Annotated in this window: 30 protein-coding genes and 3 tRNA genes; 20 read left to right on the plus strand and 13 right to left on the minus strand. The window is 60.3% G+C overall.

What is annotated here, in order from left to right:
* Positions 1-166: 166 nt before the first annotated feature.
* Entirely contained in the window at positions 167-652 is a 486-nt protein-coding gene (locus AAAX59_RS07190; protein WP_006235480.1) for a CarD family transcriptional regulator, read from the minus strand.
* Positions 653-994: 342 nt separating this feature from the next.
* Between AAAX59_RS07190 and argS the strand changes: the two genes are divergently transcribed.
* The 4 genes from argS (at position 995) to AAAX59_RS07210 (ending at position 8,384) form a co-directional block, all read left to right on the plus strand.
* Positions 995-2,848 carry an arginine--tRNA ligase gene (argS, locus tag AAAX59_RS07195; RefSeq protein ID WP_349071278.1) on the plus strand — a complete coding sequence of 618 codons (1,854 nt, stop codon included), beginning with the start codon at positions 995-997 and terminating at the stop codon, positions 2,846-2,848.
* Between the two features lie 923 nt (positions 2,849-3,771).
* Positions 3,772-6,213, plus strand: a complete 2,442-nt coding sequence (gene rho / locus AAAX59_RS07200; protein ID WP_349071279.1) for a transcription termination factor Rho — start codon at positions 3,772-3,774, stop codon at positions 6,211-6,213.
* Between the two features lie 313 nt (positions 6,214-6,526).
* A complete protein-coding gene (locus tag AAAX59_RS07205; protein WP_349071280.1) occupies positions 6,527-7,927 on the plus strand; it encodes a hypothetical protein in 1,401 nt (466 codons plus the stop codon).
* A 7-nt stretch (positions 7,928-7,934) separates the two neighbouring features.
* Positions 7,935-8,384, plus strand: a complete 450-nt coding sequence (locus tag AAAX59_RS07210; protein WP_349071281.1) for a VanZ family protein — start codon at positions 7,935-7,937, stop codon at positions 8,382-8,384.
* Between the two features lie 113 nt (positions 8,385-8,497).
* Here AAAX59_RS07210 and AAAX59_RS07215 read toward each other — a convergent pair whose 3' ends face one another.
* Together AAAX59_RS07215 and AAAX59_RS07220 are read right to left on the minus strand one after the other, a co-directional pair.
* Positions 8,498-9,388, minus strand: a complete 891-nt coding sequence (locus AAAX59_RS07215) for an ROK family protein (RefSeq protein WP_349071282.1) — start codon at positions 9,386-9,388, stop codon at positions 8,498-8,500.
* Between the two features lie 141 nt (positions 9,389-9,529).
* Positions 9,530-10,711 (minus strand): aminotransferase class I/II-fold pyridoxal phosphate-dependent enzyme, encoded by a 1,182-nt coding sequence (locus AAAX59_RS07220; protein ID WP_349071283.1) that lies wholly within the window; start codon positions 10,709-10,711, stop codon positions 9,530-9,532.
* Between the two features lie 166 nt (positions 10,712-10,877).
* Between AAAX59_RS07220 and AAAX59_RS07225 the strand changes: the two genes are divergently transcribed.
* From AAAX59_RS07225 to AAAX59_RS07235, 3 genes are all read left to right on the plus strand, one after another.
* Positions 10,878-10,954: transfer RNA gene (locus AAAX59_RS07225), tRNA-His, on the plus strand.
* Positions 10,955-10,976: 22 nt separating this feature from the next.
* A tRNA-Lys gene (locus AAAX59_RS07230) sits at positions 10,977-11,052 on the plus strand.
* 43 nt (positions 11,053-11,095) lie between these two features.
* Positions 11,096-11,171 (plus strand) — tRNA-Lys (locus tag AAAX59_RS07235).
* Positions 11,172-11,385: 214 nt separating this feature from the next.
* Here the strand turns inward: AAAX59_RS07235 and AAAX59_RS07240 are convergent.
* From AAAX59_RS07240 to AAAX59_RS07255, 4 genes are all read right to left on the minus strand, one after another.
* Positions 11,386-12,219, minus strand: a complete 834-nt coding sequence (locus AAAX59_RS07240) for an FAD-binding protein (RefSeq protein WP_349071284.1) — start codon at positions 12,217-12,219, stop codon at positions 11,386-11,388.
* Complete coding sequence (locus tag AAAX59_RS07245) at positions 12,220-12,912, minus strand: FAD-binding protein (RefSeq protein ID WP_349071285.1); 693 nt, start codon at positions 12,910-12,912, stop codon at positions 12,220-12,222.
* A 255-nt stretch (positions 12,913-13,167) separates the two neighbouring features.
* Positions 13,168-14,172, minus strand: coding sequence for a GGGtGRT protein (locus AAAX59_RS07250; protein WP_117640944.1), 1,005 nt, complete (start codon positions 14,170-14,172; stop codon positions 13,168-13,170).
* Between the two features lie 18 nt (positions 14,173-14,190).
* Complete coding sequence (locus AAAX59_RS07255) at positions 14,191-14,925, minus strand: nitrogen-fixing protein NifU (RefSeq protein ID WP_006235554.1); 735 nt, start codon at positions 14,923-14,925, stop codon at positions 14,191-14,193.
* Positions 14,926-15,329: 404 nt separating this feature from the next.
* Here AAAX59_RS07255 and AAAX59_RS07260 point away from each other — a divergent pair, with 404 nt between their 5' ends.
* The gene (locus AAAX59_RS07260; RefSeq protein WP_349071286.1) at positions 15,330-16,142 is read left to right on the plus strand and encodes a transposase; all 813 of its coding nucleotides are present in this window, start codon (positions 15,330-15,332) and stop codon (positions 16,140-16,142) included.
* Between the two features lie 660 nt (positions 16,143-16,802).
* Here the strand turns inward: AAAX59_RS07260 and sufU are convergent.
* Genes sufU through sufC form a run of 5 tightly spaced genes read right to left on the minus strand, consistent with a single transcriptional unit; the run spans position 16,803 to position 22,048 of the window.
* Positions 16,803-17,237 (minus strand): Fe-S cluster assembly sulfur transfer protein SufU, encoded by a 435-nt coding sequence (sufU, locus tag AAAX59_RS07265; protein WP_349071287.1) that lies wholly within the window; start codon positions 17,235-17,237, stop codon positions 16,803-16,805.
* Positions 17,230-18,555 carry a SufS family cysteine desulfurase gene (locus tag AAAX59_RS07270; RefSeq protein WP_349071288.1) on the minus strand — a complete coding sequence of 442 codons (1,326 nt, stop codon included), beginning with the start codon at positions 18,553-18,555 and terminating at the stop codon, positions 17,230-17,232. Before AAAX59_RS07270 ends, sufU begins: the two co-directional genes overlap by 8 nt.
* Entirely contained in the window at positions 18,552-19,823 is a 1,272-nt protein-coding gene (locus tag AAAX59_RS07275; RefSeq protein ID WP_349071289.1) for a SufD family Fe-S cluster assembly protein, read from the minus strand. Before AAAX59_RS07275 ends, AAAX59_RS07270 begins: the two co-directional genes overlap by 4 nt.
* Positions 19,823-21,235, minus strand: a complete 1,413-nt coding sequence (sufB, locus tag AAAX59_RS07280) for a Fe-S cluster assembly protein SufB (protein WP_349071290.1) — start codon at positions 21,233-21,235, stop codon at positions 19,823-19,825. Before sufB ends, AAAX59_RS07275 begins: the two co-directional genes overlap by 1 nt.
* A gap of 12 nt (positions 21,236-21,247) precedes the next feature.
* The gene (gene sufC / locus AAAX59_RS07285) at positions 21,248-22,048 is read right to left on the minus strand and encodes a Fe-S cluster assembly ATPase SufC (RefSeq protein WP_117821353.1); all 801 of its coding nucleotides are present in this window, start codon (positions 22,046-22,048) and stop codon (positions 21,248-21,250) included.
* Between the two features lie 224 nt (positions 22,049-22,272).
* Between sufC and AAAX59_RS07290 the strand changes: the two genes are divergently transcribed.
* From AAAX59_RS07290 to AAAX59_RS07300, 3 genes are all read left to right on the plus strand, one after another.
* Positions 22,273-22,704 carry an Rrf2 family transcriptional regulator gene (locus tag AAAX59_RS07290; protein WP_055310594.1) on the plus strand — a complete coding sequence of 144 codons (432 nt, stop codon included), beginning with the start codon at positions 22,273-22,275 and terminating at the stop codon, positions 22,702-22,704.
* 139 nt (positions 22,705-22,843) lie between these two features.
* Positions 22,844-24,631, plus strand: coding sequence for a hypothetical protein (locus AAAX59_RS07295; RefSeq protein WP_349071291.1), 1,788 nt, complete (start codon positions 22,844-22,846; stop codon positions 24,629-24,631).
* A 202-nt stretch (positions 24,632-24,833) separates the two neighbouring features.
* Positions 24,834-26,630 carry an AAA family ATPase gene (locus AAAX59_RS07300; RefSeq protein WP_349071292.1) on the plus strand — a complete coding sequence of 599 codons (1,797 nt, stop codon included), beginning with the start codon at positions 24,834-24,836 and terminating at the stop codon, positions 26,628-26,630.
* A 24-nt stretch (positions 26,631-26,654) separates the two neighbouring features.
* Here the strand turns inward: AAAX59_RS07300 and AAAX59_RS07305 are convergent, their stop codons facing one another.
* A complete protein-coding gene (locus AAAX59_RS07305) occupies positions 26,655-27,674 on the minus strand; it encodes a glycosyltransferase (protein WP_349071293.1) in 1,020 nt (339 codons plus the stop codon).
* 255 nt (positions 27,675-27,929) lie between these two features.
* On the opposite strand from AAAX59_RS07305, the gene AAAX59_RS07310 reads away from it, so the two are divergent.
* From AAAX59_RS07310 to AAAX59_RS07350, 9 genes are all read left to right on the plus strand, one after another.
* On the plus strand, positions 27,930-29,033 hold the full coding sequence (locus AAAX59_RS07310; RefSeq protein WP_349071294.1) for a glycosyltransferase: 1,104 nt from the start codon (positions 27,930-27,932) through the stop codon (positions 29,031-29,033).
* Between the two features lie 6 nt (positions 29,034-29,039).
* Positions 29,040-30,080, plus strand: a complete 1,041-nt coding sequence (locus AAAX59_RS07315) for a glycosyltransferase (protein WP_349071295.1) — start codon at positions 29,040-29,042, stop codon at positions 30,078-30,080.
* A 74-nt stretch (positions 30,081-30,154) separates the two neighbouring features.
* Positions 30,155-31,273 (plus strand): glycosyltransferase family 2 protein, encoded by a 1,119-nt coding sequence (locus tag AAAX59_RS07320; RefSeq protein ID WP_349071296.1) that lies wholly within the window; start codon positions 30,155-30,157, stop codon positions 31,271-31,273.
* Positions 31,274-31,285: 12 nt separating this feature from the next.
* Complete coding sequence (locus AAAX59_RS07325) at positions 31,286-32,353, plus strand: glycosyltransferase (protein ID WP_349071297.1); 1,068 nt, start codon at positions 31,286-31,288, stop codon at positions 32,351-32,353.
* Entirely contained in the window at positions 32,354-34,840 is a 2,487-nt protein-coding gene (locus tag AAAX59_RS07330) for a glycosyltransferase family 2 protein (protein ID WP_349071298.1), read from the plus strand.
* 102 nt (positions 34,841-34,942) lie between these two features.
* On the plus strand, positions 34,943-35,911 hold the full coding sequence (locus AAAX59_RS07335; protein ID WP_349071299.1) for a hypothetical protein: 969 nt from the start codon (positions 34,943-34,945) through the stop codon (positions 35,909-35,911).
* A 31-nt stretch (positions 35,912-35,942) separates the two neighbouring features.
* Positions 35,943-38,063, plus strand: coding sequence for a C39 family peptidase (locus AAAX59_RS07340; protein ID WP_349071300.1), 2,121 nt, complete (start codon positions 35,943-35,945; stop codon positions 38,061-38,063).
* A 30-nt stretch (positions 38,064-38,093) separates the two neighbouring features.
* Positions 38,094-41,207 (plus strand): NlpC/P60 family protein, encoded by a 3,114-nt coding sequence (locus AAAX59_RS07345; RefSeq protein WP_349071301.1) that lies wholly within the window; start codon positions 38,094-38,096, stop codon positions 41,205-41,207.
* A gap of 274 nt (positions 41,208-41,481) precedes the next feature.
* The coding region (locus AAAX59_RS07350; protein ID WP_349071302.1) for a GH25 family lysozyme at positions 41,482-43,204 on the plus strand (1,723 nt) is incomplete at its 3' end.

Here is a 43,204-nt window from a genome sequence, read left to right on the forward strand (position 1 = left end):
GGGTACATAGCCCATTGGAACACGCGGCGCAGGCAGGTAAGATTGAAGGGCCTGACGCCGGAGGAGTTCCGGAACCGGGCCCTTGCGGCGTAGTCGCTATTTATTCAGTCCAAGTTTCGGGGCGCAGTTCACTGTTCCCTTTGTGGTGGTTTTTGGCGCGGATGGGTTAGTTGAGGGCGGCTTGGGCTAGGCGGGCTTCGGCGGCCTCCTCGGTGACGCCAAGGGCCACGGCGAACTCCTCGATGGAGCGGCGTTTGGCCTCCTTGAGTACGCGCATGTAGTAGGAGCTGGGTTTTTTATCAGCTTCCTCGGCCTGGCGAATGCGGTGCATCATGGTCTTTGCCACGCGGACCGTCTCGGGCGCGCCCAGCTTGAGCTGCTGCTTAAAGTGTGTCTCCTCAAGCGAGCTGTTGCGCTCGGTAAAGGTGTCGCACTCCAGCTCGTCATAGTGGCTCAGCAGGTGCTCGGCATCTTGCTGAGAGATGGCGGCGTGCAGACGGTCGGCCTGCGCCACGGGGTACATGAGGATCGTCTGCGCATGTCCCTGCTTGGTCTCGAGCAGCAGCATGGGCTGCGGTGTGTCGTCCCTAAAACCGACGACGGTGCAGACTCCCTGGCCCGGATGAATGACGTGTTGACCGATTGAGAACATGCTACCTCCAACTTATACGAATTTACGTATGTCTAGAATAACACACTGACGTGCGCAAATTCTCACTTTATGCAGGAAAAGCACACAACTCCGATAGGTAAGAGTATTCGATAACAGACGCAGCTCATTCACACCTTTATGCATTTTCAACGCCTGCATAATCTGCAGGCAGACCGGCATCTTTGAGTGACTCCATACAAGCTGTAGTCAATTTTGTGCATATGCAATATCGATTGGCTTTACCCTGCGACAGTGCCCGTCGCTTGTGATAGAGTGCTACAAACTCTGGCTTTTGCCCTACGAGTGACCAAGAGCTCGGGGGCTTTAACACAAGGAGGATCTATGCCCGAGAAGATTGAAGAGCTGGTACGCGCTGCGCTTGCTGCGGCCCAGGAGGCCGGCGACCTTTCCGCATTTGAACTTGACGATTGCGCTATCGAGCGACCGGCTGACACTTCTCATGGCGAGTGGACCTCTACCATGGCCCTGAAGTCCGCCAAGCTGGCCCACTGCGCCCCGCGCAAGATCGCCGAGGCCATCGTTGCCCATATGCCCGAGGACCCCGCGATTGAGAAAGTCGAGATCGCAGGCCCTGGCTTCATCAACTTCTACCTCTCCGTTGCCGTCAAGAATGCCATCTTTGGCGAGGCTCGCGAGAAGGGCATGGACTTCGCTAAGTCCAACGTCGGTGGTGGCCTGAAGACCCAGGTCGAGTTCGTTTCCGCCAACCCCGTCGGCCCCATGCACATTGGCCACGGCCGCTGGGCCGCGCTGGGCGACTCGCTCTGCCGTGTTATGGACCACGCCGGTTACGACATCCAGCGTGAGTTCTACATCAACGACCACGGCTCTCAGATGAACACCTTCGGCAACTCCATCAGCACGCGCTATATGCAGCTTGCCGACATCATCGCCAAGCAGGGCGTGGATATCGACGAGGCTCACAAGATCTTGATCGCCGACCGCGACGCCTTTGTCGCCGACGAGAACGACGAGCATCCCGAGACCCATCCGTATCAGGACAACTTTGCCGAGACCCTGGGCAAGGACTCCTACGGCGGCGACTACATCATCGACGAGGCTGCTGAGTTCTGGCGCACCGACGGCGATAAGTGGGTCGACGCCGATCCTCAGGAGCGCATGGAGAGCTTCCGCGAGCGCGGCTACGTAAAGATGGTCGACAACATGCGCGACCTCTGCCACGCCGTCAATTGCGACTTCGATCGTTGGTTCTCCGAGCGCTCGCTGTATGTGAAGGACACCGAGGGCGAGACCGCCGGCACCTCCGCCGTCGACCGCGCTTTTGAGAAGCTCGACAAGATGGGCTACCTCTATACCAAGGACGGCGCCCTGTGGTTCCGCTCCACCGATCTGGGCGACGACAAGGACCGCGTGCTGATCAAGTCCGACGGCGAGTACACCTACTTCGCCTCCGACGTCGCCTATCACTGGGATAAGTTCCAGCGCGTCGACCACGTCATCGACATCTGGGGCGCCGACCACCACGGCTACATCGAGCGCGTCCGCTGCGTCTGCGATGCCTTGGGTTACCCCGGCAAGTTTGAGGTTCTGCTGGGCCAGCTCGTCAACCTGCTGCGCAACGGCAAGCCCGTCCGTATGTCCAAGCGTAAGGGCACCATGGTGACCCTGCAGGAGCTCGTCGACGAGGTCGGCTCCGACGCTGCCCGTTACACCCTCATCTCCAAGAGCTCCAACCAGATGGTCGACTTCGATATTGAGGCCGTCAAGAAGCGCGACAACTCCAACCCGGTGTACTACGTGCAGTACGCTCACGCCCGCGTGTGCTCCATCCTGCGCCGTGCCGCTGACGTTACGCCCGAGCAGGCTGACGAGATGGGCATGAAGGCCGTCGCCGCCAAGGCCATCGGTGAGAACGTCGATTACTCGCTGCTGACCGACCCGACCGAGCTCGCCCTTTCGCGTAAGCTCAACGAGCTCACCGACCTCATCGCCAGCTGCGCTCGCGACCGCGCCCCGTTCCGTCTGACGCACTTTGCCGAGGAACTCGCCGGCGACTTCCACAGCTTCTACGCTGCCTGTCAGGTGCTGCCGAGCGAGGGCCGTCCCGTCGACCCCGAGCTTTCGCGCGCCCGTCTGGCCGCTTGCGATGCCGTCCGCGTGACGCTCGCCCTGGTGCTCACCCTCGTTGGCGTTTCCGCTCCCGAGCAGATGTAAGCTACGGATCATTTGACCGTGTAGGTTCGGCTTTGCTGAGCCCTATAAGCCCGATCTCCATCATGCGGAGGTCGGGCTTTTTGCGTTTGGTGAGACTATTTGGTTTGCTGGGAAATGCTACCAAATCGCAACTATACCGGTTTACGGGGCTGAATCGCCAACTGGCGACCATGGTGCCAATAGTGAAATTAAACCCGCAGGTAGATGGCTTATTGTTTCTTGATAATGCAGGGTATGGTTGGCTTGCAGCATCCTGGCCCCGTAATCCGGCGTAGTTTTGAAAATTGTCCCTTGGGGACGGAGGAAAACGGATCATTTTTGTCTCGAAGAGGGGTGGCGGGATACCGTCCGTCACGAATTGGGCTCATCTCCTACGTTTGGACGCATATCCCGAACCATGCCGAAAAGTACGATATTAAAACCGCAGGTAGCAGACTCGTTGTTTTTGAAAAAACAAGGGTATGGTCAGGGGCTCGGGGCAAACGTAGCAGATGGGCGCGATTCGTGGCGCGGCTATTCCAGGTGCCACGGCTTCACTCCTCTGGCGCGACATTTCAAGGCGCTTTTGAGGAGGAGTGTCCCTGATGACTGGGCGTTTAAGAACGTCCCCAATGACTAAGTTGCAGGTGGCGGCGGTTGTGTTACACTAACGCTGCGTAATTGACGCAATCATCTCGATACAGATCAATGATGTCCGTCGTCTTGAACGGAACTAGACTGTTTAGCCGCCCTGAAGGTTTATGCAGGGAGCATGTGATCACAGGGCTTGAAAAGAAAGTTGAGCAAACACTGTGTCTGATCAACAGCAAGAAAACGAAATAACTACGACGCAGGCCGCTCCCGCTGCACCGGTTGCGTCGGACCAGGTCGCGGTGCCCGCGCAAGCCTCGGCTCCTGAGACGCCTAAGGCTGCTTCGACGCCTATGCCTGCAACGGCTGAGAAGGCCGTGCCTGCAACTGGTGAGGAGGCTGCTCCGGCAAAGCCCAAGCGCACGCGCCGCACGGCCAAGTCTGCCGCTGACGGCGAGGAGGTCGCCAAGCCCAAGCGCCGCACCACGCGCACGACTCGCGCCAAGCGCACCGTTGCGGCTGACTCCTCGGCGCCGATTTCCGATGAGGTCGCGCAGGCGCGTGCGTTGGCGCAGATTAGCGAGGCTCAGGTGGTGCGCGCCCGCCGTCGTGCTGCCGAGCGAGAGGCCGCGGCTCTGACCGAGCTTGCAGCTCCGTCTGTGCCCGAGACGCCTGCCGCCACCGAGACGCCTGCCGCCGACCTGCCGACCGAGAAGCCGGCGCCGCGCACACGCCGTCGCACGGCTGCTAAGGCCGAGCAGGTTGCTGAACAGGTAACCCCCGAGCTCACCGAGGCTTCGGTTCGTTCCGCGGCAGGGGAGGGCGCATCGCCTGCTGAGCCCGCTGCGTCTGTCGAGGCCAGCGAAGTTCCCGTTGTCGATCCGGCTTTGCGCCCGCACCGTCGCGGTCGCAAGCCCAAGGCCTTCGTCGAGGCAGAGAAGGCCGCAGCCGCAGCTGCAGCCGCTCGGGATGCTGCGGCGACCGCCGAGTCTGCAACCGCTGCCGATGCACCCGTCCAGGATGCTACGACTTCCGAGGCCGTTTCTGCCGATGTCGAGCCCGCCGACGTCCGTCCTGGTCGCAGCCATCGTACTGCTGCTAAGCGCACGTCCAAGGCCAAGACTGCCAAGAAGGGTGCGTCCGAGGATTCCGCCGAGACGACCGTCGATGCATCGACTGATGCCGCCGAGCCCCAAGACGTCGAACGGCCTGCGTCCGAGAAGCCCAAGCGCGGTCGTAAGAAGTCCGCTAAGGCCAAGGCGTCCGAGCATCAGGCTGATGTCGAAGCGCAGATTGATTCCGGCGCCGAGGCCAATGACGCCGCTGCGGCCAATGTTGACGCCACCGCAACCGATGGTGCCGCGCCCGCCGAGGGCGAAGACGGCGCTCGCCCCAACCGTCGCCAACACAAGCGCAATGACGAGCGCAACGAACGCAAGGACGACCGTAACAACGACCGCCGCAACCGTCAGCGCGATCGCAAGCAGCGCAATAAGGAGCGTAATGCCGCCCCCACCGAACCCACGCTTTCGCGCGAGGAGCTCGCGGCCATGAAGGTCGTCGAGCTGCGTGAGAAGGCCAAGGAGTTCGAGATTGAGACGACCGGCAAGAAGAAGGCCGAACTCGTCGAAGAGATCTACACCACCGCCGCGAAGGCCGAGGGCTTCCGCGACATCAAGGGCATTCTGCAGATTCGCCCGGACAACTCCGGCATCATCCACGCCCATGGCTACATGAAGTCCAACGACGACGCCTTCGTGCCCGCCTACCTCATCCGCTCCGCGCGCCTGCGCACGGGCGACGTCATAGAGGGCTCGCTGCGTCCTTCGCGCGGCGGCGACAAGCGCGCCGGCCTCGCCAAAATCACGACCGTCAACGGTCTGGACCCCGAGCAGATTCGCAACCGTCCCAAGTTCGGCGACCTCACCCCGGTCTATCCCAATGAGCCGCTGCGCATGGAGCACGGCAAGGACTCCATTACCGGTCGCGCCATCGACATCGTGTCGCCGATTGGCAAGGGTCAGCGTGGCCTGATCGTGTCCCCGCCCAAGGCCGGCAAGACCACGATCCTCAAGAAGATCTGCCAGTCTATCTCGATTAACAACCCCGAGGTGCACCTCATCTGCCTGCTCGTCGACGAGCGCCCCGAAGAGGTCACCGATATGCAGCGTTCCATCAAGGGCGAGGTTGTGGCGTCGACCTTCGATATGCCCGCCGACAACCACACTCGTGTGGCAGAGCTCGTCATCGAGCGCGCCAAGCGCATCGTGGAGCTGGGTGGCGACGTCGTGGTGGTGCTCGACTCCATCACGCGTCTTGCCCGCGCCTACAACTTGGCGGCGCCCGCCTCGGGCCGCATCCTTTCGGGCGGCGTCGATTCGGCGGCACTGTATCCGCCCAAGCGCTTCCTGGGCGCAGCCCGCAATATCGAGAACGGTGGCTCGCTCACCATCCTGGCCTCTGCCCTCATCGATACCGGCTCCAAGATGGACGAAGTCATCTTTGAGGAGTTCAAGGGCACCGGCAACATGGAGCTTAAGCTCGACCGCGACCTGGCCGATCGCCGCATCTTCCCGGCTATCGACCCCGTTGCCTCCGGTACGCGTAACGAGGACCTGTTGGTTGACGAGCAGATGCGTCCGTTTGTCTTTGGCCTGCGTCGCATTCTTGCCGGCATGAACAACACCGAGCGCGCAGCCGCATCGTTTATCAAGGGTCTTAAGGGCACCAACACCAACCAGGAGTTCCTGGTGCGTTCGGCCAAAAAGCACAGCGACTACGAGCAGACGTTCTAGGTTGTCATCCACACGCAGCGATAGCCATCAATGCGATAAAGGGTCGGGGCTTTGAGCCTCGGCCCTTTTCCATATCGCCGCTCCGCGCTTATTTTTGACCATAAGACTGGCAAGCAGCAGGTTTCCCGTTTCAATCCGACATCGTCGCTTGCAATCGACAGGGCGGTTTCGCATAATAGCTTTTAAGCTTCGCGACGGAAAACGCAGATGAAACGAACCATATACCGTTGCTTTGGGGCATAGCCCCGCTTCATCTTCTCTCGCGCAGCCAACTGAATGATGCGATTTGGGTGCTGGAAGATGGGGAGAGCTCATGGCTTCTTCTGATGCAACACAACGAGCAGTCCTTGCCGGACTTTCGTGCGGGATCGGTCTTGCCGCTCCCGTGGTTATGTATGCCGCGACGCTGCCGTTTTCGTCTGTGAACGAGACGGTCGTGGCGGGTGCGGTTCCCTTCGCCGTGGGCGCGGTGGCGGGCGTGGGTATCTATGCCGCCTCGCTGGGTATCTCCGAGTATCGTGCGCAGCGTGAAGAGCGTCTGTTCCAGCCCGATGCCATGGGCGGTGCCGCCAATCTCAATCAGCATCAAAGCGAGTTCAAGACCGCCTCGATTCCAGCTCAGCAGCAGGATGCGACTCCTTACGCTGCGGCTTTTGCTTCTCAGGCTCAGGCGGAGCAGTCTACCTCGGCATTCCTTTCCGGCCTGACTGGTGCGTTCCAGCGCCGTCATGCCGATGATGGTGTCCCTACCATCGCTCGAGCCGCAGATGCTATGGACGAGGACGAGGCTTGGTCCATGATCGACAGTATGCTCGACGACGATTCGCCGGTGAGCTGCGACCCTGCACACTCGCGCGACGTCTATCAAGTCGCCATCGACGAGCTCACCAACGGCGGGCAGACCGGCTCCTTCAATCGCGACGACATCGCCGCCGCGGCACGCGCCGTGTCTGGCTCACAGGCCGCCCCTGCGGGCAGCACGGCGGCTTTCGTGGCACTCGTTGCCAACGCGGCAGCCAATAACGCCTACAGCGCTACCTCGGCGGACGCGAACGCTTCTGCCGACAATTCGTACGTTGATGAAGCCATGACTGCGGACGAGGAGGCCGTTGCCGCTCGCCGTGCCGCCGAAAGCTCGTTGTGGGGCGCTCCTGCCCAGCAGCAGGCGGCTGAGGCTGCGCCGTACAATGCAAACCTCGCCAGCATGCCTATCATCTCCGGTGCCGCGGACATCGATCTCGATGACCTCGATGAGCCTGCAGCCATCACCGCATCGATTGATGCCCAAGATCGCATCGACACCGGCGACCTTCCGGACGCCTCGCTCGAGGTTGATGTTCCCATGGCCGATTACTCGGGCCACGAGGACATGTGGGCCGCCGCCACCGCGATTCTGGATGAGATTGACGAGCCTGCTCCTGTTGCAGCCCCCGCTCCCGTCGCTGCCCCTCAGCCTGCTGCCCCCGCCTATGTCGGCCGTCACAGTGCTGTGTTCCCCGAGGATACTGCCCGTATCTCGCGCGAGAGCATCGAGCGGGCCGAGGCTATTGCCGCCGGCATTATGGAAAACCGTCGTCACGAGCGCGTCAATCAGATCCTCGAGGAAGAGATCGAGCGCCTGCAGTCCTCAACAGCCAAGCGTACGGGCCGTGCTTATCTGAGCGTTATCGAGGGCGGTACCGCCAGCTTCGCGCCGCTCCGCGCGGAGGCATAACTTCTGCATGGTTAAGATCAGTCGAAAATGGGCGGTTGTAACCTGCCTGATGGCGCTCTTGATCTGGGACAATTCGCTGGTTCCCGGCTCGGGGTCGGGCTCGCTGAGCCTAACGGTCATGGAAGCTATCCGCGGTTTTCTGCACAGCGTGGGACTTCCATATGAATGGGTGACCAACTTTGTTGTTCGCAAGTGCGCGCATTTTACCGAGTATATGGTGCTCGGCATCTTGGCAACGCACGCCTTTGATTTTGAGGGCCGGCGCACCTTTGACGTGCTGCTGCCCACGGCGGTGTTCCTGCTGCTGATTCCCTCGATCGACGAGACGATTCAGCTCTTTGTGCCGGGACGCGCCGGCATGATCACCGATGTGATGATCGACTGCTGTGGAGCGGCAACGGGCGTTGTGCTCCGATATCTACAACGATCGCTCATATGTGCCAAAAAGGCCGCCTAGGACGTATGCTTGGTCCTAGGCGGCCTTTTTTATTAGAAGGCTTATATAGGGCGTGGTGGCGTCGTTCCGTAGGTTGGATTTGCCGGGCGCGCCACGCCCTGTGGGTGCGTCTGTTACTGAAGCGCCTGCGCGCCCAGGGCCAGGCAGCCCATGATGCCCTGCTTGCCCTCGAGGCTGTTGTTGACGATGTAGCTATCGATGTCGTTGACCTCGGGCGTGACTATATAGCCGTTGAGCATCTCAGCGCACTTTTTGCGTGCGAGCGGCACGATGGGGGTGTGGTCGGCCACGCCTCCGCCGATGATGATCTTTTGCGGCGCGTAGCACAGCGTGTAGGTCATGAGCGCCTGTGCCAGATAGCCGGCGAGCAGGTCCATGGCCTCCGGGTCATCGGCCATGTCTCCGGCGCTCTTGCCATCCCAGCGCTTTTTAACGCCGGGGCCGGCGATGAGGCCCTCGAGACAGTTGTCGTGGAAGGGGCAGGCGCTGTGCTCGCCAATGGTGTCGCGCGGGTCGCGCGTGACCAGGATGTGGCCGGCCTCGGGATGCATCATGCCGTGCACGAGCTGGCCGCCCGAGAGCACGCCGGCGCCCACGCCGGTGCCGATGGTCAGGTAGACAACGTCAGTGAGGCCCTGGGCGCAACCAAAGGTGACCTCGCCCAGGCAGGCGACGTTGACGTCGGTATCGTAGCCACAGGGAATATTGAGCTTGTTTTGGATGGTGCCCAGCAGGTCAAAGTAGCGCCATGCCGTTTTGGGCGTCTCCAGGATCTTGCCGTATTGGGGCGAGGCGGGGTTGACTGCGGTGGGGCCAAAGGCGCCAATGCCCAGCGCGGCGATGCCCTTGTCGGCAAACCATGCGTTGACGGCCTCAACGGTCTCCTGCGGGGTCGTGGTCGCGATCTGCTCACGCTCCAGGACCGTACCGTCTGCATAGCCCGTTGCGCAGACCATCTTGGTGCCGCCGGCCTCGAGCGCTCCGATAAGCTGCTGTTCTGCCATAGTATTCCTCTCTCTGGGACGAGTTGCTCCGTGACTAAAGTATAGGGCTCTAAACTATTTAAGAAAGCGTTATAAAAAGAAGCCTCGCAACGCGGCGGGCGGTGCGAGGCTTCTTTGGTTACTTTAGTTGCTGGGCCGTCCTTACCCGCGCGGCTTGATTTTATCACGTAGTGACTTGAGGTTCTCCAGCGCCGCGTTAAGCGTCTCGTCTCGCTTGGCAAAGTGGAAACGAATCAGATGGTTGACGGGCTCGCGGAAGAAGCTCGAGCCGGGCACGGCGCCCACGCCCACCTTAGACGCGAGATCCTCGCAGAATTCGAGGTCGCTGTCATAGCCAAACTTAGAGATGTCCATCATGACGTAGTAAGCGCCCTGCGGTACGTTGTGCTCAAGACCGATGCTATCGAGCCCCTGGCAGAACAGGTCGCGCTTGGCGGTGTAGAGGTCGAGGACCTCCTGGTAATAACTGTCGTCGAAGTTGAGGGCGGTGACGACAGCTTCCTGCAGGGGAGCGGCGGCACCCACGGTGAGGAAGTCGTGGACCTTCTTGATGCGCTCGGTGATCTGGGCCGGGGCAATGGTGTAGCCCAGACGCCAGCCGGTGATGGAGTACGTCTTAGACAGCGAACTGCAGCTGATGGTGCGCTCGAACATGCCGGGCAGCGTGGCCATATAGACGTGCTCGTGGGGCGCGTAGACGATGTGCTCGTATACCTCGTCGGTGATGCAGTAGGCGTCGTACTTTTTGCAGAGGTCGGCGATAAAGGTGAGCTCCTCGCGCGTAAAGACCTTGCCACAGGGGTTGGAAGGGTTGCACAGGACGATGGCCTTGGGATCGTTGTCGCGGAAGGCCGCCTCGAGCACCTCGCGGTCAAAGTCGAATGTGGGCGGGTTGAGCGGCACGTAGATGGGCTCGGCACCCGAAAGGATCGTGTCGGCGCCGTAGTTCTCGTAGAACGGCGAGAAGATGACGACCTTATCGCCGGGGTTCGTGACCGTCATCATGGCGGCCATCATGGCCTCGGTGGAGCCGCAGGTGACTACGATATTCTCGTTGGGGTTCACCGGCATGCCCATAAAGTGCTCCTGTTTGGCGGCGAGCGCCTCGCGCATGGCCTGGGAGCCCCAGGTGATGGAGTACTGGTGATAGAGCGGCTTGGGATCGGCGGCGATGGTGCTCAGGCTGTTGAGCAGCTGCGCCGGGGGATCGAAGTCAGGGAAGCCCTGTGAGAGATTGACAGCGCCGTACTTATTGGAGATGCGTGTCATGCGGCGGATGACCGAATCGGTAAATCTTGCCGTGCGGTTGGAGAGTTCTTTCATGACGGTCCTTTCGAGGATTTGCAGTGGGGCAAGTTTACTCCTATGAAACCGGTGGGATTTGCTCGAAATGGTCTCGAAAAACTCTTTTCAAAATTCTTGAAAATTGGGGCTTGCATCGCGTGGCGTTCCTTGCAATAATAGTCGAGTGCGAAGCGCACAGGACACGGTGGGTGTAGCTCAGTTGGCTAGAGCGACGGGTTGTGGTCCCGTAGGTCGAGGGTTCGAGTCCCTTTACCCACCCCAGTTCTTGCTTCGTGTTGATATCGGGTCGTTAGCTCAGTTGGTAGAGCAGGGGACTCTTAATCCCAAGGTCCAGGGTTCGACCCCCTGACGGCCCACCACACGATATCTCCTCTAAAGTCCGTCACAACGGACTTTAGCTTTGGGTCGTTAGCTCAGTTGGTAGAGCAGGGGACTCTTAATCCCAAGGTCCAGGGTTCGACCCCCTGACGGCCCACCAAGGCATTGTAAAGCGACTGGCTTCGGCTGGTCGCTTTTTTGTTGACCTTGCATGGGGTCGAACCCGAAAGGGCGCGGAGCTGAGTAATCTGCACCGTGATTCCCTTAGGGAAACACGGCTAAAGCCCCATAAACGTGCTCTCCTTATGAGAATTATGCTCACGGGGCTCGATGCATGTTGAGAAGTTGTGATCAAACTCAAAGTGAGAATCGATTTAGTCTGCTCGATAGTGCGATCCGAGACTTTCGGTTCGCTTACGCATGGCTTTGACCATTTCCTGTGCTAGTTGAATCTGCGATTGCAGGCGGGCGAGGGCTGCGACTTCGCTGTCCAGGACTTTCTGCGTGCTCAAGGTCGTTGCCTCCGTCTTCAAGCCCTCAAGCTCGTGCAGTGCCTCGGATAGGCCCGTCTCTGTGCGGTTGATCATGCAATAGGTGCTCATCGTGTGTTTGAGGCCGTGCGTCAGGCGTTCGGCATCTGTTGTGGCAATGCCGTACTGGGGGAGGGCGATATCCGCCTTCAGGGCTGCCTCAGGCTCTTTCTGCGCTGCAAGGGCTGCCGATGCGCCAGCGATGCGCCCAAACACGATGCCGTTGGCGCTTGACAGGCCGCCGATGCGGTCGGCGCCGTGCATGCCGCCTGTCGCCTCGCCGCAAGCATAGAGTCCCTCAACGCCCGTGTACGCGGTCTTGTCGATCTTGATACCGCCGTTGGCGGCGTGGGCATACATCGCCACGCGCATCTCGTCGGTCGGCGCGATGCTATGCTCGTCTTGTAGCCAAGTGGCAAAGGTCTGCACAAACTCGGGGACGTTCTCGCGGGGGAAGTCGTAGTGGAGCGCGAGGCCTTCGGCACCCGCTTGATCGATGGCAAGATCGATGGCGCGGGAGGCCAAGCGCGAGGTGAAAGGACCATATCCGGAGCGCTGCTCAAGTAGATTTTCTAGCTTTTCGTCGGCAATATCGACCGGTTGGTCAAATGTGACGTAGCGCCAGGTCTTCTCGTTAAAGACAAGGTTGCGCTTAGGCTCAATGAAGCCGGGCATCATCTACATGAACTCTATATTAGTAAGGGACGCACCGTGCACCAGTGCGATGGCCTGCGAGGAGCTGAGCACGTCGGCGGAAGTGAGGCTGCGCTCGAACAGGCCGTCTGTGCCACCGGCTGCGATGATAGTGGCCTTGGCTGCCATAGGCACGAGATGCTCGTTTGCGCGGTCGTAGAGCACGGCGCCAACAATCTTTCCGTTCGTATCTTCAACAAGGTCGATAAGCTCGTGGAGGGGGAGCGGGCGAATGCCGAGCGACTCGATCTGGGTCGTCAGAGCGTCCTCAAGGGGCTTGCGGGTGAGGCCGCGCCACATACGCGTCTTATGGTCAAAGCAGGGGATAAACTGCTTCTGCTGGGCACTCTCGGCACTTTGCGGACGCTGGAGCTCAACACCTAGATCCCGCTCGAGCCATTGGATGGCCTGAGGAATACCGTGGACAAACGTCTGGACGAGCGTAGGGTCGGCAACGCCGCCGCCCACGGCCTGGATGGTGTCGATGAGGTCCTGCTCGTCGGCTGTGTCGGTGGGACCGATGAGGCCCAGGCCCCAGGTGCCCGGGAAAAAGCTCGATCCGCTCATAGTCATGCCGGCGCTTACGATGGCAACGGTTGCGCCCGCGCGTGCTGCTTCTATGGCGGCGCAAAGGCCTGCAATGCCAGATCCAATTACCAGTACATCAGTCGATTCCATTGGATTCCTTTCTCGTTCGCGCATTGTCGCACGGGTGATCGGCAATGGGGCCGCAAAGACTCGGCAAATCGGTAAAGGGCAAATATGGCAGGTGGGCGTCATGGACGCTCTGACGCTCCATCTCATCACATCAGGTATTTCGCCTCAACTGATATATCGGCATTTGCTGCCCTGTGACAGCACAAACAAAAAGAGCCGCCACCTCGAAAGGTGGCGGCTCTAAAGCTCAACTATATGAGCATCGCGCGGGCGCGATTAGGCCTTGAGGGCCTCCTCGACGGCGACAGCGCAGGCGACGGTGGCACCGACCATAGGGTTGTTGCCCATGCCGATGAGACCCATCATGTCGACGTGCGCAGGCACGGAGGAAGAACCGGCGAACTGGGCGTCGGAGTGCATACGGCCCATGGTGTCGGTCATGCCGTAAGAGGCAGGGCCGGCGCCCATGTTGTCCGGGTGCAGGGTACGGCCAGTGCCGCCACCAGAAGCGACGGAGAAGTACTTCTTGCCAGCCTCGATGCGCTCCTTCTTGTAGGTGCCAGCGACGGGGTGCTGGAAGCGCGTGGGGTTGGTGGAGTTACCGGTGATCGAGATGTCGACGTTCTCGTGCCACATGATGGCAACGCCCTCGCGGACGTCGTCGGAGCCGTAGCAGTTAACGGCAGCGCGGGGACCATCGGAGTAGGGGATGGTCTCGACGACCTTGAGCTCGCCCGTGTAGTAGTCGAACTGGGTCTTCACGTAGGTGAAGCCGTTGATGCGGGCGATGATCTGAGCAGCGTCCTTGCCCAGACCGTTGAGGATAACGCGCAGCGGCTTCTTACGAGCCTTGTTGGCGTTCAGAGCCAGGCCGATAGCGCCCTCAGCGGCAGCGAAGGACTCGTGTCCGGCCAGGAAGGCGAAGCACTCGGTGTCGTCGGAGAGCAGCATAGCGCCCAGGTTGCCGTGGCCCAGACCGACCTTGCGGTCCTCGGCGACGGAGCCGGGGACGGTGAAGGCCTGGATGCCCTCGCCGATGATGGCGGCAGCCTCAGAAGCGGACTTGGCGCCACGCTTGACAGCGAGAGCGCAACCGAGGGTGTAGGCCCACTCGGCGTTCTGGAAGGCGATGGACTGGGTGTTGTTGACGATCTCACGCGGGTTGAAGCCCTTGTCGGTGCAGATCTGCAGAGCTTCCTCGAGGGAGGCGATGCCGTTGTCGGCGAGGCACTTGTTGATCTTGTCAGCGCGGCGCTCGTAACCTTCGAACGTAACAGTCATAGTTATTTCCCTCCCTTTCTACTCGTGAACCGGGAACACGCTGGCGACGGAGTGAGTCTCCTCGTCGGTGCGCGGGTCGATGTACTTGGCAGCGTTCTCCCACTGACCATAGTGGCCCATAGCGCCAGCGATGGCCTCCTCGGGGGTCTTGCCGGCCTTGACGGCGTCGGTGAACTTGCCGAGGTTCAGGAACTCGAATGCGATGATCTCGTTCTTGTCGTTGAGAGCCATGCGGGTGACGTAGCCCTGAGCGAGCTCGAGGTAACGAGCGCCCTTGGCCTTGGTGCCGAACATGGTGCCGACCTGAGAGCGAAGGCCCTTGCCGAGGTCGTCGAGGGAGGCGCCCACGGGCAGGCCGCCCTCGGAGAACGCGGTCTGGCTGCGGCCGTAAACGATCTGCAGGAAGATCTCGCGCATAGCAACGTTGATGGCGTCGCAGACGAGGTCGGTGTTGAGGGCCTCGAGGATGGTCTTACCGGGAAGGATCTCGGAAGCCATGGCGGCAGAGTGGGTCATACCCGAGCAGCCGATGGTCTCAACGAGGGCCTCCTCGATGATGCCGTCCTTGACGTTCAGCGTGAGCTTGCAGGCGCCCTGCTGAGGTGCGCACCAACCCACACCGTGCGTAAGACCGGAGATGTCGGAAATCTCCTTAGCCTGGACCCACTTGCCCTCCTCGGGGATGGGTGCGGGGCCGTGGTATGCACCCTTGGCAACGGGGCACATGTTCTCCACTTCCTGTGAGTACTGCATGCCTCTCCTCTCTATCGTGTTGGCGTCCCGTCTGGGGGTCGTGGCTGGCGATTGCCGGGCGACCCTTCGAAAGGGACATGACATGCAGCCCCTATAATACCGCGAAATGCACGGAATATTCGGCGAACGGCTCAGTTTTCGTAGCGAGAAGTCCGGAAGTTTTAATTGAAACGGTTTAACGCTATGTTCTGTGGTCGAGAACTTCCGTAGAGGGGGGTCCGTCTTGGGCAAGCTTTTGGTCGGCTCTTGTAAGTGTTGCAGGGGTTGACCTGTTGCAACGGTGCCGTTCGCCGCCTGTTTACTGCCTTTGGCCGCGCGAGTGTATTGTTTTGCGTGAATGTTTTGATGGCACGCTTCAATCGTGCTGTATTGGATGGCAAGCAGATCCCGGCGAAGGGAGCGCCATGCAGCGCGTTTGGAGAACGGTTACCGGCTTTTACCATGTCTGTGCCCGCGGTACGGGCAAGCAGCTCATCTTTGAGTGCGATGACGACCGGTGGGAGTTTTTGGAGCTGATGCGCGATTGCTGCCGCGAGGAGGGTGTGACGGTTATCGCCTGGTGCCTTATGGGCAATCACGTGCATTTGGTGCTTGCAGATTACGAGGACAGGATGAGTGCGGCGATGCATCGGCTGCTTTTGACGTACGCGCGGCGGTTCAATAAACGCACGGGGCGCACAGGCCATCTGTTCCAGAACCGTTTTGACCGGCGCTCGCTCGATACCGACTGGCAGGTGATGGAGGCTATTCGCTCCGTACACGCCGATCCGCAGGATGCGGGCGTTAGCCTAATCGAGCGTTATCCCTGGAGCAGCTTCGCGGAGCATTTGTGCGCTTACGACGGTGACGCGGCTGATGTCGCGAGGGGATTTTCTGATCCTTCTTGCGTGCTTGAGCTCTTTGGTTCTGCCGAGGACTTTATTGCCCATTCGCTTTCGAAGCCCGACGGCAGTGAGCCAGCACTGTGCGATATGAAAGAGACGGAGTGGGAACGCCACGCCTTTGCCGACAAGATGGCGAAGGAGCTCGGGGTTCCGCTTCGCGGGGTTAAAGCCGCACCGCTGGCGCAGCGCGATACCGTTATTGTTGGATTGAACAATGCCGGCTTTACGGTGCGCCAGATTGAGCGCTATACCGAGATTGGCAAAAGTACCGTCTCTCGTATCGTGCGCGCCCGCGCGCGAACGGCGATGAGGGCTGGCGGAAACGTGATGTAGGGTCGCCTGTTCACTGCAGCTGGGGTCGTCCATACGCCGCAACCAGCGTTCAAAAGCTTGGTACGGTAACTGCACTTCTTAATATGCATAGAACAATCGCCATCTTGCATAAAATAACGGCTCAGTCCGGATTTGCCCGTGCCTACCCTCGTCTGCGCCGTGCAATAAACCGAGTTTTCAGCATCGTGTTGCTGTCGGCACCGCCGCAATCTTGCAACATACGGGTCCCAAAGCTATTGATTCCTGCCGTTGCGCCCCCGAAGCACGTGCCTGCGTCCCGTCAGACCGCGATGCTTGTTCTAAAACACAATATATATGCGCCTAAAGACGTTGATTAACGCTTCCGATGCGTATGCACACAGCTTTGCATGCTGAATACTCGCAAAAATGCACGCCGCTCCCCATGGTACCCGTCTGCGGCAGGCGCGAAGCGAGTCGGAGCTTCGTAGAACGGGGCTTGGCGCATTGCTTGGCGGGCCCGGGGCCCTGCCGCAGGCCTTTGGTGCTGTGGAAAACGCCCGTGTTCGCGTCTGGTCGTGTGGTAAATGACAGACGGGGCGCCGGACGCGCGGACTTTGTGCATCTGTGCTCATTAGGAAAAAACAGAGCCGCCCGTATCGGGCGGCTCGGCAATCAAAAACCTTGGATTCGGGGCATACGCTACTGGTTAGCTTGCCCCTCGAGCATGCCGTCGAGGGTGCGCCAGGCGAGCTCGGCGCATTTGACGCGGGCGGGCATGTGCGAGATGTCCTGGAGCTGGGCGGCTTCGTCCAGGTCTTCCAAGTCGTCCTCGGAGAGCTTCTCGCCGCGGATCATGGCGAGGAAGAGCTCTGCCAAGCGGTGAGCTTCCTCGACGGTCTCGCCGGTGATGAGGTCGGCCATGATGTCGGCGCTGGCCTGGCTTATGGCGCAGCCATGACCGGTAAAGGAGGCCTCCTCGATCACGCCCTTCTCGACGCGCAGCTGCAAGGTGAGCTCGTCGCCGCAGCTGGGGTTGATGCCGTCGTGCTCGTGCGTGGGAGCATCCATCTCGTACTTATAGTCGGGGTGCGAGTTGTGCTCCATAAATGTGGTGGAGGTGTACAGATTACCCATTGAACGTGCTCCAAACGTGATGCAGGCCGGCGATGAACTTGTCGATGTCGGCCTTGTCGTTGTAGAAGGCCACGCTGGCGCGGCAGCAGGCAAGGTTCTCGACGCCCAGCCAGGTGAGCAGCGGCTGCGCGCAGTGGTGGCCGGCGCGGATGCAGACGCCGTCCATGTCCATGATGCTCGCGACGTCGTGCGGGTGAATTCCCTTGACGTTAAAGCTCACAACGCCGTGGTGGTTGTCCCAGTAGATGGAACCGATGATTTGGACAAAGTCGAGCTGCATGAGCTCGCCCATCAGATAGTGGACGAGTGCCTGCTCGCGGGCCTGGATGTTCTCGTAACCCACCGTATTGACCAGGTAATCAAGGGCGGCACCCGTGGCGAAGATGCCGGCGGCGTCCTGCGTGCCGGCCTCGAATTTCTCGGGAACGGGCGCCCAGACGGCGTCCTGCTCGGTGACCGAATCGATCATCTCACCGCCGGTAAGCACTGGCGGCATGGCGTTCAGCAGGTCCATCTTGCCCCACAGCACGCCGATGCCCATGGGGCCCATGGCCTTGTGCGCGCTAAAGGCAAAGAAGTCGGCGCCCAGGTCGGCCACATCGACCGGCATGTGCGGCAGCGACTGCGCGCCGTCGACGACCAGGTAGCCGCCGTACTTGTGCACGAGCTTGCCGAGGTTCTTGACTGGGTTCTCGACGCCCAACACGTTGGAGACCTGTCCCACGGCCAGGATCTTGGTCTTGGGACCCACCTTGGCAAGAACCTCCTCGGTGGTGAGCTGGCCGGTCTTGGTGGGGTAGAGGTAGACGAGCTTGGCGCCGGTCTTGCGGCAGACCTGCTGCCACGGGATTAGGTTGGAGTGGTGCTCCATGATGGTGATGACGACCTCGTCACCGGGCTCGAGCACCGTGGGTGCAAAGCTCTTGGCGACCAGGTTGAGCGACTCGCTCGTGTTGCGAGTGAAGACGACCTCGTTGGCCTGGGGAGCGCCGATGAGGTCGGCGATCTGCCGGCGGACCTTCGCGATGGCCTCGGTGGCCTCGACGGATAGCGAGTACAGGCCGCGCAGGGGGTTGGCGTTCATACGCTGGTAGAAGTCGCGCTCGGCGTCGAGCACGCAGGCGGGGCGCTGCGCGGTGGCGGCGCTATCGAGGAAGGCGATCTCGGGGTGCTGCTGGAACAGCGGGAACTGTGCCTTGTAGGGATTGGTCTCGATGTCGACGGTAGGCCAGCCGCGCGAGGCCTCGTCGCTGGCGTCGAGCTCCATAGGCTCCGGTGCGGTACAGGTATCGCATTTAACGTGCTCGGTGTCGATCATGCGAGCTCCTCTTCAAAGTTATCGATCAGGTTGTTGCCCAAGCGGACGACGGCGGCGCGGGTGCGCTCGTCGGTCGCGGAAAGCGCGGCGTCCTCCAGCTTGGCGCGGATGAACAGGTCCTCGGCGGCGTTTTGGTCAAGGCCACGGCAGGCGAGGTAGAACAGCTGCTCGTCGCGGACGTGGCCGATCGTAGCGCCGTGGTTGCCGGCAACGTCGTCCTCGTCGCAGAGGATGACGGGGACGGTCTTGTTGTCGACGCCCTTGTTGGCGAGCAGCACGGTTTCGCGCTCGGTGCCGGTTGCGCCCTTGCAGCCGTGCACGAGGTCGATGGTGCCGCGGTAGACCTTCTTGGACGTGCCGGTCAGCACACCGTTGGCGTCGATCTCGCACTCGGTCTTGCGACCGCGGTGGCGCAGCTCGTAGTTAAAGTCGCGCACCTGCTCTCGGGCGCCCAGGTAGTCAGTATCGATGGTGACCTTGGCGGTATCGCCCAGCAGGTCGCCGGCAAGGCCGGTGGCGCTGGCGCCGGCACCCAGGACGGTGTGCTGCACGTTGACGCGCGCGCCCTCGTCCAGGAACAGGCCGGTGTCGTCGAGCGCGATCCAGCTATCGTCGAGCGTTTGCGTGCAGGTCACGTTGACGGTGGCGTACTCGTGGGCGCACACGCGTAGCGCGGAGCCCACGACGCCTTGGCCGGCAACGGGGGAGTCCAGGGCAATCTGCAGGTCGAGCGTTGCCTGCGGACGGGCGACGACATCGATGGCGGCGATGGCCGCGGCAGCGTCGACGCCACTCACGCGCGCGGTAACCGTGGCGTGCTTGTATGCGGGTACATCGATGACGATGCGCTTGGTAGCGTGCTCGGCCAAGTAGGCGTAGGCAGCCTCGCCCATGCCGGTTTCGAAGGCCTCAGCGGGGGAGAGTTCCTCCTCGAGCTTGATGGCGCCGGCCTGGTAGATGGAGGTGGCGGGCACGTCGAGCTCGGTCTCGGGCGTGATGCGGGCGCGGTCGGCAGCATCACCGGGGGCGGAGGCGCGGCGCTCGGGGAAGCGCTCGGCCATGGCGTCCATGGCGGTATCGAAGGCGTCGACCGTGCCAGCAAACTGCGCATCCAAGCCCTCGACCTCAATGGTCTCGGCGGGAGCGGCGGCAAGCTCGTCAGAGAGCTCGAGCTTGGTCTGGTTCATCTTGAGCCAACCCCAAGTGGCAGCCGGCATCGCATTGACCTGCTCAAGGGTGGTAGCAGCGGTGTTCGTGGTCTGTTTCATTATCCGATCGCTCCTTCCATCTCGAGCTTGATCAGGTTGTTCATTTCGACGGCGTACTCAAGCGGCAGCTCCTTGGAGATCGGGTTGGCAAAGCCGTTGACGATCATGGTACGGGCCTCTTCCTCCGAGATACCGCGGCTCATCAGGTAGAACACCTTGTCGTCGCCGATGCGGCCGATGGTGGCCTCGTGGCCGATGTCGACGTTCTTGGCGCGGATGTCCATGGCCGGAATAGTGTCGGAGCGGCTCTGGTCGTCGAGCATCAGCGACTGGCAGCTCACGGTTGCCTTGGAGCCCTCGGCCTTGGGCGTGGCCACGATGGAGCTGCGGAAGGTCTGGATGCCGCCGCTCTTGGAGATGCCCTTGGTCTCGACGGTCGCCGAGGTCTCGGGCGCGTTGAGCACGACCTTGCAGCCGGTGTCGAGGTTCTGGCCGGCGCCGGCGAAGGTGATGCCGGTAAAGCTCGAGCGGGCGCGGCGGCCGTTGAGCACGCTCATGGGGTAGAGGTAGCCCACGTGGCTGCCGAAGGAGCCGCTGATCCACTCGATGTCGCCGTCCTCGTCCACGCGCGCACGCTTGGTGTTGAGGTTGTACATATTCTTGGACCAGTTCTCGATAGTCGAGTAGCGCAGGTGCGCACGCTTGCCCACAAAGAGCTCCACAGCGCCGGCGTGGAGGTTGGCCACGTTGTACTTGGGCGCGGAGCAACCCTCGATAAAGTGCAGGTCGGCATCGTCCTCGACGATGATGAGCGTGTGCTCAAACTGGCCGGCGCCCTTGGCGTTAAGGCGGAAGTAGCTCTGCAGCGGGAAGTCCAACTTGGTGCCCTTGGGAACGTAGACAAACGAGCCGCCCGACCACACGGCGCCGTGCAGGGCCGCAAACTTGTGGTCGGTGGGCGGGATGAGCGTCATAAACTTCTCGTGGATGAGCGGCTCCCACTGCGGGTCGTGCAGGGCTTCCTCAATACCGGAGTACACGATGCCCATCTTGGACGCGGTGTCCTGCATGTTGTGGTAGACGAGCTCGGAGTCGTACTGAGCACCGACGCCTGCCAGGTAGCTGCGCTCGGCCTCGGGGATGCCCAGGCGCTCAAAGGTGTTCTTGATGTCGTCGGGCACCGACTCCCAGTCGTGCTTTTGGTCGGTGTTGGGCTTGACGTAGGTGACGATGTTATCCATGTCCAGGCCCTCGATGGAGGGGCCCCACGTCGGATCCGGGAAGCGGTTGAAGATTTCGAGGGACTTTAAGCGCAGGTCGAGCATCCACTGCGGCTCGTCCTTTTTGGCGCTGATCTCGCGCACGATGTCGGGCGTGATGCCGGCGTCGAGGCGCTCGAATCCCTCCTCGCCATAGGTGAAGTCGTAGAGGCTGCGGTCGATGTCCGCGACCTCGGTGCGGTTCTTGGTCATTGCGTCGCCCCTTTACGCCTGCTGCTCGGCAGCGGCAGACTCGGCCTGGGCGCGCTGCTCGGCGGCCTCGCGCTCGAAGGTCTCAAAGCCGTTCTTGTCGATCCAGGGGATGAGCGAGGCGTCGTCCTCGCGCACGATGTGGCCCTTGACCATAACGTGGACGCGGTCGACATCCAGGTGCTCCAGGATGCGCGTGTTGTGTGTGATGATGAGCATGGAGCCGTCGCAGCTCTTGCGGTAGGCGTCCATGCCGTGGCTGACGGTGGACAGGGCGTCGACGTCCAGGCCGGAGTCGGTTTCGTCCAAGATGGCGAGCTTGGGCTGCAGCAGCAGGAGCTGGAGCATCTCGACCTTCTTCTTCTCGCCGCCCGAGAAGCCCACGCCCAGCTCGCGGTTGAGGTAGGCGGTGTCCATGTTGAGCTCGGCCGCGAGCTCCTTAACGCGACGGCGGAACTCCTTGCCCTTCATCTCCAGGCCGGGGCGGCCGGCGATGCTGGCGCGCAAAAAGCTCGACAGCGGCACGCCCGGAATCTCGACCGGGGCCTGGAAGCTCAGGAACAGGCCGGCGCGCGAACGCTTGTCGGTGGTGAGCTCGGTGATGTCCTGGCCGTCAAAGACGATGCGGCCGTCGTTGACGGTATAGACGGGGTCGCCCATGACCAGGTGGCCGAGGGTGGACTTGCCGGCGCCATTGGGTCCCATCAGCACGTGGGTCTCGCCGGCGGCGACGTTGAGGTTGACGTTGTGGAGGATGGTCTTCTCGTCCACGGAGGCGGTCAGACCTTCGATGGAAAGCAGCGGATTTGCGCTCATGCTGTCCCTCTCTGTATATGGTGTACTCATAGGTGTACTAAACCCTAGGAATCTTCTCGGAATAAAGTTACTATGGGTTCGGCGTTAGTCAAGGGAAAACCCGACTAATCCACTCGACTTTTCAAATTCTGGGACAAAATAACCTGTTGTGTTTGTCCCACTTACTTAAGATTTGGGACAAACAAACCTGGTTATGTTGTCCCAGATGCGATGGGAGGGTAGGTATGCTCATTTCTTCCAAGGGCCGCTATGCCCTCCGGCTGATGATCTATATCGCGGCGCTCGGTGACGCCGAGGGCAAGATTGCTCTGCGCGAGGTTGCCGACCGCGAGCATATCTCGCAAAAGTATCTGGAGCAGCTGGTTCGTCCGCTTATGAAGGCGGGCCTGCTTAAGAGCGTGCGCGGCAAGGGCGGCGGCTACATGATGGCCAAGGACCCGGCCGAGGTGCGTGCTGGCGACATCCTGCGCGCTGTCGAGGGCAGCACGGCGCCCGTGGCGTGCGACGGCATCGACAACAGCTGCACCCGCAGCGATCTTTGCTCGACCGTCAAGTTCTGGCGCGGTCTGGACGACGTGATCGAAAAGTACGTCGACGGCGTGACGTTGGCCGACCTGGCCGCCGTCCCCGAGATCAACTTTGACATTAAGCTGTAGGTTGAGCGCAATTCCTTAAGATTTCGCGGAGGGTTGTTGCCGTTTACCGAGGGGTTGTTGTGCAACAACGGGCGAGCTGCAATACTTATTTTTATCTTTGCAAACTGAACTTTAACTACACCAATGCAGGGAGGATCTTATGCAGCCCAAGCATTCTGCTATTGTCGCGGGCCTGACGCTGGCGCTTTCGTTTGGCGCCGTTTCCGCGCCGGCACCCGCCGCTGCCGAGGAGCCCACGCCGGGCATTGCCTCGGATGCCACCGATATCGATAAGGGCCTTTACACCCAACAGTCCTTCTCGGGCGTGTTGAGGTCGGTTCAGGGTGTCTCGTTTGTCAACGTGACTCCCGAGATGAAGTACTTCACCAAATATGAGAGCCATGGCAACTATAACCAGGGCTTTTCGTATGGTGACGGCTACAACGCGCTGGGCTATTACCAGTTCGACCGTCGTTGGTCGCTCATTCCGTTTATGAAGCAGGTTTACAACTACGATTCTGCCAAGTACGGCATGCTCAAGGATGCGATTGATCGCGGCAGCGAGGTTTCCAACGCGAGCAATGCCATGTACGAGAACGGACAGCTCACCGAGCTGGGCCATATCGCGCAGGATGCCTTCCAAGGTGCGTACAACACCGATCCTGTTGAGTTCTCAGCACTTCAAGATGCCTATGCGTACAACTCGTACTATGCGGTTACCGAGGCGTGGCTCAAGAGTGGCCTGGGTATTGATATTTCGGGCCGCGCCGATTGCGTCAAGGGCATGGTGTGGAGCATTACCAACATGTGCGGAACTGGTGGCTGCAGGGACTTTTTCCGCTGGGCGAATCTTTCCAACGATATGTCCGACCGCGAGTTTGTGACGGCGCTTTCCAGCAGCGTGGTCAATAACGTGGCGACCAAGTATGCAAGCCAGCCCCAGTACCACGAGGGCTGGAAGAACCGCTACCGCAACGAGCTAAAGGACTGCCTGGTCTATATCGCCGAGGACGAGGCTGCCGCTGCGAAGGACAACAAGCCCGAGCAGCCCGAGCCTACGCCGGCGCCCTCGCCGACACCTGATTCGAATGACGGCTCGAGTGACGATGTCAACGATGACAGGATGGATGCGCCCTCGACCGATGCTGACGGTAATGGCTCTGCTGGCGGCACTACCAACGACGGCTCTGCCCCGAACGGCTCCAATTCGAACGGCTCTGCTGCGGGCGATTCGTCTTCAAGCTCTGTCGGCAATACGGACAGCGACGCTTCTGGTTCGACCGACGCTGACACCTCTAACTCATCTACCGGCTCGAGCGATTCGTCCGTTGGCACCGGCTCTAACAATGGCTCCGGCTCTGATGTAACGCCTGATTCCGATGATTCCAAGGACGACTCGAATAAGGCGCCGGACGCTCCCGTTGCTTCGCCGGACAAAAAGCCTTCTTTCTCCGTGCAGCTTGGTTCTACGCTGGGCTCTTCGCTGATGGCTGGCGTCAATAATGGCTCGACTCAGAACAAGGACAACTCTGATCAGGTTTCCATGGAAAAGACCGAGGCCGCAAAGGGCGACTCAAAGGACAAGGCTTCCGAGAAGACCGAATCCGATAAGGGTTCTAGCTCTGATGAGAAGGGCGACAAGTCCGGTCAGAAGAAGGACGAGAGCAAGACCGAGGGCGAAAAGAAACAGTCCGAAGACGACGACAAGAGCGGTGCTGACAACCAGGTCCAGGAGCAAAATGACTCCAAAACGGTGACCACCACGACCACGACGACTACAACTACCAAGTCCTCGGGTGGCAACATGCCCAAGACGGGCGATCTGATTGTGATGGCGAGCCTTGCCAGCGCGAGCTTGGCCACGCTGGGCGCTACGTCTATCGTAAGTGGTAAGCATAAGCTCGATCAGCAGAAGAAGGCTTCTGGGGAGGACGACTCGGGGGAGTAGGCTCTCAGTTGCCGGATAACTAAATAGTCGGGACGGGGTCCGGTGCGAATGCATCGGGCCCCGTTTTGTTGTGCAACGATTAGTTATGCCCCCTCACACCTCTTGTTGCTACCGTTGCCCGATATGTTCGCGCGGCGTCGTCGGTACGCGCGAGGCGGTCATTACAATTGGCATCGTGCAGCGATTTAGGGGGAACGTTTTAGTGTCTGAACAGGCAAATGTTGATTGTGCTGCTGGCTTTGGCGTGCGCTTGATCGGCTGTGCCGACGATGCGGCTTTGCCCATTGGCACGCACGACTATGCGGAGGCTCTTGGTTGCTGCACGCTGGTCGACAAGACCATGTTTATTGCCGATGTGTTGGACTGCGACGCGTCCGTTGTGGTGTGCTGTCGACCCGAGGGTTTTGGCAAGAGCATGAACTTGTCGATGCTCAGGGCTTTTCTGGAGCGTCCAGCGGTCGGTCGCACCGGTCGGATCTCGTTTGCCGATGCTCAGATTTGGGATGCGGACGGCGGGCGCTATCGGGATGAGTACGCTTGCTATCCGGTGATATCGCTGGACTTTTCTGGCGCTGCGAGGCGTGGCCCCGCTGTTGCCGGCGTCGTGCGCGATGCCCTTTCGGGCGAGTGCGCTCGCTTGTTGGCGCTCTTGGAGGCTCCGGATTTAGCTCGAGATAAGGTGCGTCACGTCGAACGTGTCGCGCGTGGCGTGGCGAGCGCGGACGAGGTTGACTCGGTGCTCGGTGTGCTCATAGAGCTGCTGGAGATTGCCTACGATGAGCAGGTTGTATTGCTCGTTGATGGGTACGATGGGGCGTGCTCTTGCCGTGCGAGCGCGAGGGACGCTTCCGGCGCCGATCCGGCAGATCTATTCGATCGCGTGCTGTTCGACGCCATTGCTGCTGCGCGCGATTCATTGCGGCTGACGTGTTTGATGGGGGAGTGTCCCGGCCCTGCCGAAGCGGCGCTTTCTTTGCACTGCTGCTCGTATTGTCTGACGACGCCGCTTTCGACCTGGTGTGACCGTTGGTTCGGCTTTTCGGATGCCGAGGCCGAGGCTCTGCTGAATCATGCTGGGCGCGAGGAATACCTGGATGATGCGCGTGAATGGCTCGAGGGGTATCGGTTTGGCAGGGCCTATTGCTCGAGTCCAGAGCGTGTGATTGGGTTTTTGGACCGAGGCTGCACGGCGCCCGTGCGTGCCGATCTGTATGGATATGCCGATTGCCTGAGTAGAGTAGTTGCCGGGTGGAATCTCGACCGCCTTTCGGTCTTGTTTGATTTGCTCAAGGCCCATGGATGCGTTGAGGTCCCGCTTTGTTTGGGCACTGCAGAGCCAGATGTCTCGCCTGACGATAGCATGTGGACAGCGCTGTATCTGTCCGGTTTTCTCACGACGGATATGACTGGGGAGCCAGAGCATGGCGATCGCCTCCGTGCTTTGCGATTGCCCAATAACGAGCTTCGCCAGGCCTTGCGTCTAGTGATTATTGAGTGGTTTGAGTGCGCTGCAGAAGACATTCGAGACGTCGATGCGTTTTGCGACGGGCTGTGCCATGGGAACGAGGATACCGTGAGGCGGGCGCTAAGCCGCATCTTGGGAGATGCGGGAATCGGTGCGACCGACCCAGATACACCGCTGCCATATCACCTACTCTTGCAAGGACTCTGCTTTGGATTGCCGGGCTATGCCAATCCTGCCTCGAGGCGAAAGTGTGGCGCGAGTCGCTGGGACATCCAGGTTTTCCCTACGGGCACTGTGTTCGACGTAGCAGACACGATTGGCATGCTGGACGAGCGCCCGCTTATAACGATCAATATGATGTATGACCCCGATGTGGATGCGCTGGGGTTGGAATTGCTGGCCGTGCAGTCGCTACTCGACATAGAGCGCGACGGCATCGACGATATCCGTGTGCCGCGCCCCGGCGTGGGTCGCATGCGCTGGGGGTTCGGTTTTGATGGACAGCATGTGGCTACGGTGTGCCAGCGGCTTTAAGCGCCGAGGTGTTTCCGGCTTCCGTTACTCGGTGTCCTTCATGGGCGGCATAGGCTTCCAGTTGGGATCCTTGACGATCTTGCGGGCGTCCTTCATGCCTCGGCGCAGCGCCGGAATACCGGTCTTAAAGCACTTGTCAACGGCAGCCAGGCGAATGAACTCCTTGCAGAAGGTCGCGGCGTTGCCCAGACGGAACAGCACGGGGTGATAGTCGCCGTAGATTTGCATGTAGCGGGCCAGATAACCGCGGTTGCGCATGATGTAGTAGCGGTTGGTGTCGCTCGTGGAGTTGAGCTGGCGCTTGCCGGCAATATCCCAGTTAGAGACGGCGCGGGCGCGCTTAAGCACCACGTCGGCAACAACGGCGGCGGGGAAGTGCTGGCTGGCCACGTAGCCATAGCAGGCATCGTCGCCGTAGATAAAGAAGCGCGCGTCGGGCAGGCCAATCTTGTCGACCACGCGGCGCGAGAACATGCCGCCCTCAAAGCATAGCTGGTTCATGGCGCGGTAGCCCTCGGGTCCCAGGTCCCACTTGGCGACAGGGTTGGGAATGCCGAGCGAAAGGATGAGCTGGTACTGCCAAAAGAAGGCGCCGCCGTCAAAGTCCAGGCGCGAACCCTGGATGACGTCGTAGCGGTCGGTCCACTTGGCCAAGCGCTCGATGCCTTCGGGGATGACGAGCACGTCATCGTCCATTACCCAGAACCACTGGGCGCCCAGGTCGTAGGCGCACTTGGTGCCGGCGGAGAAGCCGCCCGCACCACCGCCGTTTTCGAGCTGCGGGGCGTAGATCACACGGTCGGTGCCGCCCTGCGCGTCGGGCTGCTCGGTGTCGATGCCCCACAGGTTGGCCAGGCGCTCGTTGAATGCGGTGCACATGGCCTCGGTCTCGTGCGAATTCTCGTTATCGACAATCACGATGCGCCAGGGCGTTGCCGTGAGCTCGGTCATAGAGTCGAACAAGTTGGTCAGGAGTTCCTGGCGCTTGTACGTAACGACGACGATGGCGAGCTTGTCGATGGGAGCGGGAAGGGTTGAAGGCATGGGCAATATATCCTTTCACGCGCGGCGGGCGAGCGCTGCACGGAAGCTATCGAATACGTCCTTGGGACTGTCCTATTGTAAAGGCTCGGCGCACCTTGGCGGCAAGCTTTGAATAAAACGCAGGAACCTGCCATGGGCCCGCCGCATGACGTGGGGCTGCTTTGCCCGCAAGAGGCTCCATAGATTATATAAACGCCTGCTGGCGCGCTGACCCTTTGATACCATGAAACGACAGGTATTTCCTAAGGAGCACATTTGTCTACTAACGCCTCTGGCAGCCCTGTTCTGTCGCTGCTTATTCCCATTTACAATGTTCAGCGCTACCTGCGCGAGTGCCTCGATTCCGCCCTGGCGCAGACGCTCAAGGATATTGAGATCATCTGCATTAACGACGGGTCGACCGACAACTCGCCGGCGATTATTCGCGAGTATATGGAGCGCGATAGGCGCGTCAAGATGATCGACAAGGCCAACAGCGGCTACGGCGACTCGATGAACCGCGGGCTGGAGATGGCGCGTGGCAAGTACGTGGGCATCTTGGAGTCCGATGACTTTATGGCGTCCGACGCACTCGAAAAGCTTGTCTCGGCCGCCGATAGCAATAATGCCGACTTTGCGAAGGCGAACTTTGATTTCTACTGGTCTAAGCCCGAGGAGCGCCGCTCGCTGCACGAGATGTTTAGACCTCGGGATTGCGGCAAGCCGGTGCACCCGAGCGATACGACTCAGTTCTTTAAGCAAAAGCCGTCGATTTGGTCGGCCGTGTACCGTCGCGATTTTCTTGAGCGCAACGGCATTAAGTTCCTGCCGACTCCGGGGGCATCCTTTCAGGACACGTCATTCGCCTTTAAGGTGATCGCGTGCGCCGATAAGGCTGTTTACCTGCATGATGCCGTGTTGTCGTATCGCCAGGACAACGAGAATTCCTCGGTCAATTCTTCGGCTAAGGTCTTTTGCGTCAATACCGAGTATGCCGAGATTGAGCGTTGGATTCGAGAGGATTATGCCTGCGACCATGCAAGCGGCGATGTCGCGCGCATGCTCAAGTTCAACCAGCTCATTAAGTACGATTCATACATGTGGAACTACGTGCGCCTGGCGCCTAAGTTCTATAAGGAGTTCCTGGTTCAGATGGCCAAGGAGTTCCAAGCGGCCTTGGACGCGGGGGAGTTTTCGCTTGACGACCTCAAGCCGTGGAAGCGCGCGAATCTCGCTGCCATCCTCAAAGATCCTGAGGGCTGGGTTGACGAGCATCCGAGTTTTGCGACGGATGGTGCCTTGGGGCGTGCTAAGTATTACGCCTCGGTTGGAGGCCCAGGCGTGGTCGCCGCCTTCCTCATCGAATCGCTGAGGGGGTAGGTCGGCATGGGAGAGGCCTCGTGTCCTAAAGCTACCATTGTCGTCCCCGTTTACAACTCTGCGCGCTCCATTCAGCGATGCCTCGATTCGCTGTTGGCCCAGTCCGAGCGCTCGATTCAGGTTGTCTGCGTCAACGACGGTTCGACCGATGATTCGTTGAACGTGTTGCGCCAGATCGCGCAGGCCGACAATCGCGTACTGGTGATTGACCAGGAAAACGCGGGCGTCTCGTGTGCTCGAAATGCCGGTATCGATACCGCCGAGGGCGAGACCGTCTTTTTTGTTGATGCCGACGATTACATCGATGCCCAGACGGTCGAGCGCGTGCTGCATGCCATGAAGTCTGCAGATGCCGAGGCCGTCGTTTTTGGCGGCGTCTGTGAACCTGCCGATGCTGCCCCCAAACGAGTCCAGCAACTCATGAGCCCCAAAGCTGGTACCTTCGGCGCCCGTGATCCCCAACTGCTGTTCCATTCGAATGCGCAGCCCTATGCCTGCCGCGCGGCTTTTTCGCGCGAGCTGCTCAATCGCGAAGGCATTCGCTTCGCCCCCGGTTTGGCTTTGGGCGAGGACGTCGTCTTCCAATTTGCGGCTTATGCGCTTGCCCACAAGACCGTCGTCATGCCAGACAAGTTCTACCACTACGTGATGGAGAGCGAATCGGCGACGCACGAGTTCAACAGTGCCGAGGCTCGCGCCAAAAAGCTTGACGCCCACATGAGGATGCTCGAGGAGGTCTTGAAGGACTGGGCGGCCTACGGTCTTTTGGACCTGTGCCCCGGCGAGCTGATAACTTGGTTTTTGGACCTCATTGTGTTCGACCTGGCGCGCTTGGATGCCGATGACTTCCATCGCGTGGCGGCTCGCGTCAACATGGACCTCACGACGTTTTTGGGAAGGGAGTGGACGGATATGCCTGCTAAGGGCGCCGTTCGCCGTGTTGCCCACAAGCTCGTTGTGGCGACCTCGGGCGTTTCGATGGCAGACGCCACGCTGTTCTATCTTTCGACTCGCGGTCTCAAAGCCTGCCTGGAGCGCTTTATCTAATTCCAAGCGCTGCCGCCCGCCGCAACTCGGCTGTTAAAATAACCCTGTTACACGCTACTCAACAGGAGGTTCTCTTGCAGAACTCTGATACCCCTAAAGTTTCGCTGCTTGTCCCCATTTGCAATGTCGAGCGCTATCTGCGCGAGTGCCTCGATTCCGCCGTGGCGCAGACGCTCAAGGACATCGAGATCATCTGCATCAACGACGGCTCCACCGATAGCTCGCCAGATATCATCCGCGAGTACATGGAGCGCGATCCCCGTGTAAAGATGATCGACAAAGCCAACAGCGGCTACGGCGACTCGATGAACCGCGGCCTGGAGATGGCGCGTGGCGAGTACGTGGGCATCCTTGAGTCCGACGACTTTATGTTTGAGGATTCACTCCAAAAGCTGGTCGCCAAGGCCGATGCTGAGCATGCCGATGTGGTAAAGGGCGACTTTTACCTGTATTGGTCCACGCCCAGCGAACGCCGTGAGTTGTTTGGGATTATCGACGAGCATATGACGGGCGCCGCGTATCGCCCCGTCGATCGCCCGGGAATTTTCTACCGCAAACCTTCCATATGGTCGGCTATTTATCGACGCGAGTTCCTCAACGACAATCAGGTTCGGTTCCTTCCCACGCCGGGCGCCTCGTATCAGGACGCAGGCTTTAACTTTAAGGTTTGGGCTTGCGCCGAGCGTGCCGCGTTTATTACGGACCCCATTTTGTGCTATCGCCAGGATAACGAGAAGAGCTCCATTAATTCGCCCAACAAGGTGTTTTGCGTATGCGACGAATATGCCGAGATGCAGCGCTTTTTGGATGAGCGCCCCGAGCTCAAGGCTCAGCTCCAGGGGATTTTAATGCGCATGAAGGTCGATACGTACCGCTGGAATGACGAGCGTTTGGTCGATGAACTGCGTGAGCAGTTTTGGAAGAAAGCCTCGTCTGAGCTCAAGGCCGATTGGGATGCCGGTCGCTTTGATCTGTCGCTGTTCGACCCGCGTGGCGAGACCGACTTGCGCCTGATGGTCAAGTCGTCCCGCGCCTATATCGATTCGCGCTTTGGCTTTAAGAAGCCGGGCAAGCTCAATACGTTTAAGCATTACTTTAAGATTGGCGGCCTGCCGCTGGTGTGGCGCGTGCTGACGTATCAGCGCACCTACGGCGACAACCCGCACCCTGATGACGTTCCGGCCGCACAGTAGGAGCGAGTGACTATGGCTAACCCCAAGATTTCTGTTGTCGTTCCCGTCTATAAGGTGGAGGAGTGCCTGGCCTGGTGCTTGGACTCCCTGCTTGCGCAGGACATGCCCGATTGGGAAGGTGTGCTGGTCAACGATGGCTCGCCGGACGGTTCGCGCGATATTGCGGCTGCCTATTGCGATAAGGACGCGCGCTTTAGGCTGGTTGATAAGGAGAACGGCGGCCTGTCGAGTGCACGTAATGCAGGCATCGCTGCGTCCACGGCGTCTATCGTCGCGTTTTTGGATTCCGACGACCGCTTTACGCCCGATGCATGCCGCGTGATCGTCGATACCTTTGAGCGCGAGGACTGCGACGTTTTGACCTTTGGCGCGAATCCGTATCCGCTGGAGGCGGGGTATCCGTGGCTTAACTATGTGCTTAGCCCGCGCGATGTGTCGTTTGAGGGCTATAGCTCCGACCTGCTGTTTAAGGAAGCGTCTCGTCCCTTTGCATGGCGCACCGCCTGCAAGCGCGACTTCTTGCTGGGCAACGGGATCGTGTTCGACGAAACCGTTAAGTATGGCGAGGACCAGGTCTTCGACTTTGCCGTGTACGGTCGTTCGCACAAGACCGCGCTTATCTCGAACAAGTTGTACGACTATCGCGTGGCTCGCAAGGGTTCGCTCATGGACACCATGCGCTACGACGACGAGACACGTCTGCTGGAGCACGTGAAGATTTACTCCGCTATGCTGGCTGACTGGCAGCGCGACGGTCTCGACGCACAGCATGCTGATGACCTGGCGTACTTCCTGTGTGATCTGGTGCTGTACGACGCGCTCAGGCTGCTGGGTTCGGACTGCGGCAAAGTGTTTGCTGCAGTTGCCGCGGCGCTTAACGGTTCTGCCGTGGACAACGATGCTGCGCTCGCACAATGTGCTCCTTCGGTTGCCGCCATGGTGCGCGCGGCACTTATCGGTAAGGCCCCTGCTGCTCGTTTGTGCAAAAAGCTCATGTTCGATTACGACGTCTTGAGGTTTGGGCGCCTGGGTGCCTGCAAACGCATGGCAGCGAACGCCCTGGGAAAGCGAGAAGTGTAGATGAGTATCAAGCGTTTGGCACTTTGCCGCAGTCAGGGCCGTCTGTTTGTGCTGCTTCGTTTTGCCGGTCAGGATGTCGCCGCGCTTATTGAACGGGAGGGTTCTCAAGCGTTTGCCCACGCGACAACGAGCGGTTCTTGTGTGCCGTCGCTGGTGCTCCCAGTCGATCATGGCCGTGTGTTGGCGCTTTGCCCTTCCGTTTCCGATTACGAGCGCGAGCTCGCCGTCTTGGTGCTTCCGTTTTTGGATGGCTCTGCGATCGACGCTGCATTTGTGTCCGGTGGCCAAAAGCTTGGCGCCATTCGCCTCGATAGCCGCGTGGACAAGCTGGAATCTAAGATTAACTACAAAGCAAAGCCTGCGCTGTGCGCGCTTATCCGCGATGCGCAGCGTGGCGAATGCTGCGGTCGCTACGAGATCGATGCCATTCGCTATTTGCCGACAGACGCCGGCGCGGTGTGGCGCTATGAGGTTACCTGGGCGGGAGATCCCCAGTGCGCACCTGAGCTCCAGATCTTCGATACGCATATGAATGCCATCGATGCCACCGTGCATGTGTTTGAGTCGCAGGTCGATGTGCCGCAGCGCAACGGTTGCCGCGTCAATAAAACGTATCTGAGCGTAGAGATGCCTCGGGATATACGGGATTTTGTCGCGATTGTGAGCGATCCCACAGAGCGGATCCAAAGCGGGTTTTGCGCCATGGATGGTCGCCTGTACAACGGCATGGTCGATGACAGTTGGAACCGCATGAAGGACGCGCGTGCGGACGACGCAGCTTATCGACGTTGGTTTGAGCAACATCGCGCAAAGCCGGGCGATTTGGCGTGCCAACGTGTCGCTTCGGCGGCCTTTGCCTATAGACCGCTCGTGAGCATTGTGGTGCCGTGCTACAAGACTGATCGGGAATACCTGCGCGAGCTGCTGAACTCGGTGCTGGCCCAGAGCTATGACAACTGGGAACTGCTCCTTATGGATGCCTCGCCTGAATGGGATGCGGTGGCCGCCCTTGCGGCAGGTGCCAACGACGAGCGCATCCGTCGCATCGAGCTTCCCGGCAACGGCGGCATTGTGGTCAACACCAACGCAGGTATCGAGCAAGCGACGGGCGACTACATCGCGTTCTTGGACCATGACGACATCCTGGAACCGGACGCGTTGTTCCACTATGTTGCCGCGCTGAACAAGGCTGCCGAGGACGAGCGTCCCCAGGTCTTGTTCTGCGACGAGGACATGTTTCAGAAAACGGGGGAGTGGGGCCAGCCGGTCTTTAAGACCAAGCTCAACGTCGACCTGCTCTATAGCCATAACTGCGTGACGCATTTCCTGATGGTGGAGAAGGCGCTCATCGATCACATTGGTATGTCCCCAGAAGACGTTGCGGGCGCCCAGGACTACGACTTGACGCTTCGCTGCCTTGCGGCCGGCGCGCGCTTTGAGCACGTTGCGCATGTGCTGTATCACTGGCGCGTGCATCCGGGATCGACCGCCGACGGTTCTGCCGATAGTAAGCCGTATGCTATTGAAGCCGGGCGCCTTGCGCTTCAGCGCCACTTTAACGCGCTGGGCATTTGCGGAACGGTCGAGGAGACCGAGACGCCGTTTGTCTATCACATGCGTTATGCGCTGCCGGAGTCTGCGCCGCTGGTGAGCATTGTGATTCCCACCAAGGATCACGTTGAGACGCTCGATGCCTGCGTGATGTCGATCGCTCAGAAGGCAACGTATGCCAATTACGAGATCGTCTTGGTGGAGAACAACAGCGAAGCCCCGGAGACGTTTGCGTATTACGAAACCCTGCCAGAGCGCGTGGCTGCAGCATCCGAAGGCAAGGGCATCGCGCGCGTTGTGTACTGGCCGGGTGAGTTCAATTACTCCCAGATCATCAACTTTGGCGTTGAGCACGCCAAGGGCGATTATCTGCTGCTGCTCAACAACGATACCGAGGTCATAAGCCCCGACTTTATCGAAGAGATGATGGGCTATCTGCAGCGTCCCGATGCGGGCGTGGTGGGCGCCAAACTCTACTTTGCCGATCATCTGGTGCAGCATGCCGGCATTTTGGTTGGCGTGCGTGGCGCACTTGCCCATGCCAACCAGGACTTCTCGGCAAAGCGCGAGGGCTATCTTGCCCGCGCTGTGCGCCCGGGCAACTTTAGCGCCGTAACGGGTGCCTGCCAGATGGTCCGACGCGACGTATTTGAGCAGGTTGGCGGTTATAACGAGGAATTCGCCGTCGGTTTTAACGACGCTGACTTTTGCCTTCGCGTGTGGGAGGTCGGCTACCGCACCATCTTTACGCCCTATGCCGAGCTGTATCACTACGAGTTCACCTCGCGCGGCAGGGAAGAGGCCAACGAGGAAAAACTGCGCCGCTGGAAGCGCGAGCAAGCGCTGTTCATTCAGCGCTGGCCTGAGTTCTTCCTCAACGGTGATCCATGGCTCGGACCAAACCTATCCTTCGAGAGCGAGTTTGGCGCCTTGTAGGTTTTCCAAACGATGCGTTGAATCGTTTGGTGCATCATTGCTTGGTTCCCGTTCCCCCAATCTAGTAGACTCTAAACCGTTGCTAGATTAGGGGGATTTTCCATGAAACGCTCCATGAAACGAATTTCCGGTGCCGCCGCCGCGCTGGCGGTCGCGGCCGCCCTGGCCCTGTGCGGGCCCGCGGCCTACGCCGCCCCCGCCGCCCCGGGCGACGCGCAGGCCCAGCCCGCCGAGGCCCAGCCCGCGCAGGCCGACGCCTCCCAGCCCGAGGCCCCGCAGGCCGACGGGGCCCAGGCGGAGCCCGCCCAGTCCGAGGCGGCCGCGCCCGTCTCGCTCTCGTACTCGGCCCATGTCTCCAATATCGGCTGGATGGGCGCCGTCGCCGGCGGCGAGGTCGCCGGCACGACCGGCAGGGGGCTCCCCCTCGAGGCGCTTCGCCTCGTCCTGTCCGACGCCTCGACCGGCGAGCCCCTCGGCGCCGACGCCATATCCGTCGAGGCCCACGTCTCGAACGTCGGCTGGCAGCCCGCCGTCGGCAACGGCGGCACCGCCGGCACCACCGGCCAGGCCCGGGCCGTCGAGGCCCTGAGGGTCAGGCTGTCCGGCGAGCTGGCCGCCCGCTACACCGTCTGGTACCGCGTCCACTCCGCGGAGTTCGGCTGGCTGGGCTGGGCGTGCGACGGCGCCGACGCCGGCTCGGCGGGCTACGGCCGCGCCGTCCAGGCCGTCCAGGTCGCGGTCCTGCCCAAGGGCGACCCCGCCCCGGGCGACACCGCCACCCCGTTCGTCGACAGGTCCTCCGAGCCCCCCTCGGTATCCTACCGCGCCCACGTCGCCGGCATCGGCTGGCAGGGCTCCGTCTCGGACGGCGCCGTCGCCGGCACCACCGGGCAGGGCCGCGCCCTCGAGGCCCTGCCCGGGCTCCGTCTCCTGGTACGGGCACGGATCCTCCTCCCTCGAGGTGAGGGCCCACGTCTCGAACGTCGGCTGGCAGGGCTGGACCTCGGGCGTCGCCGGCACCACCGGGCGCTCCCTGGCGGTCGAGGCGCTCCAGTTCAGGCTCTCCGGTGAGGCCGCCTCGTCCTACGACGTGTGGTACCGCGTGCACTGCTCCGACTACGGTTGGCTCGGCTGGGCCAAGGACGGCGCGTCCGCGGGCACGGTGGGCCTGGCGAAGGCCGTCCAGGCCGTCCAAGTCGTGCTCGTCCCCAAGGGCGGCGCCGCGCCGGGCCCGGCCGGCGGCGCCTTCCGCGGCGCCGGCGAGCGCCTGTCCGGGTCGTCCCTCTCCGTCTCCGGCTCGCCGGCGGGCTCGTCGTTCTCGGGCGGGGTCCTGACGCTCGGCTCCGAGAGGGGGCCCGTGCTGGGCTCCATCGCCGCGACCGTCGACAACCTCGAGTCCGACGGGTCGGTCGGCTACCGCGGCCTCCTGCTGGGCTCCGGCTGGCAGGGGGAGCTCAGCTCCGACGGGGCGCAGCTCGGCGCCTCGGGCGGCGGGCTCCAGCTCAAGGCCGTCCGCTTCGGGCTGTCCGGCGGCCTCGCGGAGCGCTATGACGTCTGGTACCGCTCCTGCGACTCCGCGCGCGGCTGGCTCGGCTGGGCGAGCGCCGGCGAGCCCTCCGGCGTCGAGTCCGGCGCCTCGGGACTCACCGCCGTCCAGGTCGCCCTCGTCGCGAAGGGCTCCGCCGCCCCCGGTCCGGCCGAGGGGGCCTACGTCTCCGGCGCCGCCTCCGGCCCGTCGCTCGTCCTGCAGGGCCATGTCGCGGAGCGCGGCTGGCTGCCCGCGGTGGGCGGCGGCGAGGACGTCGGCACGACCGGCAGGGGCCTCGCGCTCCAGGCGGTGCGCGCCTCCCTTGAGGGGGCGGGCGAGGGGAGCTCCGTCTCCATCGCGGCCCACGTGGCCGGCATCGGCTGGCAGGACGCCGCCTCCGCCCCCTCCTACGCCGGCACGGTGGGGCAGGGCCGCGCCGTCCAGGCCGTGAGGGTGTCCCTCTCCGGCCCCGTCTCCGATTCCTACGACGTCTGGTACCGCGTCCACGCGGCGGGCTACGGCTGGCTGGGCTGGGCCAAGGACGGCGAGGCCGCTGGTACCGAGGGGCTCGGCGTCCAGGCCGAGGCCCTCCAGGTTGTCCTCGTCGAGAAGGGCGGCGACGCCCCCTCGTCGGGCGCCCCCGCCGAGCTCTCCGTCCCCTCGCTCAGCCTCAGGGCCCACGTCTCTGGCGTCGGCTGGCAGGCCGCCGTCGGCAACGGCGGCACCGCCGGCACCACCGGCCAGGCCCGCGCCGTAGAGGCGATCGCCGCCGAGGTCTCCTCGCCGGTCTCCGGCGGCCTGTCCTACAGCGCCCACGTCTCCGGCGTCGGCTGGCAGGACGAGGTATCGGGCGGCGCCGTGGCCGGCACGACCGGCCAGGGCAGGGCGGTCGAGTGCGTGAAGATGCGCCTGACCGGCGACCTCTCCGAGTACTACGACGTGTGGTACCGCGCCTACGTGCAGGACTACGGCTGGCTCGGGTGGGCGAGCGACGGGGCCCGCGCCGGCACGACGGGCATCGGCTACCGCGTCGAGGCGCTCCAGGTCCGCATCCTCGCGAAGGGCTCGGCGGCCCCGGGCCCAACGGAGGGCGCGTACAGGGACCGCCCTTTGCATCCGAATTCGGTTGTTCTCAACGTTCCCTGCACAATGCAGAATCCTGAGCTTCCGACTGGTTGCGAGTCCGTTGCATTGACTAATGCGCTCAACTACTACGGATTTGGGCTGGGCAAAACCGTTATTGCAGATGCGTATATGCCTAAGAGCAGCTGGGATTTTGTGACGGCGTTTTGGGGTAATCCGCATAGTGCTTCGAACGGAAACTGCATATCCGCTCCCGGCTTGACCAACACGGCTAATTCCTTCTTGATTAGTAGTGGCAGTAGCTTGCGAGCCTACGATGTGACCGGTACTGGTTTCTATGACCTTTATTCGTACTTGGAAGCTGGACATCCCGTTATTATTTGGTCAACGATCGGTATGCAAAACTTGGGTAGTTGCTATGCGACTCAGGCTTATGGTGGAAGGGTTTATAGAACCTATACCAACTCTCATACCGTTGTCTTAAGAGGCTTTAATCGCTCCCTAGGCACCGTTTACATTGCCGATTCACTCGCTGGCTATGTCTCTAACTCGGCTCAGCGCATTGCTTCGCTATACTCGCAACGAGGAGTTCAGGCGGTCGTCCTTAAATAGACGCCGTTGAAGTCGAAAGAAGGTGGAATCGTGAAGCGTCTCTTATATGTGTCCGTTTCTATACTTGTGGTTATTGCGCTGTTCATGAGTCAATCATGGGTCGTGACTGCTGCATATGCCGATTATTCAATTGACGGATCTGACGATTCAAGCAGCTTTCATCTTGAAGGGTCTGTTTTCAATCAAGTTGAGCTGATTTCTGAGGGTCAAGAATCGGATGCTGGTTCCGTAGATAGCGAGCCGCAAGACGCGCAGCAGGTTTTGTCGGGGGAGACAAACGAAGCCGTCGTTGATTCTGCCTCCAACGATCAGATTGCCGTCAAAAACGTTAGTGTTTCTGCCCATGTGCAGAATATTGGCTGGATGGATCCGGTTGGTTCGGGTAAGGTTGCCGGAACGACGGGTAGGGGCCTTAATCTCGAGGCGCTTAAAATCTCACTTGAAGTGGATGGAGCCGCGTCTCAAGAACAGATTGCCGACGCCATATCCGTCGAGGCCCACGTCTCGAACGTCGGCTGGCAGCCCGCCGTCGGCAACGGCGGCACCGCCGGCACCACCGGCCAGGCCCGGGCCGTCGAGGCCCTGAGGGTCAGGCTGTCCGGCGAGCTGGCCGCCCGCTACACCGTCTGGTACCGCGTCCACTCCGCGGAGTTCGGCTGGCTGGGCTGGGCGTGCGACGGCGCCGACGCCGGCTCGGCGGGCTACGGCCGCGCCGTCCAGGCCGTCCAGGTCGCGGTCCTGCCCAAGGGCGACCCCGCCCCGGGCGACACTACCTCTCCCTTTAAGAACCGTAGCGATGATCCCGCTTCGATTTCCGTTCGCTCGCATACCTCGAATATTGGCTGGATGTCGCCCGTTAGAAGTGAATCTGTTGCGGGGACAACCGGTAGGGGCCTTTCCATGGAAGCTCTTGAAGCCCAGCTTGACTGGTACGGCCATTCGGGTGCTATTGAACTTCGTGGCCATGTGTCGAATATTGGATGGCAACAGTGGTCTGAAGGGCGTTGCGGTACGACTGGTAAGGCGCAACGCCTTGAGGCCGTCCAGATTCGCTTGACCGGTGAGGCGTCCGAGAAATATGACATTTGGTATTGCGCTCATGTGTCAGGCATAGGCTGGCTCGATTGGGCCTGCAATGGTGCTGCCGCTGGATCTGCCGGTAAGGGCAGGGCTATCGAAGCCGTCAAAGTGGTTCTCGTTGAGAAAGGCGGAGCGGCGCCCGGCTCTTCGGCTAAGGTCTTTATCGGCGATCCAGATGCTGTTACGGTTTCCGGATCGGCCGTTTCTGGGGAGAGTCTAGCTTCCTCTTCCGGTCAAAAGGCCACGATCGGAGGCAAGGGCGCTAGGCTGCTGAACTCTATTGCCCTGAGCGTTGCCGGTCAAACTGATAACGGGTCTATTACTTATTCTGTTATGGATGGGTATTCAGGCTGGGGCGCTTCGTCAACGGATGGCGGTGCTGCCAAAGCAGTATCAGGAGCTCCTGTTAAAGCGATTAAGTTGTCGCTGAGCGGTCAGCTCGCTGCTAATTACGACATTTGGTATCGAGCATGCGATTCCGGTAATGGTTGGACGGGCTGGACGTCTAATGGTCAGGCATGTGGCGTTTCTGGTGGCTCTTCCGGTTTGTGCGGCATTGAAATTGCGCTCGTAAGTAAGGGTCAGTCTTCGCCTGGCTCCACCGCCAATGCGTTTATCGAAACGCCTGGAATCGGTCTTGTATCTCAGGCGCACGTTGCTTCTGCGGGCTGGTTGACTCCCGTTGGCAATGGCGAGATTGCGGGTCAGACGGGCATGTCTCGTTCCCTGCAGGCGCTGTATGTTACGACGCAAGGCATCGATGCCTCAGTTGAAGTGTCGGCACATGTTGCGAATATCGGTTGGCAACCATACGTCTCGGGCGCTTCCTATGCTGGCACCGTTGGCAAGAGCCTCGCAATTCAGGCGGTTAAATTAAGACTGACCGGCAACGACGCTTCAAAATACGATATTTACTACCGTATCCATGCGGCGGATTATGGCTGGCTTGGCTGGGCTAAAAATGACGCTGCAGCCGGCACCGTTGGACTGTCTAAGCAGGCCGAGGCAATTCAAATTAAGTTGGTTGCCAAGGGTTCGTCCGACGCTCCCGTTCAAGATCATGCTGCGTTGATCCAGCTTCCCGGACTATCTGCTAAGGCAATTTGCTCCGGTCTCGGCTGGCAAGCGTCTGTTGGCAATGGCGGAGTTGCCGGAACGGTTGGGCAGAACCGTGCCATGGAGGCCATGGAGCTATCGCTTTCCGATGGCTCCATGAGCGGTGGCATTTCGTATTCCGCTCACGTATCCAATATCGGCTGGCAATCTGCTGTCTCAGATGGGGCCACATCGGGAACTACTGGTCAAGGTCAGCAAATCCAAGCTGTGAAGATTAACTTGGTTGGCGAGATATCTAATTACTTTGATGTTTGGTATCGCGTCCATGTATCAAATTACGGATGGCTTGGCTGGACCAAAAATGGATCACCGGCGGGCACCACGAAGCTTGGCATTCCTGTTCAGGCTTTACAGGTAAAGATTGTCCCCAAGGGCGCTTCTGCACCAGGCTCTACGTCTGATTCGTATTTTGAGACCTATCGTTATATGGGATATCAGACCCCGGGATCTTATCCAAAGGTTAGTTGCAATAGCGTTCAGCTTCCTTCGTACTGCACCGGTTACTTTACGTACGTTACGCCTTCTCGAATTCCCTATAACGCTTCGCGTCAGGATTGCATTAACGCTTTTGTTCAGCGCGCTCGCGAGTATATTGGAACGCGTTATATTGAGCCGTGGTCCTCTTGGCCAGGGGATGCGGTTGATTGCTCGGGCTTGGTACTGCAATGTCTGTATGCGACTGGCATGGATATGGGTTGGTATAACCCCTATAACCATCGTTGGCTGCCTGAGCAGACGTATAACTCTATGAACTGGTATCGCAACAATACGTTTATGCCGGTAAGCACCTCTGCCATGCAGAGGGGAGATGTGGTCTACTACCAGGGTCATATTGGAATCTATATCGGAAACGGTCGAATTATCGATTCGTGGCCGGGAATTGGAGTTACCGAACGTTCGGTTAACGCTCCCGGTCGTGTGATCGGTGCCGCAAGACCTTTTGCATAGAGCCTATTGAGGTGCTCCGTAATAGGAGCGCCTCTTTTTGTGTCGGGGGGCATCGCTTTTCCAAGCTCAAAATGTGTTCTTTGAAGTGCGGTAATATAACCATTGATTGTGTTGCTGTATTCAGCTGTTATCTTGGGGGATATATATGAAACGTCTAAAAGCGTATGCGGTTTTGGCTTGCGCGCTAGTAATGATTTGGTCGCAAGTCTCTCAGCCTTACTGTGCATATGCGCTGTCAGCTGAATCTGGCGCTATCTCGCAATCGACATCTCAAGTGTCTGTAGAGTGCGGATCCCAAGATGAAAGTTCCCAGGGGACACAGGACGATGTTTCGGATTCCCAAGGTCCAACCGAATGGTACGGCGACGATGCAAATGCTGCTCGTCCTGACGAGGATTCAGACTTTATTTCCGACGATCAGGCCGGAGTTGGTGCCGATGAGCCGGGCACTGATGATTCTGATGGTGAGGCTTCGGGCGATGTTTCCATCGAGACAGATTCCTCTGAAGCCGACTCCCTAGAGCCTAACTCTTGGCGTTATGAAAACGGCGTGCTTATCGATTCTGACAATGGCGACATCGATGCGCAGTCTTTAACTGACGATCCTTTGCCCAATGGTGCTATTGCGCGCGGTATTGACGTCAGTAATTACCAGGGGATCGTTGATTGGGATATGGTTAAGGCCGCAGGGATTGATTTTGCCATCCTCAGGGTTGGGCCTGTTTATGGAAAGCCTGACGATTCCTTTGAAAGGAACGCTGCTGAATGTGAGCGCCTCAGTATTCCTTATGGCGTCTACTACTACTCCTATGCTCGATCTGTTGCGGATGCAAATAAAGAAGCCGATCGAACGCTTGCTTGGCTCGGTGGCCATCATCCGTCGCTTCCCGTTTATTACGATCTTGAGGATAACTATATCTTGCAGGATCCGAATTTCAGCAAAGATAAGCTCGCTCAGATTGCGCAGACTTTTTGCAACCGTATGGAGGCCGTTGGCTTTAAGTCGGGTATCTATGCGAACCTTAACTGGCTCAACAACTACTTGGATAGTCCGTCTCTGAGCGGTTATGACCATTGGGTTGCTCAATATAATTGGCGTTGCGATTATGCTGGCAGCTACAGTTTCTGGCAGTATTCAAGCAGCGGCAATGTCCCGGGCGTTAACGGGTGCTGTGACATGAACTACTGCTTCAACGGTTCTCTTTTGAACGTAGATGACAGCAAGATGCATATTCAGTATGAGGCGCATGTCTCGAATATTGGCTGGATGAGCAGTAAGCGCGACGGGTCTACGGCTGGCACTACGGGGCAGTCTAAATCAGTGGAGGATCTTAAAGTCAGCATCTTGAATCCCGTTGAAGATGGCTCTGTACAAATTAACGCTAATGTAAGTGGCATCGGCTGGCAGGGCTGGGACACCCCCTCGGCCTCCGAGGGCGGAACCACCGGCCAGGGGCGCGCCGTCGAGGCCGTGCGCCTGAGGCTCACGGGCTCCCTCGCGAAGGACTACGACGTCTACTACCGCGTCCACGCCTCCAACATCGGCTGGATGGCCTGGGCCAAGGACGGCGGGGAGGCCGGCACCACGGGCTTCGGCAGGAGCGTCGAGGCCGTCCAGGTCAGGCTCGTCAAGAAGGGCGACGCCGCCCCCTCGTCCGACGGCGCCAACGTCGACTACGCCTTCAAGAAGAAGCCCATGTCCCTGACCTACCGCGCCCACGTCTCCAACGTGGGCTGGCAGGGGGCCGTGTCCGACGGCGCGACCGCCGGCACCACCGGCCGCGGCCTCGCCCTCGAGGACCTCAAGCTCTCGCTCGACAGCTCCGACTACTCGGACGGCTCTTCCGTCCAGATCGACGCCCACGTCTCGGGCATCGGCTGGCAGGGCTGGGACACCCCCTCGGCCTCCGAGGGCGGAACCACCGGCCAGGGGCGCGCCGTCGAGGCCGTGCGCCTGAGGCTCACGGGCTCCCTCGCGAAGGACTACGACGTCTACT

The sequence above is a fragment of the Collinsella sp. CLA-ER-H2 genome (assembly GCF_040092405.1).
Lineage (GTDB): Bacteria > Actinomycetota > Coriobacteriia > Coriobacteriales > Coriobacteriaceae > Collinsella.

Coding starts and splice junctions, on each gene's coding strand:
- AAAX59_RS07190 (WP_006235480.1), bottom strand. CDS start 652: ATGTTCTCAATCGGTCAACACGTCATTCATCCGGGCCAGGGAGTCTGC.
- argS (WP_349071278.1), top strand. CDS start 995: ATGCCCGAGAAGATTGAAGAGCTGGTACGCGCTGCGCTTGCTGCGGCC.
- rho (WP_349071279.1), top strand. CDS start 3,772: ATGCCTGCAACGGCTGAGAAGGCCGTGCCTGCAACTGGTGAGGAGGCT.
- AAAX59_RS07205 (WP_349071280.1), top strand. CDS start 6,527: ATGGCTTCTTCTGATGCAACACAACGAGCAGTCCTTGCCGGACTTTCG.
- AAAX59_RS07210 (WP_349071281.1), top strand. CDS start 7,935: ATGGTTAAGATCAGTCGAAAATGGGCGGTTGTAACCTGCCTGATGGCG.
- AAAX59_RS07215 (WP_349071282.1), bottom strand. CDS start 9,388: ATGGCAGAACAGCAGCTTATCGGAGCGCTCGAGGCCGGCGGCACCAAG.
- AAAX59_RS07220 (WP_349071283.1), bottom strand. CDS start 10,711: ATGAAAGAACTCTCCAACCGCACGGCAAGATTTACCGATTCGGTCATC.
- AAAX59_RS07240 (WP_349071284.1), bottom strand. CDS start 12,219: ATGATGCCCGGCTTCATTGAGCCTAAGCGCAACCTTGTCTTTAACGAG.
- AAAX59_RS07245 (WP_349071285.1), bottom strand. CDS start 12,912: ATGGAATCGACTGATGTACTGGTAATTGGATCTGGCATTGCAGGCCTT.
- AAAX59_RS07250 (WP_117640944.1), bottom strand. CDS start 14,172: ATGACTGTTACGTTCGAAGGTTACGAGCGCCGCGCTGACAAGATCAAC.
- AAAX59_RS07255 (WP_006235554.1), bottom strand. CDS start 14,925: ATGCAGTACTCACAGGAAGTGGAGAACATGTGCCCCGTTGCCAAGGGT.
- AAAX59_RS07260 (WP_349071286.1), top strand. CDS start 15,330: ATGCAGCGCGTTTGGAGAACGGTTACCGGCTTTTACCATGTCTGTGCC.
- sufU (WP_349071287.1), bottom strand. CDS start 17,237: ATGGGTAATCTGTACACCTCCACCACATTTATGGAGCACAACTCGCAC.
- AAAX59_RS07270 (WP_349071288.1), bottom strand. CDS start 18,555: ATGATCGACACCGAGCACGTTAAATGCGATACCTGTACCGCACCGGAG.
- AAAX59_RS07275 (WP_349071289.1), bottom strand. CDS start 19,823: ATGAAACAGACCACGAACACCGCTGCTACCACCCTTGAGCAGGTCAAT.
- sufB (WP_349071290.1), bottom strand. CDS start 21,235: ATGACCAAGAACCGCACCGAGGTCGCGGACATCGACCGCAGCCTCTAC.
- sufC (WP_117821353.1), bottom strand. CDS start 22,048: ATGAGCGCAAATCCGCTGCTTTCCATCGAAGGTCTGACCGCCTCCGTG.
- AAAX59_RS07290 (WP_055310594.1), top strand. CDS start 22,273: ATGCTCATTTCTTCCAAGGGCCGCTATGCCCTCCGGCTGATGATCTAT.
- AAAX59_RS07295 (WP_349071291.1), top strand. CDS start 22,844: ATGCAGCCCAAGCATTCTGCTATTGTCGCGGGCCTGACGCTGGCGCTT.
- AAAX59_RS07305 (WP_349071293.1), bottom strand. CDS start 27,674: ATGCCTTCAACCCTTCCCGCTCCCATCGACAAGCTCGCCATCGTCGTC.
- AAAX59_RS07315 (WP_349071295.1), top strand. CDS start 29,040: ATGGGAGAGGCCTCGTGTCCTAAAGCTACCATTGTCGTCCCCGTTTAC.
- AAAX59_RS07325 (WP_349071297.1), top strand. CDS start 31,286: ATGGCTAACCCCAAGATTTCTGTTGTCGTTCCCGTCTATAAGGTGGAG.
- AAAX59_RS07330 (WP_349071298.1), top strand. CDS start 32,354: ATGAGTATCAAGCGTTTGGCACTTTGCCGCAGTCAGGGCCGTCTGTTT.
- AAAX59_RS07335 (WP_349071299.1), top strand. CDS start 34,943: ATGAAACGCTCCATGAAACGAATTTCCGGTGCCGCCGCCGCGCTGGCG.